This is a genomic window from Anabaena azotica SJ-1, from assembly GCF_047275885.1.
GTDB classification, from domain to species: domain Bacteria; phylum Cyanobacteriota; class Cyanobacteriia; order Cyanobacteriales; family Nostocaceae; genus Trichormus_B; species Trichormus_B azotica_A.
The window spans coordinates 2190346-2248016 of record NZ_CP178454.1 but is presented as its reverse complement, the minus strand read 5'-3'; the positions used below and the strand labels follow the sequence as shown (position 1 = coordinate 2248016).

Sequence of the window (57671 nt, the reverse complement as noted above, 5' to 3'; positions counted from 1 at the left end):
GTCGTGCAGGAGATTGTACAACGACAAGGTACAACCTTAATTGTAATGCCAGGAGACGACGCTCTTGATCCCGATTTAATTTCTCATTCCACTATTTCCGTAGAAATTGTTAATCAAGTGTGGCAATACTTTAAAGAAGGTGGTGTTGAAAACTTCCTCAATGCCCTCCAATTTATTGCTGATAAATGCCTTGATACTAAATTTAATCCTCCACTACCACAGACTGTTCCTCGTGTGGGCTTGTATGAGGGACAGGGGACTGAAGAAAATTTATCAACCTTTACTAATTACCCATTACCTAAAGTTGGTATTTTATTTTATCGCGCTCATTATTTAGCGGGGAATACCAAGGTAATTGATGCTTTATGTACTGCTTTGGTACAAAGAAACTTACAGCCTGTGCCAGTATTTGTTTCTTCCTTGCGTGAACCTGGTGTTTGTGAAGGATTATATGAGTTATTTCAACCTCAAGATTCTGAGTATATTGATTTGTTATTGAATACTACCAGTTTTTCTTTAGCGCGGTTAGAAACGGAAACACCAGAAATTGAACTTTGGCAAAAATTAGATGTCCCAGTTTTTCAGGTAATTCTGAGTGGTGGTTTTCGAGAACAATGGGATGAAGGATTACAAGGTTTGACTCCCCGTGATATGGCCATGAATGTGGCATTACCAGAAGTGGACGGGCGAATTATTACCCGTGCTGTTTCTTTTAAAACTTTACAAACTCGGAATCATGATTTAGAAACCGATGTGGTAGTGTATGAACCAGTGAGCGATCGCATCGAATTTGTCGCTCAACTAGCAGCTAACTGGGTAAAACTCCGTCAAAAACCACCCCACCAACGGCGTATAACCTTAATTTTAGCCAATTATCCCAATACCAATGGACGTTTAGCTAATGGTGTCGGTTTAGATACTCCCGCCAGTTGTCTGGAAATCCTTAAAGCTTTAAAATCAGCCGGGTATGAAGTAGATAATATCCCCGCAGACGGTGATGAATTAATTCAACGTTTAACATCTGGTGTGACAAATGATCCAGAAGGAAGAGACTGGAAACCAGTAAACCAAAGTCTTTCTGTAGAAGAATATCAAAAATATTTTTCTACCTTACCCGCAGCAGTCCAACAAGGAATTATTCAACGTTGGGGACTGGGGACTGGGGACTGGGGACTGGGAAATAGCCAATCATCAATTCCTATTTCCGGTATTCAACTTGGTAACATTTTCGTAGGTGTTCAGCCTTCACGGGGTTATGATATTGACCCTAGTTTGAATTATCATGCCCCAGATTTAGAACCAACCCATGATTATTTGGCTTTTTATTATTGGGTCAGAGAAAGTTTTGGTAGTGATGCCGTTATTCATGTTGGTAAACACGGAAATTTAGAATGGCTACCGGGTAAAAGTATTGCTTTATCAAATACCTGTTATCCCGAAGTAGCATTTGGGGCAATGCCTCATTTATATCCATTTATCGTCAATGACCCCGGAGAAGGTTCACAGGCTAAAAGACGCGCCCAAGCGGTAATCATTGACCATCTTACACCTCCCATGACCAGGGCTGAATTGTATGGGGCATTGCAACAAGTAGAAAATTTAATTGATGAATATTACGAAGCCGAAAGTTTAGACCCTAATAGAATGCCAGCAATTCGCGATCGCATTCAAGAACTAGTCATCAAAGAAAACCTTTACAAAGACTTAGGCATCACCGACGAAAAAGACATTATCAACTTTGAAACCTTAATCTTAAACTCCCTCGACGGTTATCTGTGTGAACTCAAAGAAGCCCAAATCCGCGACGGACTCCACATATTTGGACAAACCCCCCAAGGAACACAACTGCGAGATCTAATAGTAGCGATCGCTCGCATCCCCAACCGTCATTCTATCGGAATTACCCGTGCGATCGCTCAAGAATGGGGCTTAGATATTGACCCCCTCACAACAGACCTCAGCACCCCCTTCATTCCTTCTCAAACCCTCTCTGTACCTCTGCATCTCTCCATAAGATTAAAATCATGTCGTACACACGGCGACATCGTAGAACTTCTAGAAGCACAAGCCGCCGATTTAGTCGAACAAATCATCAATTCCCAGTCCCCAATCCCCAATCCCCAGTCCCCAGTTCTTAACTGGATCACCTTAAAACTCCTTCCCGCACTCCAACAAACCCACCAAGAAATCACCAATTTACTACGAGGACTAGACGGTAAATACATACCCAGTGCCGCATCCGGCGCACCCACACGCGGCCGTCCCGAAGTTCTCCCCACCGGCAAAAACTTTTATGCAGTAGATATTCGCGCCATACCCACAGAAACCGCTTGGGACATAGGTAGAAAAGCCGCAGAAACCTTAATTGAAACCTACACCCAAGAACATGGAGAATATCCCAAAACCCTTGGTTTATCTGTTTGGGGGACAGCTACCATGCGGACAGGGGGAGATGATATCGCCGAAGCCTTAGCTTTACTTGGTGTAAGACCTGTGTGGGATGGTGCAGCCAGGCGAGTAGTGGATTTTGAAATCTTACCCATATCAATTTTGGGTCGTCCCCGTGTGGATGTCACCTTAAGAATTTCCGGATTTTTCCGAGATGCTTTCCCCAACTTAATAGATTTATTTTCCGAAGCAGTTGCCGCCGTTGCTAACTTAGATGAACCAGCAGACGAAAACCCTCTAGCAGTTGCAGTACAAAAAGAAACCGAATTATGGAGTGATCAAGGTTTATCTTTAGAAACAGCAAAAGAGCGATCGCTATATCGCGTCTTTGGTTCTCAACCAGGCGCTTACGGTGCCGGACTCCAAGGTTTAATCGCCTCCCAAAACTGGCAAACAGACCAAGATTTAGCCCAAGCTTACATCAATTGGAGTAGTTACGCTTACGGGGGAGCAGGGGAGCAGGGGAGCAGGGGAGCAGAGGAGCAGGGGAGCAGGGGAGCAGGGGAGCAGGGGAGATGGGGAGCAGGGGAGAAAGATCAATTTCCCAGTCACCTGTCACCTGTCACCTCTCCCGAAGTTTTCCAGCAACGGTTGAAGGAAATGCAAATTGTCCTGCAAAATCAAGATAACCGTGAACATGACATTCTTGATTCTGACGACTATTATCAATTTCAGGGTGGTTTAACAGCAGCGGTGCGTTCTCTTCAAGGAAAAAATCCCGAAACCTATTTTGGCGATAACTCCAACACATCCCAGCCCAAAGTCCGCCAACTGAAAGAAGAAATTACCAGGGTCTACCGTTCTCGTGTAGTTAATCCCAAATGGATAGCGGGAGTGATGCGTCATGGTTACAAGGGTGCATTTGAAATGGCCGCAACAGTAGATTTTTTATTCGCCTACGATGCTACGACCCAATGTGTAGAAGACCATATCTATCAAGGTGTTGTCCAAGCTTATCTAGAAGATCCTGTTGTTTGCGAATTCATCCAAGCCAAAAACCCCTGGGCGCTACGTGATATAGCCGAAAGACTACTAGAAGCCCATCAAAGAGGATTATGGGAGGATGTCAATTCAAAAACACTGGACAATCTCCGCAACCTAGTCCATCAAGCAGAAGCAGCAATCGAAGAACAATAACTACAGCAGGAGTTCAGGAGTTCAGGAGTTCAGGAGTTAGGAGGCAGAAGGCAGGAGGCAGGAGGCAGGAGGCAGGAGGTTATTTATTCTCCCCTGCTCCCCTGCTCCCCCTCTCCCCCTCTCCCCTGCCCCTCTGCGCGAAACTTTAAAATCTCTGTCAGAAACAAATATGGAAAATCTTGCGTATTTGCACTTAGCCTATGCCCACGAAGATAGTCATATCAGTGAATTAATTTCCTGGAATTCTCTTTTTCATCAAGCACCACTACCAAACTGGAAACGTTTTTCCAGCAAAGCTTGGAAATATATGCTACCTCTAGCACTCACTTTATCTATTCTAAATACAGTGAGTAGCGTTTTAGCATTAGAAACAGGTAATCAACAAAGTTCTGATTTATCGGTGAATAATGTCATTGAAGTGAGCATTCCAGAACAGTTAGAACAAAAAATAGAACCTTGGCAAAAAATTCCTGGAAGTAATTCAAATATCGCTACAACCACAACCACGCCCAAAATCACCACTTTTAACCCAGTCACCACAAAACGCAAAAATCCTAACTTCCTGGTTAAAGGTGATGAAGGTGAAGATGTCAGCATTTTACAAGCACGATTACGAATCGCTGGCTTTTATTATGGGAATCCTACTGGCATATTTGGGCCAATTACCGAAGAAGCTGTCAAGCGATTCCAACAGGCTTATAAATTGAATGTTGATGGTGTTGTCGGTTCAGCCACACTCGCCAAATTACCACCCCTTGATCCAGATGGGGAACAAACTTCCAAAAAAGGAATTAATCCAGATCAATTGAGTTTAGGTGATCGCGGTGAAGCTGTGAGAATTTTGCAAGAACATTTAATTAAAGCCGGATATTTAGACAAACAACCTAATGGTTACTATGGTTCTCAGACAGCCGATGCTGTTAGTCGCTTTCAAAAAAATCACCGGCTAGAAGCTAACAGCATTGCTGGACCAACTACCAGAGCTAAGTTACATAACTTAGTCAAAACTTCAACCAAAAGTGATTTTAGCGTTCTAGAAATTCAAAGACGATTGCAAGAAAAGGGTTTTTATAAAGGTCAAATCAACGGACTAATGGCAGCAGATACCAAAAAAGCCATCCAGCGAGCGCAAGAATTTTATGGTATCAGCCTTACTGATATCAAAAACGGTAATTTTTAGGGTCGCAGTTAGATTCCCCCACTTAAGTGTTAAAGCGGCATTAAAGCTCTTTGACACTTGGGACAAACAGCATGAATTGTCAACTGACAATCAAGCAGGTGAAAACCTTCTTTTTGGGCTGTTTTTGCCCCAATTTTCAAAATAGATTCGTTTTTAAATTCAATGGTTGTGTTACATCTAACACAAATCAGGTGATGGTGATGATGGGGATAGGGTTGGTTAATTTCATAATGTTTATGTCCTTCACCTAACTCTAATTCCCTCAAAATGCCCATCCTCGCCATCAACTTCAAAGTCCTATAGATGGTGGATAGACTGATACCCTCACCGTCAGTTTCTAGCCGTAGATAAAGATCCTCCGCACTTAAGTGTTCGCCCTGTGGAAGTTCTTGAAAAATGTGAAGAATTGTTTCGCGCTGGGGAGTTAAACGCCAGCCTCGATCGTTTAGTTCTGCCTTAAGTGAACCAGTTGTGTAGACAGTCATACTAAATTTTCTCAACAAAGCCTGTTAATTGAGAATATAGCAAATGTTTGACCTGATTTGCAACAATTGTTGCTTATTGAGAATAATTGGTAATTGGTAATTGGTAATTGGTAATTGGTAATTGGTAATATATCAGTCTCTTCACTGTCACCTGTCACCTGTCACCTGTCACCTGTCACCTGTCACCTGTCACCTCTTCTAACTCAAAGATTCCAAATAGTCCCGGATCAGGTTACGGCGCTTGGGTTGACGTAGCTTTTGCAAAGCTTTGGATTCAATTTGTCGTACCCGTTCCCGTGATAAATCGAGAGCGCGGCCAATTTCGGCTAAAGAGTAAGGATGACCATCAGATAAACCGAACCGCATCAGGATCACATCCCGTTCGCGACTGGTTAAATCTGCTAGTAAATTGTGTAAATCTTTTTGTAAAGATTCCCGCATCAACATTTCTTCTGGGGTAACGCTATCAGTCTCTAGCAATTCCCCTAATTCGGTATCTTTATCTTTTCCGACTTTGGTTTCTAAAGAAACAGAACGGGGTACTCTCAACAACACTTCCCGAACTTGGGTAGGTGTCATGTCTAATTCAATTGCTAAATCTTCTAAAGTGGGAGTACGACCTTTTTCTTGAGCAATTTTACGTTGCGCCTTTTTAATTTTGTTCAGTTTTTCGGTAATATGAACAGGGAGGCGAATTGTTCGACTAGAGGTAGCGATCGCTCTGGTAATTCCCTGACGAATCCACCAATAAGCATAGGTACTAAAGCGATAACCCTTCGTTGGGTCAAATTTCTCCACGGCTCGCTCTAAACCCAAAGTCCCTTCTTGGACTAAATCCAACAATTCCAAACCACGATTTTGATATTTCTTGGCCACAGAAACCACCAGACGAAGATTCGCCTTAATCATGTGTTCCTTGGCTTGGAGTCCTTGGGATTGAACATTTTCCAGTTCTTCTACTGTCAATTTGGCAATCTCTGCCCAACGACGTTTACCCTCTGACAAAGTTGGCTTCAAATCCGCTAAATCTATACCGGCAGTCTTAGCCCATCTTTCCAATGACGGACGATGTCCCAGTTCAGATGATAAACGCTCCTGAACTTCTATTAACCGCTGATAGGGTGCAATTACAGTGTCACCTTCCTTGGCAGCATTAGCAAGCACTATCCGCAACCGTAAATACCGCTGCACTTTTTGAGCTTCGGAAACTTCTTCATCCCGCCCCAACAAACGCACCCGACCAATTTCTTGCAGGTATAAACGCACTAAATCTGTACTGCGTCGGTTAGTGCTTGCAGCTAGATTATGAGGATCAACAGCAGCTGCTATATCCAAATCCTGTAGATCATCTAGGGATAAATCACCATCATCAACACCCAAATCAGGCTCTAATTTTGGGTTAGATTTTGGGGAATCGTAGGCTGCATCTGTATAAAAAGATGTTGCTGGCATAATGTCTTTATTGCTCCAGGTAACAATAGATTAAGGTCAGCTAAAATTACGGTCAGCTAATTAACTGTTGCTATTGTTCCCGTAATTCACGATGAAATATCATTATTGAGGTCTGCGGTACAATTCTTTGCAAAAGATTGTACAAGTTTTGCTTTCTCGGTTTGAAAAGTATGTAACGATTACAATTCGCTAGTACGCAAACAAAGTTAGCCTAAACGAACTCCCAAACATGAATGATTAGTATAAAATGAGACTTTTTGAACAACCTCTGAGTGATACATTTTTTCCGAATTTTATCGGTAAATGTAGTTTTTTGATGGAAATTATCACCTTTTCCAGCCACAATCTGACTGAAAATTAAGAAATTACCTAGCCCTAGTAGTCAGCAGTCAGCAGTCAATTTTTTCAAACTCTTGTCTGACAAAGATTCCAGAATTTAAGATTCTCCTCATTACTCTGGCGACGACTATACCATGGAATTTCTCAGGAATATTAACCATTATTTTTATAATGGCGTATAAACATATTCCTAGTAATTATGCTGTAGATAAACTACATAGTTATAATTACATGAGCAGGAAAGTAATTTCCTGACGATTTAATAACTTTTTTAGTAATTATTTGGTAAGAAGTCGATTTCAGTTACGGAATAATGCTGATAGCGTCTTGTGGTGCAAAGCATCACTCTATTGGTTGTATTCCGGCTTGATATCTCTTAACATTAATTCATCAAGGGCTTGTTGAGGTGTAACTTCACTCTCCAGTAACCGATAAACTTGTTCAGTGATGGGAATAGTAATATGTTGTTGCTGGGATATTTGCATCAAAACTCGGCAAGTGTTCACTCCTTCAGCAGTTCCTGGTAAAGTATTGAGTATTTCTGTCAACGTTTTCCCACTAGCCAGTTGATATCCAACTTGGTAGTTACGACTTAGAGGGCTATTGCAGGTTGCTAACAAATCCCCTAGACCGGATAAACCATAAAATGTTTCCGGTTTTGCACCCAAAATTTGACCGATCCGCACCATTTCCATCAAGCCGCGAGTTACTAAAGCTGCTTTGGCATTAGTTCCTAAATGCAGTCCATCACAAACACCCGCTGCGATCGCCATCACATTTTTCAGCGTTCCTCCCAATTCTACACCAATGGGATCAGGGTTAGTATAGACACGGAAACGACTGGAAGAAAACACCAGTTGCACCTGATGTGCAGCAACAAGATTTTTGCTGGCTACTACAGATGCAGCGGGTAATTCCTCTTCAATCTCTTGGGATAAATTTGGTCCAGATAGAACCACTACTGAGTGATGAGGAAATTCTGTTTGCCAAATTTGTGAAGGTGTACAAGTTGTTTGCGGATCTAAGCCTTTTGTCGCTGTGACAAAAATTATTTCAGGAGATAAGGGACAAGACTTAACTAAAGACGCTACATCCCTCACCCCTTTCATAGATATAGCAGATACAACTATATCAGCATCTTTTAATACTACTGCCATAGTTTCAAATCCCTGACGCGACCACAAACGCACCTCATGACCGTTTATTTGCGCCAACTTAGCCAGGGCTGCACCCCAAGCACCAGCACCCAGAATAACAACAGATTTTGGATTTTCTATTTTGGATTTGAGATTAGTCATCAGTCATTGGTCATTTGTCATTGGGCTATTATCTCCTCTGCTCCTCTGCTCCCTCGCTCCCCATCTTTCTATCTGGGGTAACGTTCCATTAATTCTCTAACTTGTTCTGCATGATATGAGCTTCTTGTCAATGGGGAAGAAACAATTTGTAAAAAACCTAATTCTTCTCCGAATACCTTCCAAGCAGCAAATTGTTCTGGAGAGATGAACTCAGCTACTTGCAAATGTTTTTGACTAGGTTGGAGATATTGTCCAATAGTTAAAATATCACAATCTACTGCCCGCAAATCCTGCATAACTTGACGAATTTCTGCATCAGTTTCACCTAAGCCCACCATAATACCGGATTTGGTGTATGTACTGGGAGAAATCTGGCGAGAGCGTTGTAATAATTCCATTGTTCGCTCATAATTACCTTGGGGACGTACTCGCCGATATAAGCGTGATATCGTTTCTGTATTGTGGTTGAGTACCTCTGGTGCAGCTTGGAGAATGATTTCCAGAGCATTCCAATTTCCGCACAAATCAGGAATTAGCACCTCAATTGTTGTGTGTGGTGAGACGCTGCGAACTGCATTAATACACTCTACAAACTGAGATGCACCACCATCTGATAAATCATCCCGATTCACAGAAGTAATGACGACGTGATTTAGCCGCATTCTGCGTACAGCTTCTGCTAATCGAGTCGGTTCGGTGGGATCTAATGCTTGGGGTTTTTTCTCAAAATCAATATCACAGTAAGGACAAGCCCTGGTACAAGCTGGCCCCATGATCAAAAACGTAGCCGTACCCGCATTGAAGCACTCACCAATATTGGGACAGGATGCTTCCTCACAAACCGTATTGAGGGCTAAATCCCGCAAAATTTCTTTAACGTTACCGACACGCTCCCACTGAGGTGCTTTTACCCTCAACCAGTCTGGTTTTACAGTCACAGTCTACTTTTACCATTTTTTAGTTATACAAATCTAATGGTAGCAAGCAAAGACCTTTGTGGAAGATGGAAGATTTGTGATTTTGTACCGATTGTGATATTATTTTTTTATATTGCCATCTTTATGGCGGGATGTGGCGCAGCTTGGTAGCGCACTTCGTTCGGGACGAAGGGGCCGCTGGTTCGAATCCAGTCATCCCGATTTTTTCTTGTACATTAACAATTTATTTGTCCGCGTTGGCAAACTACCTAGTCATCACGGTGTATTGGCTTTGAAAGCTATTACAATGATAGCTTTTATTTATTTTTATTGCTTCTGTCAGGGAAAATCCCGAACGAAGTGCGCCTTTCAACCCACCTAAAATTTTTTATATCCTTTCATGAAGTTCTTTCAACCTGTCCTACTCCGGGAGGAGTGTTGAATTTCACTCTGAATTTGCTCTCGCATATCTCCCAATTTCGGTAAAACAATACTTCCAGCTTTATATGTTTGTGCGATCGCTATAATTTCTTTTGCCAGTAATCTATCTATAGACTCCCCTAACTCTGAATCTCCAAACTTATTAATTGGAAAAATTCGTGTAGGGGCGTATTGCAATACGCCCCTACAAATATCAGAATAATGTATTAGAATATGTTTTACAAATGGAGATATTAGACAAGGGGTTAAAGATTCTCAATCTAGAAAATTATGACATACGATCCTCAAAAACATCATCGCCGTTCTATACGTCTGAAAGGATATGATTATTCCCAAGAAGGTGCATATTTTGTCACAATTTGTACTCACAATAGAGAACGTCTATTTGGTAATATCATTAATTCTCAAATGGAGTTAAATGAATATGGTCATGCAGTTGTTGAAGGATGGTTAAAAACTCCTGAATTGCGTCCAAATGTTGAATTGGATGAATTCATTGTTATGCCTAATCATTTACACGGAATTATTATTATCTGTAGGGGCGTATTGCAATACGCCCCTACAACAGAATCCATGCCCATATCAAATTCCCTATTGCGATCGCCTTCTCAAACAATAGGAGCAATTGTCCGAGGCTTTAAAGGTGCTGTAACTAAACAAATTAACCAAATGCGCGATTTACCAGAAACACCAATATGGCAGCGTAATTACTATGAATCTATTATTAGCACTGAAAATGATCTCCATCGCACTAGAGAATACATTATCAATAATCCGGCTCAATGGGATTTAGACGAAGAGAATCCTGCCAATAACAAATCCGTAGGGGCGTATTGCAATACGCCCCTACATAGAAATTGAATCTTATGTGTAATTTTCTTGGAGAAAAAATGCAAGGGCGATCGCTAGATCAACTTTTTGAGGATATGTTTTGCGATCGCACTCCTGTAGAATTAGCTGCAATTCTCGCCAAATACGCCACAGAAGGCAATGTCTTGGAAGCTCCAAAACTCATAGCAGCCAAAGCTGAGGATATGCTGCGCCATTATGTAGAAACAGTTCTATCCAATGGCTTTAAAGCCAATCTATATTTCCTATACTTTCACAAACTGAGGCGCTTCTATTTCCACATTTTTCCCCAAATGCTTATCTATAACTGCGGGAACTTGTCTAGGTTGGATGCGACTGTAGCGAGTTTTATCTGGCATAACTAAATTAGGTCCAGCTTTACAGTTTTTCATACAACCAGTACCTTTAATATTTACTTTATCTTCCAAACCGCGATCGCTCAACTCTTTCTCCAACATCTCACATACAGCTTTACCACCGCGTTTCATACAATCTGACTTTTGACAAAATAAAATAGTCTGCTTTTTCGCTGCTTCAGGTTTAGGTTTCATTCCCATATCAGCACTCGCAGCCATTACCCGTTCAGCTTTTAATGTCAGTTCATCTTTTTTAGGATCATACTTTTTCGTACCTACCACTTGTAACCAAGTACCACGCGGTAAACGCAAATCAAAAGCTACCTGTAAATGCTTGGCTAACTTTACATAGCATTGTCCCTCATTGGTGGCTAACAATAAACCCTTCAACTTATAACCATCTTTAATCACAAAATCCAAAAATCTGCCTTCTAAGCAAAATTCTGTCATTTCTATAGTAGAAGTAATTCTCATTTTTTTAACCTGTTTTTAATCAAAATAAACTGTCAGCTAATTAAAAATTGTGGTAACGCAAACACCAGCAGTGTTCCAAACTCCGAATCTTATCTTGACGAGAGGCGGTTATTTGCCGCATCACGCTCCAAAGTTGAAGTGCTGATATTGGAGTGGCTATTTCCACCCGTAAAGGTTGGTTAAGCTCACAACCACAGGGAATATCCAACTCCCGCAGACGTTGATACACCTGCCATTTATCTGCCCAATTTATATCTATAACCTTCTGTTCTTCCATCTTCAGAGTTCTAAGTACAGAACAAAGCAATCATTTAACCCTTATCTGTCTTCAGAATACATTATAGATGAAAAATATTGTCATTAATTTTGAAAAATAATCTCATTTCTGTATATTGTCCTGACTACGCATACTTAGGTCTGTAAGTCAATACTATTGTTGGTGATCAGAAATTACATAACAGATTTAGAGTTAAAACTGTGACTTGCAACTATTAAAAATCCAAATTTGACTCAGATTTGTTAGTATTGCGTTCTTTTTTTTCAATGTTAATATGTAAGAACTGAACAGTTAAAAATTCTAACTGTCATAAAAAGGGGAGAACCATGTCTGATACTCAAGCTGTTTTACACAATTTTGGTCAAGTTTACGACAATCCAGTATTACTAGATTCCAGTGTCACCGCTCCAGTAGTAGAAGGATTTAACGTTGTTTTAGCAAGTTTTCAAGCTCTCTATTTACAGTATCAAAAACATCATTTTGTGGTAGAAGGTGCAGAATTTTCTTCTTTGCATGACTTCTTCAATGATAGCTATCAAGAAGTTCAAGATCATATTCATGAAATTGGTGAACGCTTAAATGGTCTCGGTGGTGTACCCGCAGCAAGTTTTAGTAAATTAGCGGAATTATGCTGCTTTGAAACCGAAGCCGATGGTGTATATTCTTCTCGAAAGATGGTAGAAAATGACCTGGCAGCAGAACAAGCAATGATTGGTGTAATTCGCCGTCAAGCTAGTCAGGCTGAGAGTTTAGGAGATAGAGGTACACGCTATCTCTATGAAAAAATTCTGTTAAAAACTGAAGAGAGAGCTTATCATTTAGCACATTTCTTAGCTAAAGATAGTCTAACTCTAGGATTTGTGCAACCAGCACAGAACTAATCATTCAATAGTTAGGATTAGTTTAACGCTAGTTAAAGAATAGTTTAAAAGTCTGGATTTTCAGAAAAATAATTTTTGGCAGAGATAAATTTTTCATGTCTCTGCTTTTTTTATGGACATTGCCAAAATGATTATCGGTAAAATTTAAAAAATAGCAAATATATTAATTGAGATTAATTGTCATATTTATTTTGGGAGATTGATGGTTTTTGAATCAGCTTATTGTTGATGTTATGAGAATTATTTTTATAATTCTCAATTAAAAAATTCTCGGCAAATTCAAATATGTATCTTTGTTTGTATATTTGCATTTATTCTGTAGAGATGGGTTTATTAATACAGGAAATAAACAAGATATAGTAGATTTTATAGATTTATTAAATATATATATAAATGCAAATAATTGTAAATAAACACCAATATTATCTGTATAGGATAGATAATGAGCAGATTTTTAATTTCTGACGCACGCTACTGGCTGATACACGGAAAACTTAATAATAGATAAGATGATCAGGGGTAAAGACCCTTAAAATAGTCAAGATTTGTATTTTCTCGATCTAAAGTAAAAACTATGCCTCGTCGTCAAGATATCCGAAAAATATTGCTGTTAGGTTCTGGTCCGATTGTGATTGGCCAAGCTTGTGAATTTGACTATTCTGGTACTCAAGCTTGTAAAGCTTTGCGGGAAGAGGGTTATGAGGTGGTTTTGGTGAATTCCAACCCTGCTACCATTATGACTGATCCAGAAACCGCCGATCGCACTTATATTGAACCGCTAACACCGGAGTTGGTAGCAAAGGTCATTGAAAAAGAACGTCCAGATGCTTTGTTACCAACGATGGGAGGACAAACCGCCCTCAACTTGGCGGTGGCTTTGGCGAAAAATGGAGTGTTGGATAAGTATAATGTGGAGTTGATTGGGGCAAAATTGCCAGCAATTGAAAAAGCCGAAGATCGCAAATTGTTTAATGAAGCGATGGACAAGATTGGGGTCGCAGTCTGTCCCAGTGGTACAGCATCAACTTTAGACGAATCTAAGGCGATCGCTCAACGTATCGGTACTTATCCTCTCATTATTCGTCCCGCCTTTACAATGGGAGGAACTGGTGGCGGTATCGCCTATAATCAAGAAGAATTTGAAGTGATGGCACAGGTCGGTATTGATGCTAGTCCTGTTTCTCAGATTCTCATTGACCAATCTTTGCTAGGTTGGAAAGAATACGAATTAGAAGTAATGCGAGATTTAGCAGATAACGTGGTGATTATCTGTTCCATCGAAAATTTCGACCCGATGGGCATTCATACCGGCGATTCTATCACAGTTGCACCTGCTCAAACTCTCACAGATAAAGAATATCAACGTCTGCGAGATATGGCAATTAAGATTATCCGCGAAATCGGCGTAGAAACCGGTGGTTCTAATATTCAGTTTGCGGTCAATCCTGTGAACGGGGACGTGGTAGTTATTGAAATGAACCCCCGTGTATCTCGTAGTTCGGCTTTAGCTTCCAAAGCCACTGGTTTTCCTATCGCGAAAATGGCCGCGAAGTTAGCTGTCGGTTATACCTTGGATGAAATTAAAAATGACATCACCAAGCAAACCCCAGCATCCTTTGAACCTACTATAGATTATGTGGTGACAAAGATTCCCCGATTTGCCTTTGAAAAATTCCCCGGTTCTGACTCGGTTTTAACTACACAGATGAAGTCTGTTGGGGAAGCAATGGCTATCGGACGCACCTTTAATGAATCTTTCCAAAAAGCCCTGCGTTCCTTAGAAATCGGTCGTGCGGGTTGGGGTTGCGATAAATCAGAAAAATTACCTAGTGGGGAACAAATTCGCGCCCAATTACGCACACCAAACCCAGAACGGGTGTTTGCGTTGCGTCATGCGATGCAGTTGGGAATAACCAATGAAGAGATTTATGAACTAACGGCAATTGATCCTTGGTTTTTGGATAAATTACAACAAATCTTGGAAATTGAGAAGTTCCTCAAACGCACACCTTTACAGCAGCTGACGAAAGAGAAAATGTATGAGGTGAAGCGGAATGGATTTAGCGATCGCCAAATTGCTTACGCGACCAAAACCAAGGAAGATGAAGTGAGAGCATATCGGCAACAATTAGGTATTAATCCAGTTTACAAAACTGTCGATACCTGCGCGGCTGAATTTGAAGCTTTCACACCTTATTACTATTCTACCTACGAAGAAGAAACGGAAGTATTACCCACCGACAAACCCAAGGTAATGATTTTGGGAGGTGGTCCAAACCGGATCGGACAAGGAATAGAATTTGATTACTGTTGCTGTCACGCGGCTTATTCTCTCAAAACAGCGGGTTATGAAACCATCATGGTCAACTCTAACCCAGAAACAGTTTCTACAGATTACGATACCAGCGATCGCTTGTATTTTGAACCTTTAACCAAAGAAGACGTTCTCAACATCATTGAAGCCGAAAACCCTGTCGGTATCATCGTTCAATTCGGTGGACAAACACCATTAAAATTAGCAGTTCCTTTACAACAGTACCTACAGCAATTATCCCAGTCCCCAGTACCCAGTCCCCAGTCCCCAACCCAAATATGGGGTACATCTCCCGATTCTATCGACATGGCAGAAAATCGGGAACGGTTTGAAAAGATTCTGCAAGAGTTAAATATTGCCCAACCGCCTAATGGTATCGCTAGAACTTATGAAGATGCATTAATAGTTGCTAAACGAATTGGTTATCCTGTCGTAGTGCGTCCTAGTTATGTGTTAGGAGGAAGGGCGATGGAAATCGTCTATTCTGACACAGAATTAGAAAGATACATGACTTTTGCAGTACAGGTAGAACCAGAACACCCGATTTTAATTGATAAGTTCTTAGAAAACGCCATTGAAGTCGATGTAGATGCGATCGCCGATCATACAGGTAAAGTCGTCATCGGTGGCATAATGGAACACATCGAACAAGCCGGAATTCACTCAGGAGACTCCGCTTGTTCTCTCCCCTCAATTTCCCTATCTCCAGCCGTATTAAGCCAAATTCGCACCTGGACAGTGCAACTAGCACAAGCCTTATCAGTGGTTGGTTTAATGAACATTCAATTTGCAGTCGTTGGTGCAAACGGTTACTCTCCCCAAGTTTACATCTTAGAAGCCAACCCCAGAGCATCCCGCACCGTACCCTTCGTTTCCAAAGCCACAGGTGTACCCTTAGCAAAACTAGCATCCTTAATCATGTCGGGTAAAACTTTAGAAGAATTGAACTTTACCCAAGAAGTCATTCCTTCTCATATAGCCGTCAAAGAAGCCGTATTACCCTTTAATAAATTCCCCGGTACAGATACTCTCCTGGGTCCAGAAATGCGTTCTACAGGAGAAGTCATGGGTATTGACGCTGACTTTGGCCGCGCCTTTGCTAAAGCAGAATTAGGTGCAGGAGAAAAACTTCCACTCAAAGGAACTGTATTTGTGTCCATGAGTGACAGAGATAAAGGTGCAGCTATTGAGGTAGTGAAAGAATTTATCAACTTAGGCTTTACTATCATCGCTACCCAAGGGACACGCCAAGTTCTACAAGAAAACGGGGTCAAAGTAGAATTAATCTTGAAACTACACGAAGGCCGTCCCCACGTCCTCGATGCGATCAAAAATGAGAAAATCCAACTAATTATTAACACGCCATCAGGAGAAGAAGCACAAACCGATGCGCGGTTAATTCGACGTACTGGACTAGCCTACAAAATTCCTATCATTACTACCATAGCCGGAGCAAGAGCAACAGTAGCCGCTATCCGTTCTTTGCAAACTACAACTTTGGATGTGAAGGTGATTCAAGAATATTGTCCAATGGGTTAAGAGGAGTCAGGAGTCAGGAGTCAGGAGGCAGAAGGCAGGAGTCAGGAGTCAGGAGTCAGGAGGCAGGAGGCAGGAGTCAGGAGTCAGGAGTCAGGAGAAAGAAGAAATTTCTCCCCTGCTCCCCTGCTCCCCTGCTTTCTTCACTGTCACCTGTCACCTGTCACCTGTTGCCCGAAATATTAAGCAATCATTATAAGAGAATCATTATAGTTATCATTGAGATATTTTAACAAATATGAGGAAGTTATTTCCTCTCCCCAGAACCATTTCAGTGGCTTCAGATATATGATCTGATAGCATCAGCCAATGTAACCAAGACAAGCGAAAACTCTCAACTCCTCATTATACAAGGGTTATCAAAATTGGACTGCTTATTGCTGAGTCCAAATTGCTACCAGTAAAATTACGAAATTCAGTAGCCGGAAATTACCAAGAAGTTTCGGGTTTCTCGGTAGTCAAAATATTCTCATAAATGTTACAATTATTAATATTCAAATAAAACAAAAAATGTTTAACTTGCTACCTTATATCTAACTGTAGATACTTGTAATCACTAGGAAGTGACTGTAACTTCTAGCAGTTAAGGAGCCAAAACTGAACAAATAAATACGAGCAGCCAATATAAGCAGCCAAGCTTATCGGGCGTTTAATTTGCAAACCTTAGTATGGTTTCCCAGGTCATCTGGGTAGCACCCTCCCAAGGCATTTATCAGCTAATGACACTACCAGCAAACCCATCATCACCAAAAAGTAGCGCCATGAAGACCGCTCAGACAGCCACCGACCTTGTGCGGACTTACCTGCGTGAGATTGGCCGTGTTCCACTTCTCACCCACGAAGAAGAGATTCATTATGGTAAACAGGTACAAAGATGTACCGCCTTGTATGAAGTGAGGGAAAATCTTGCTACCCAGTTAGGTTATCAGCCAACTTTAGAAGAGTGGGCAGCATCAGCACAACTAGACCCAGTAGAATTAAATACAGCGATCGCAGAAGGTGAAATTGCTAAACGGAGAATGGTAGAAGCTAATTTGCGTCTAGTCGTTTCCGTTGCTAAAAAGTACATTAAGCGTAATGTCGATTTACTCGACTTAATCCAAGAAGGTAGTATTGGGATGCAACGGGGAGTAGAAAAATTTGACCCCACCAAGGGTTATAGATTTTCTACCTATGCCTACTGGTGGATACGTCAAGCCATCACTCGTGCGATCGCCGAAAAAGCCCGCACCATCAGGCTACCTATTCATATTACAGAAAAACTCAATAAAATTAAAAAAGCCCAACGTCAACTATCTCAAAAATTAGGACGTGCGCCCACAGCTATAGAACTAGCTGACGAATTAGAACTAACACCCAGACAAGTGCGGGAGTGTCTAGAAAAAGCCCGACTGCCTTTATCCCTAGATTTAAGATTAGGAGACAATTACGACACAGAACTGGGCGAAATGCTGGAAGATACAGGTGCAACCCCAGAAGACTTTGTCATCCAATCTTCTTTATCTTCCGACATAGAACGTCTGATGACAGAACTCACTCCTCAACAAAAGGAAGTTATTAAACTGCGCTTCGGCTTAATAGATGGACAAGCCTTAACACTCTCCAAAATCGGAGAAATCCTCAATATCAGCCGCGAAAGAGTCCGACAAATTGAGCGCGAAGCCTTAACAAAACTTCGCAAATCTAAAGCCAACATTAACGAATATCTTGCTAGTTAGGTAACGGGTAACGGGTAATTGGTGATTGGAAAAAGACAGGAGAAAATAATTTAGTTTTTGTCCTGTCCCCTACACCCCACACCCTCTTGCTGTCACCTATTCGTAAAAATACTCCGCTTTTGGTACGGTTTAACCGACTCCCACGACTGAAATAACCTGTTACATTGATGGACATGAACACACAATTTTCATCTAAATTCAATACAAAATAGGTTATTAATTATTTCAGTCCCGAACACCGCAATTAACAGTGTTAGTAAAGGAGATCAAAAGTGAGTAACCAACCCAATCGAGTCTCTGAATTTTTTGATAGCGAATCTGAAACTAGCCACTTATGGCATTACGTTAAATCCTTAAGTCCAGAAACAGTTACCCAGCTATCCAAACCCACCTCTCCCGAAGTCTTTCAGGTGATGGAACGCAACATCACAGGACTGTTAGGAAACTTACCTTCTGAACACTTTGGTGTGACTATCACCACCAATAGGGAAAATTTGGGACGGTTACTGGCATCTGCTATGATTAGTGGTTATTTTTTGCGTAATGCTGAACAGCGCATGAGCTTTGACATGGCCTTACAAGGAACAGAAGCAAATAGCATTGATATTGCTGAATAGAAAAACGGATTAACGCCAGTTAAACAAATTCTCTGCGAAATATCAACTTCACAAGAGAACTTTAATAATTGGTGTTTTTTATTGAATAAATGTTAATATTCTATATTGCAAATTTGGTATAACTACAAACTCGACAGTAAAAAAATTAATCTGTCGAGTTTTTTATTGACAATTGGGTATAATTCTATGAATGAAATATCTACTGTTCCTCATAAAATCATTGGTGTTGCTGTAATTTGGAACAACCAAAAACAAATTTTAATTGACCGTCGTCTTCCCAAAGGCACAATGGCTGGTTTATGGGAGTTTCCTGGTGGTAAAATTGAATCAGGAGAAACCATAGAAGAGTGTATAGAAAGGGAAATTTTAGAAGAGTTAGGAATTAAAATTGAAGTTGGCAAACATCTGATTACTATTGATCATACTTATACCCATTTACGAGTAACTTTGACTGTACATCATTGTCGTCATTTAGAAGGTATTCCTCAAGCTATAGAATGTGCAGAAATTCGTTGGGTCAGTGTTGATGAGTTAGATGATTTTACTTTTCCAGAAGCGAATGTAGAAATTATTGCAGCTTTGAGGAAAAATCAAAATAATAACTAAGGATTGAATGCGATATTATGAGCAATCAATTATATGAGCAAGATTTTAACTTGTGGCGAGAAAAAATTATTGAACAAATTAAGGAACATCAGTTTCATGAAATAGATTGGGAGCATTTACTGTTGGAATTAGAGGATATGGGAAAATCAGAAAAACGTTCATTTCTTAGTAATTTAACGATACTGATTGCCCATTTGCTCAAGCTGACAGTTCAATTTGATGCACCTGAAATGATGAAAGGAAGCTGGTATAGTTCTGTAACCGAACACCGATTTAGAGTGAAAAAAGATTTAGAAGAAAATCCTTCGTTTAAAAATTATTTGCATGAAGTTATTGCCAAAGCTTATATTGATGCACGGAAACTGGTAATTAAAGAAAGTAACAATGCTAAATTAGGAGTGAGAAAACCAAATGAAACAGAATATCCTCTTGATTGCGTTTTTAGTGTAGAACAATTATTAGATGAAGATTTTTATGGCATGAATGACTAATTTTAATAATTTACAGACAGCTAAGAATAAAAAATAACTTTCCCCGGAGTGCGATCGCATCATTCATTATGATTGCATTCTAAAATTAAACTTGAATATTTAAAAATTTCCTTATTTTATGGTATAAGTTCGTTATTTAAAGTTTATTTTCAGCACAAGCAAGCGTTTGTGTTTAATATAAAAAGTAACAATCTATTAACAGTATTTATTTGTTACCGATAATTTTCTACAATAATTAATAAAGACTTTTATAAAAGGTGTAAGTAAAAAAAATGCCTAAAACCGTTGCAGACGTGATGAGTCGAGATCCTATTCTCGTCCGTCCTCAAACTCCCTTAAAAGAAGCTATCCAAATTTTGGCAGAAAAGCGAATTAGTGGTTTACCTGTAATTGATGATGCGGGTAAAGTGGTGGGGATTATATCAGAAACTGACTTGATGTGGCAAGAAACTGGTGTAACTCCTCCAGCTTACATTATGTTTTTGGATAGTGTGATTTATTTACAAAATCCTGGCGCTTATGAACGGGATTTACACAAGGCTTTAGGACAAACTGTGGGGGAAGTGATGAGTAAAAACCCCATTACTATTACTCCTGATAAACCTCTGAAAGAAGCTGCAAAAATCATCCAAGAACATAAGGTTCACCGTCTTCCAGTGTTAGATGGTACAGGTAAAGTAATTGGGATTCTGACTCGTGGTGATATTATCCGCGCTATGGCCGCAGAATAGAAAATTAGGTGACAGGTGACAGAAAAGCAAGGAGAGATGGGGAGAAAAATCACCTATTACCTCTTTAACCTCGTTCCTGGTCTCCGACTGGGAAGGCAATTTCAGAGGTTCTACCTCTGATTTAATAGAAGTCATAGCCTTCTAAAATTCATTCCCATACAGACCCATACAGAGTATGGGAACGAGAAAACTAGATAATAACTGTAGGGTTTTAGCACCGCTAAACCCTTACTAACAACTGATAATAAAATAGGATAATTAAATGAGTGTATCTGCTGAATCTGTGAGAGAATTACTGAGTTCGGAAAATTTGGGCGATCGCCTACGTGCAGTCAATCAAATTCGCGAACTAGAACCAAACACCGCATTTGAATTAGTACAAATCGCTATTGGTGATAAAAATTCCCGTGTGCGTTATTCTGCGGTAAGTCAACTCGATACCCTGGGAGAACAGGATTTAGATTTATCCTTGCAGATATTACGCGAACTACTCAATGATCCTGAAGCTGATGTGCAAGCAGCAGCAGCAGATTGTTTAGGTGCGTTGAAATTACACGCAGCTTTTGAAGATTTAGAGCAACTTTACCATACAACCCCGGAATGGTTAGTGCAATTCAGTATTATTGCTACACTGGGAGCATTAGGAGATCCACGAGGGTTGGATTTACTTAAACAAGCACTTAACTCAGACAATGGTTTAATCCAAACTGCTGCTATCAGTTCTCTTGGTGAGTTGGGAGATGTCCAAGCAGTTCCTCTGTTAGTTCCATACAGCACTAACCCAGATTGGCAAGTGCGTTATAGAGTGGTACAAGCTTTGGGTAATTTAGGTGGTACGGAAGCTAAATCTATTCTGGAAACTCTGGTTAATGATGAAGTTGAAGTTATTAGTAAAGAAGCAAAACAAGCTTTAAAATAAAATGCTTATATCCCCAGATTTTTCAGAGAAGTCGGGGATGCAAAAAAAATTGACCTGGTTGCTAAAGTTGCATTCCCACCAGGTCGATAACTAAGATTTTACTGTTAAAAGCGATCGTTCAAATTAAGCTGTTACAGCTTTGCGACGACGAGCTACGGTCATACCAGCAGCAACTAAACCTAAACCTAACATTGTGGTGGGTTCGGGAACTTTAGCAGTGAAAGCAGCACCAGAGAAGGTCAAACCACCACCTGACTCACTAGTTAATATTCCACCACCGTTAAGAAGATTAGTTACACTGGTAACCGTCGTATCATTTTTTTGGAAAGTTATGTTTCCTGCTCCCTTAGATATCTCCCCAGTAGCACTAGTAAAGAAACCCCACAGTTCAACGTCTATACTAACGTTAGCACCGCTTTGTGATATCTTATAATCAGAAGATTGCAGAGTAAAGGTATTCAGGTTATCTGTTAAAGAAGCAGTGTTAGCACCAGGGAATATCTGACCAGGTGTGGGGAAACCAAAAAATTCAAGGTTACCGAGGTCTAAAAATGGATTATCAGCAGTATTTCCACTGAAGGAGATGATATTACCTATGTTAGCTGAATTAAAACCCGAAAAGTTGCCGCTCTGAGAGGAAATGCCAATTGGGGTAATTGGCTGAGGAGTAAAGGTGAGAGCATCTTTTGTCAACTTGACTGTACTGCTCGCAAATGGATTATATGTTGTACCACCGACGAAACTAAAATCACCTGTCAGCGCAGCAGCTTGAGCAGAACCAGCAGAAGTCATCAAACCGGCAGCAACAACGGGTAATACAGCAGCAATACCTAATAGTTGAGATTTGAAATTAAACATTGTATTCCTTAGCTCCTATCAAAAAAAATGGCAAAAAATAATTACGTGATTTTCCCAGCAACAATACTGTAAGTTGCGTAGCAGTTCGTGAAATATGTGATATCACCCTGTATGAAGTCTTTTGTGTTTTTGTTTAAATACTGAACTCGGATTACTGTGTGAACACGGTTAGGATACTGTAGCTGTTTGCTTTAGTTCCCTGTGTCTCTCCTATATTAGAATAATTACATAGTCGGTAAGTGCTTGGCAATATGTACCTAAGCATCTTGATTTAATCTTCATCAAGCATTTAGTTCTTTTTCTTGCATCCGTAAATCTGACAAAGCCTAGTTTTACGACAATATCCTGAAATGAAGCTAGTTGAATTAACTACAGTCCAATATCCCTACCGTGGCTCAAAAATCAACAAAAATCCTATATTTTCAGCTTTTCATCGACTGAGGTTATTAATTTATCCACACCGTAAAAGAATTCCTGGTTATATGAATTTATGATGAAGAGATTGCTGTTGTATAGCAAACTTAACAGCACAAATTCTACCCACCATAGACTTGAGGCCACGTTGTCCATATAAAAATTATGACCGCACTCACAGCGAGAATACCCTGAAGTAAGTTCCCTACGACTGTACCAACTGTAATTCCTATCCCAGCTTTGACCGCTTTACCTAAGTCACGTCGGTAAATATACTCACCTATAATTGCCCCTAAAAGTGGACCCAGTAACATTCCTAATAGTGGTCCTCCGAAGGGTAATGTTGGCAATAATCCGAAAAATCCCAGAAATAAACCGACAAATGCGCCAATTTGTCCCCATTTACTCGCACCAGCTTGTTTTGCACCTAAGTAACCAGCTAGGAAATCTACTCCCATACTTAAGAGTAGAACAATAATGGTGACTATCAAGGGAATTTTAATGGCTGCAAAGGAACTACTGACGATTCCCCAGAGAATAATAGCTACTAATATCAAGCTACTACCAGGAATAGCTGGAACTACTGCACCAATTACACCCACGAGCATTACAGCTATTAACAACCAGTAAATTATTTGCATAACTATTGTCTGAATCAGGATGTCCAGGATTAAAGGATGAACAGGATGAAAACAGGGATTTTATCACCAATTACCAATTCAATACTGTTCGGTTAAGGATTTTCGTAGGTTGGGTTGAACATAGTGAAACCCAACAAACCCTTGTAAATGTTGGATTTTGTTCCATTGCTTCGCAACGCTGACGCAAACAAACCAAGCTACATAATTTCATTGTTTAGCTTAACCAACAAGTATTGATTACCAATTACCCATGACCAATCACCAGTTGCCAGAATGTTTATAATATTTTTATCTTCAGCAATGCTCAATAGCCATGATCCAAACCTTATCCAAAGTTATTACCTTCGAGGAATTTGTCGCTTGGCTACCTGAAAATTCCGGGGTGCGTTATGAATTACATAATGGAAATATTATTGAAATGGCACAACCCACAGGAGATCACGAAGAAGTTAAAGGGTTTTTAACAGTAGAAGTTTCCTTTGAAATTAAACGATTGGGATTACCATACAGTATTCCTAATCAAGCGATAGTCAGACCTGAAAGTAAAGATTCTGGTTATTTCCCAGATTTGTTAGTGTTAAACCGTGCAAATTTGGCTAACGAAAAATTATGGAAAAAAGAATCTATTCTCAGTCATAGTGCATCTATACCTTTGGTTATTGAAATTGTATCAACTAACTGGCGTGATGATTACCATCTAAAATATGCTGATTATGAGGAAATGGGAATTCCTGAATATTGGATTGTAGACTATGCAGCTTTGGGTGGACGTAATTTTATTGGTAATCCCAAACAACCGACAATCTCTGTTTGTAACTTGGTTGATGGAGAATATCAAATCAGCAAGTTTCGAGATGGCGATCGCATTATTTCTCAAACTTTTCCTGAACTTAACCTTACTACAAATCAGATTTTTCAAGCTGGTGTAGTCTAGTTTTCAACTCCAGCATCATCACCAATTATCCATTACCAAGCGTTACAGCCAATTTATCAGCAATTCCCGCAATCCAGTTTTCGTCTTGTTGGGTGTAACTACGGGGAGCATTTGCACCTAAAATTAAAACACCTTCTTTACCAATGGGTTGACAAATTACCCCTTGTGTGTTTTCTGGTAAATAATCAAATTCGATTCTGCCGGGATACACATACAAAGCTACTAAATAAACTGGTTTTTGTGTTTCCAGGACTCTTTTTAATATTGTTCCTGGTATGACTTCAGATTTAGTTGCCAGAATACCGCGACGTAACAGAACTTTCCCTTGGTAGTAAACTATGAGCGATCGCGTGACTGTATTAGTCAATAATAAATGCGATGCCCAAGCTAATTCTGTTTTCACGGCTTCTGGTAAATCTGGAGCCAGAATAAATCCCTCTTCCCCAATTAGTTGTACAGTATCGGGTGTTTTTGGTTGTACCTGCTGCCAAATTAAACCAGTTAAAATTAACACCGCACTCAAAATCACTCCCAACACATCCCCCCGTGCTTGGGAATTGGTCAGTTCCGGTGTCAACAAGCGATTAACCAGCAAAAGCAAAGCACCCAAACCCCCGACTACCAAGGGCAAACGCCGTAAAACTCGATTAGGATCAGATTTAGTCATTGGTAATTGGTGATTGGTAATGGGTGATTGGTAATTGGTAATTGGTTATTTATCCCCCATCTCCCCTGCTCCCTATCTCCCCTGCTCCCCTCCTTCACTCCTCTCCCGATTCCAGAATCCTTTGGAAAAGATAACCGGTACCTCTAGCAGTGAGTATCAATTCTGGGTTACTAGGATCATCTTCTAATTTTGCCCTTAACCGCGAGATATGCACATCTACCACGCGAGTATCCACATGGCGTTCTGGTGTGTATCCCCAAACTTCTTGTAAAATTTCTGACCGAGAAAAAGCTTCTCCAGAACGGCTCACTAATAATTCTAGTAAGCTAAACTCCATCCCGGTTAAGCGGATACGTTCATCACCTTTGTAAACTTGGCGCTTATTTGTATCAATTCTGATATTCCCGACGTGAATTACTCCAGAACTAGGAATACCAGTCGCACCAGTCTTATCTACTCGTCGTAAAACTGAGCGAATCCGCGCTTCTAATTCTTTAGGAGAGAATGGTTTAACCACATAGTCATCAGCGCCCAATTCCAAGCCGGTAATGCGATCGGCTACATCCCCCAAAGCTGTTAGCATGATAATGGGAACATCAGATTCCTTACGTAGTTCCTGACAGACACCATAACCATCTAGCTTGGGCATCATCACATCCAAAACTACCAGATCTGGTTCAGCTTTACGAAAAGTTTCTAAAGCTTCTTCTCCGTCACCAGCAGTTACCACATCGTAGCCAATCATGGAAAGGCGCGTTTCCAAAATCCGGCGAATGCTGGCTTCGTCGTCTACTACCAGGATTTTTTCTTTATGATTTTCCAAGTTTCCCTAAGCTCCCTAACTAAAATTTTACTTTATGAATTTTAATACCATAATATTAAGATATCATTCCATAAGTGAATTGGAAAAAAGCTGTAAATACTACTCTTATTCGACTTTTGTTTTTCCTAAAACTTAAGGAAGAATTAAGATTTTTAAATAAAAATTAAGCATGGCAAAGCCAAAAACCATTTTTATTTGTAGCAAATGTGGTGCTGAATTCTCCCAATGGTTTGGAAAGTGTTCAAACTGCGACACTTACGACTCTTTAGTAGAACAGAATGCCACACCTTTTGGAGTAGATATACCTAGTCGAGGGGGAGTAGGTAACTGGCACGCTGCTCAAACAGGTGGTAAGTCTACTGCTAAACCAGCTAAACCTAGAGCTTCCCTAACTTTCGATCAAATTAGCGATCGCCAAATTGCTCGTTGGGAATCTGGTTATGGAGAATTAGATCGGGTACTCGGTGGGGGAGTTGTCCCCGGTTCAATGGTGCTAATCGGTGGTGATCCAGGTATAGGAAAATCTACTTTATTATTACAAGTATCTAACCAATTAGCGCAAAAATACCGTATTCTTTACGTCACCGGTGAAGAATCAGGACAACAGGTAAAATTACGTGCATCTCGTTTGGGAATGTCCAAACCGATAAATATAGTTACAGAGGAAACTGAAAGTAAAGAAACCGATACAGCAGAAACTGCTGATGTACACAATACAACGGCAGAACCTGTAGATCCTCTCAGTATTGGTGCAGACCTGTATGTTTTACCAGAAACGGATTTAGAAGAAATTCTTCGGGAAATAGACTCGCTCAAACCAAATTTGGCAGTAATTGATAGTATCCAAACAGTATTCTTCCCCGCATTGACTTCTGCACCTGGTTCAGTAGCACAAGTCCGGGAATGTACCGCAGCGTTGATGAAAGTGGCTAAACATGAAGACATTACCATGTTAATTGTCGGTCACGTTACCAAAGAAGGGACGATCGCAGGGCCGAGGGTATTAGAACATTTAGTAGATACAGTTTTGTATTTTGAAGGCGATCGCTTTGCATCCCATAGACTATTAAGAACTGTAAAAAACCGTTTCGGAGCTACCCATGAAATTGGTATCTTTGAAATGGTATCCCAAGGATTACGGGAAGTAGACAACCCTTCGGAATTGTTTCTAGGAAACCGTGACGACCCCGCACCAGGAACAGCCATTGTTGTAGCTTGTGAAGGAACAAGACCAATAGTTGTAGAATTGCAAGCTTTAGTTAGTCCCACTAGTTATCCTTCACCTCGTCGGGCGGGAACAGGTATAGATTATAACCGCTTAGTGCAAATACTCGCCGTATTAGAAAAGCGAGTGGGGATACCCATGTCCAAATTAGATTCCTACGTTGCATCTGCTGGGGGTTTGAACGTAGAAGAACCAGCAGTAGATTTAGGAATAGCGATCGCCATCGTTGCTAGTTTTCGTGACAGAATAGTTGATCCTGGCACAGTATTAATTGGGGAAGTCGGGTTAGGGGGACAAGTGCGATCAGTATCCCAAATGGAACTACGGTTAAAAGAAGCAGCAAAACTGGGATTTAAACGTGCGATCGTTCCCAAAGGACAAAAATTCCCTGATCTTAATATTGAGATTGTGCAAGTTTCCAAAGTCATAGATGCCATTATTGCCGCCATTCCCCATCAAGAACTGACAGCAGAAGATTTAGAACCGGATGAGGAAGAAGAAGAAAACTAAGCAAGCACCAACTCTAAAATCCTTTCCCAATTTGGCATCACCAATTTAAAATTATGAGCTAATTTTTGATGATCTAAAAGAGAATATGCTGGTCTGCTTGCGGCTGTAGGATACTCCTGGGAAGTAATAGCAATTAACCTTTGTAGCTTGCGTTGACTCTGTTGAAAATCAGGCTCAAAAATGTCTTTGGCAAAAATTGCCTTAGCAAAACCATACCAGCTAGTTTTTCCACTTGCTGATAAGTGATATAATCCACCTTGATGAGCAAAAAAATCAGATGGATTTGGCAGAGCTTGAGAAATAATTTGGGACGTAGTTTCTGCAATCATCCGACTCCAAGTCGGTGCGCCAATTTGATCATCAACTACCCTGATTTCTTCCCGTTCCTTCGCCAGTCGTTGCATTGTCAGTAAAAAGTTTTTCCCATACAAACCATAAACCCAACTAGTGCGAAAAATTAAATGATCCACACCTACAGATGCGATCGCCTCCTCACCAGCTAACTTTGTTTTTCCATAGACATTTTGGGGATTTGGTTGATCATTTTCTGTATAGGGAGTATTTTTAGTCCCATCAAAAACATAATCTGTAGAATAGTGAATCATAGCTGCACCCAGACGCTTTGCTTCCTCAGCCATCACACCAGGTGCAACACCATTAATAGCGATCGCTAAATCCGGTTGTGACTCTGCCTGATCTACCGCTGTATAAGCAGCAGGATTGACAATCAAATCGGGTTTTATTTCTCTAATTGTTTGACAAATCGTATCTGGCTGTGCTAAATCCATTTGGTTGCGCCCTACAGCAATCACCTCACCCACAGTCATCAAAGTGCGTTGCAGTTCCCAACCGACTTGTCCAGTTGTACCTGTTAAGAGGATTTTCATTGATAAACCTCAGCTTCTGAAAACAACTTACCAACCTTATCCTTAGCAGAGACAATAGGTTCATCTTGAACAGGCCAAGAAATAGCTAGATCAGGATCATTCCATAAAATAGTGCGATCGTGCTGAGGAGCATAATATTCAGTAGTTTTATACAAAAACTCAGCATATTCAGACAACACCAAAAAACCGTGAGCAAAACCCGGTGGTATCCACAATTGATGTTTATTTTCAGCCGACAAACACACACCAACCCATTGACCAAAAGTTGTAGAACTTTTTCGCAAATCAACAGCCACATCAAATACCGAACCCACCACAACTCTCACCAATTTTCCTTGCGGCTGCTCAATTTGGTAATGTAAACCACGCAAAACATTTTTAATAGAACGGGAGTGATTATCTTGGGCAAAATGAAACGATCTTCCTACCTTTTCTAAAAAAACTCTTTCGTTATAACTTTCATAAAAAAAGCCACGTTCATCTCCATAAATTTGCGGCTCAATTAGCAGCACATCAGGTATTTCTGTAAATACGACCTTCATAACTTTATCCTTGTTAAATCAAAAATTTATTGTATTAATTTCCCTGCTTTAAACTGCTGTTTTTTCTAGAGTAGCAATCAGATCATCTTCTAGAACTCGTCGCAAATAAAGTCCATAACTGCTTTTTCCCATAGATTCAGCCAAACAAGACAACTGACTAGAATCAATATATCCTTGAAGATATGCAATTTCTTCAATACAAGCTATTTTCAGTCCCTGTCTTTGTTCCAAAGTTTGGATAAAGTTTGCAGCTTGATGCAAAGATTCATGTGTACCAGTATCTAACCAAGCATATCCCCGTCCTAAAATTTCTACTTGTAATTGACCTTGAGCTAAATAAGCTAAATTAACATCAGTAATTTCCAACTCGTTACGCGCAGAAGGCTTCAAACTAGCAGCAATTTCCGTCACTTGCTCATCATAAAAATAGATACCAGGAACAGCGTATTTTGATTTAGGAATTTTAGGTTTTTCCTCGATACTGATAGCTTTTCCATCAGCATTAAATTCAATCACACCATATTGTTGCGGTTCTGTCACCTTATAACCAAAAACTAATCCTCCATGCTGAAGTTGAGAAGCACGAGTCAGAACTTCAGTTAAACCATGTCCATAAAATATGTTGTCTCCCAAAATTAAGCATACTGGTTCATTTTTAATAAAATCTTTTCCCAATATAAAAGCTTGCGCTAAACCTTCAGGCTTAGGCTGTTCAACATAACTAAACTTAAGACCCCATTGGCTACCATCCTTAAGAAGTCGCTGAAAAAGAGGTAGATCAGTGGGAGTAGAAATAATCAGAATTTCCCTAATTCCAGTCAACATTAAGACCGATAAAGGATAGTAAATCATGGGTTTATCATAAACAGACATTAACTGTTTACTGACAACTTGAGTTAAGGGATAAAGTCTTGTACCAGAACCACCAGCTAGAATAATACCCTTCATTTCACTATCCTTATATAGCAGAATAAATTAGCCATAAATAATTCAAGAGTTTCCCGAATAAATTGACATTTTTCTCAACGGGTTTCATAATTTTGTTTAATCCAATTTTGGTATGTACCTGTGCATACAGAGTCTATCCAAGCCGAATTATTCATATACCACTGCACAGTCTTTAAAATACCACTATCAAAATTTTCTTTTGGTTTCCAGCCTAAATTTTTGCTAATTTTACTACAATCAATTGCATAACGGCGGTCATGTCCAGGACGGTCTTTAATAAAAGTAATTAAAGAAGAATATTGAAAATCATTTCTAGGTGCTAATTCATCAAGAATCGCACAAATTTTTTCCACAACTACCAAATTTGTTTGTTCATTTATGCCACCAATATTGTAAGTTTCACCAATACAACCTTCTCTCAGAACCAGATAAATAGCATCACAGTGATCTCTCACATAAAGCCAGTCTCGGATATTTTGACCATCACCATAGATAGGTAGAGGTTTACCATTCAAAGCATTGAGAATAGTTAAAGGAATCAGTTTTTCAGGAAATTGTAGAGGACCATAATTATTCGAGCAATTGGTTGTTAAAGTAGGTAAATTGTATGTGTGATAGTAGGAGCGCACGAGATGGTCAGCAGCCGCCTTAGAAGCAGAGTATGGGCTATTTGGTGCATAGGGTGTATCTTCTCGAAATGCTGAATCTGCTGAACTTAAAGAACCATATACTTCATCAGTAGATATGTGCAGAAAGCGAAACCTTTCTTTTTTTGGTGCTGTGAGTTTTTGCCAATAAGCCTTACTTGCTTCTAATAATTCAAACGTTCCTACTACATTAGTCTGGATAAAATTATGAGGGCTAAGAATTGAACGATCAACATGAGTTTCAGCAGCAAAATTTATAATAGCATCTGGCTGATATTTCTCTAGTAAATAACTTACCAACTCAGAATTATTAATATCTCCTCGAATAAAATAATAGTTGCTGTCATCTTGCAGTTCTGCTAAATTTTGCAGGTTACTAGCGTAAGTCAATTTATCTAAATTAACAATGTTAGCCCATTTAGCTTTTCTAGCTTGGAGAACAAAATTAGCCCCAATAAATCCCGCACCACCTGTTACTAATAAAGTTGGCAGATCATTTTTTTGCAAATTTGACATATAAGCTGATTATTACTAGTTTGTTTTGTTTTTAAGTAGAGTTATGATAATTATGAAAATTTTAATTTCACAGATTATCTAGACTCTAATCATAAATATTAGGCTTTTTCAAACCTAATTTTTCAGCGATTTTTCTCAGAGTATATCTGGGATACCAAACCATCAAAAATCCCCCCTTATCAAATACTGCCAAGTTCCAAATATAGCCAAAACCAGGAAACTGTCTTAATAATGGGAAATCAGCTAACTCATAACGTCGATCTTTTTCCCGTTGGTGAGGAGGATTGTCCTCGGTACGAAGTTGCTCCGGTAAAGGTAGCCAATGACCTACTATTTTTTCAGGCTCAAAAAATCTTGCCTGTACAGATAATCCCATCAATCGGTCAGATACCCAAAAAGGAATATATTTAATTGGACCAAATAGAGTAAGTTTCGTTATAACTCCCTTAAGTGCTTCCTGAACAAGCTCATTTTTCCAAACTTTCTTGTCAAAGTTTTCTTGATGAGGTCCTTTTTGATCTTTACGTCCCCTAAAAAGTGCTAAAAAATCCAATTTGTTATTTAAAGGTGCAATGGGAATCTCTCGCATCGTATATTCTATTTCTTCGGGAGAGTAATTTTTTGAATCTTTATGCTTTCTAACTGCGATGTTTTGAATATTAGGTAGGGAGTCCCAAGGTTTATCAATGGGTGCTTTGTTAAAAGGAAATTGAACTTGATTTAATCTGAAGAAATAGCTATCAGGAAAGTTTGTAAAATAATCTTCTGCAATTTCCAGAATATTTGTATGCAGATATTCATCACAATTAATAGAGAGAACGTATTTTCCTGATGCATTAAGTAAAGCAGTCACTCTTTGAATGAGTTCTCCTCGTAGGGAACTTGTGATTTGACGTAAACGAGGATCACTAATAGCGATAAAAGGGACATGAGGTGGATAAACCAAAATAAACTCTGTGCTACCTTGAACTTTTAAGAGTTCTTGTAGCCATGAATCTTGAACACCTTCCCTCATGGGAATAATAATAGAAAGCTGAGGATTTGTCATATAGTGGCAATGGTCATGTTAAAATTAAATTACAAAATTTAGCAAAGCCGTTAGGGACTTGCATCCTAGAAAATCAAGAAAGACTATTCACTGTTTCTTGTGTAGGTTTTATATAGAGTTTTATTATTAATAATTGCCCGTATCTTGAATACAGAGTGGTAGACCAACCTGGATTGTCACTAATCCAACTATAATCCTACACTGTATTGCTTGCAATCAGTGTAGGAAATATACTCAGCAATAAATTATGACTCTAGGGTGTAGCTGTTGGTGAAGGTGTGGTCGTTGGTTCTGCTGACGGTGTAGTTAAAGGTGTAGCTGTTGGTGTAGCTGTTGGCTTGACGGTTGGTTTAGCTTTGGGTTTATTTGTCGGTGTAGCTGTTGGCTTGACGGTTGGTTTAGCTTTGGGTTTATTTGTTGGTGTAGCTGTCGGTGTAGCTGTTGGCTTGACGGTTGGTTTAGCTTTGGGTTTATTTGTCGGTGTAGCTGTCGGTGTAGCTGTCGGTGTAGCTGTCGGCTTGATGGTTGGTTTAGTTGCCGGTGTCGCTGTTGGCTTGATTGTTTGTCCGATAGCTTTTTTGGCCTCTTGATCCAACTTTTGACGAAGTGCCAAATCAGCAATACCAGTTTCCGTTAATTGATTTTTTTTCTGATACTCTTTTACCAATTCTGCCATCCCAGGGCTATAGAATTGATCACGGGGTAGGGGAGGATTAGGTTTCAGTACAGCATTTAAATTCCCTTGGAGAATTTGTACTATGTTCGCGGCAAAAGCCTGAGTTTTTTGACCTGCTTTACCATCAACAGTCAGCTTATAACCTTTTTGAAATTCACTGATTGCTTTTTTAGTTTCCTCATCTGTTAGTGCATCATTTGTTACTTTCACGTTATATCCTAACCCATGCAATACAGCCCGAAATTCTTGGGGCTTATAATTACGCTGACGGACTGCAAAAGCTATGTCTGAAATTCCTGCACTAGCTGTGACTAGACAGACTAAAGCAACTGTTGTTCTGGATTTTCCTAAATCACACCACATTGTTACAACTCCTTTACATGAAATCCACAAAAGATAAATGCTAACAAATGTATCTTAAATTTCTTTAAGCTGTCATTTTGTTATCATTCATGAATTTTGATTAATTTCAATTTAATTGATTATTAACTGATATGGATATTTTGTTTTTTGCACCTATCCTTAGTCTGATTTTTTATTACCAGGAGTGATTATCTACTGATGTTTGGTATTAGAGACAGAAAATATCGTGTTTTTATATACTTCGTAAATGATAATGAGTAGCATCAAATCCCGTAAGCACCACAACCTATGGTTTGAAAAGTTAATGGCTATTACTGCCACTGTTAACTTAGGTTTAGTTTTGTTTGATTTAAGTTACTTGCCGTGGCGGGATTTCTACTTCCGAAAAGTTCCCCAAATTACTCAGATTTATGATCCGATTAAAGGTATTGAACCCCATCGAGACACGAAGAGTTATCTACAAACAGTAGCTGCATTAGAAGAATTGGTCAGTCAAGCGGGGTTAAAGTCTCCTCAAGTAAAAATTAAGTTGGAAGAAATCGGTCGTCTCAGCACTGAAATGATTGAAACTAACCCTTTTGCTGGTGTGGGCAAGAGTGGGTCTCTGGAAAAGATCAAAAATCGGATGCGGGAACACACTGGGCAAAAATCTGCAAAAAATGCTTTTGTTACTTTTTGGAGTCAGGAATATTTATCTAAACGTGGCTGGATTCAAGAAATTAATTTTTTCAATCAGAAAATTCGTCCGGCGATCGCAACGAACTATTATCGCAAAGTAGGGGAAAATGGGGAATTATTGGATAATTTCTGGCTAATTGATTTACCATTTGTGGTTATCTTTGGCTTGGAATTACTGGGACGCACTTTCTATATAAAACGGCAAAATCGCCATTTAAGCTGGCTAGAAGCAATTTTATGGCGTTGGTATGACCTATTTTTGCTAATTCCTGTTTGGCGTTGGCTCAGAATTTTACCCGTGATGGTGCGATTAGATCAAGCACAGTTGATTAGTTTACATTTAATCAGAAAGCAAATGCATCAAGGGATAGTCGCCAATTTTGCCGAAGAAATCACAGAAATTGTGGTGGTGCGGGTAATTAACCAGATGCAAGGTTCAATCCAGCGAGGTGATATAACGCGGTGGCTATTGCAACCAGAAAAAGAGCGTAATTACATAGATATTAATAATATAAATGAAGTGGAAGCGATCGCCGGACTATTGGTAAAAACCATTGTTAATCAAGTCCTACCCAAAATCCAGCCAGAAATCAACGCCATTTTACGCCACAATATTGACACCGCTGTTGAGCAAATTCCTGTTTATCGTAACCTGCTCATGTTGCCAGGAGTAGGACAAGCACAGACCCAACTCAGTGATCAACTATCAAACCAAATTACCACTAATCTATATGCTGCATTGGTTAGTGCCATTCAAGATCCCGTCGCCGCCAAACTTACCAATCAGCTAATTGACAAATTTACTACTGTTTTAGGTTCAGAAATTCAAGAAAAACACGTAATTACAGAAATTCAAACATTACTCAACGACTTTTTAGAAGAAGTCAAAATTAACTACGTTCAACGTCTATCGCAAGAGGACATTGAGCAAATTATTGAACAAACCAGACAAATGCGATCGCAAGCATCTGTTCCAACAATAGTCAATAGAAGCACTTTCCCCAAAATCCAAGATAGAAGGTGATGAGGAAGATAGGGAAGATGGGGAGAAAATTCTTTACCTGTTCCCAATTCCCTAACTAATGACTAACCAAAAAAATACGCTACACTCATGTTAGGGGCGAACCAACGACGGTTCGTCACAAGACTTCTTGGAAGATATCCCTATCGCAGGAAGTGGGTAGATACCCACTTTTTTTATTGAATTCTCGCATGACTCATCCTTTAGTTCCACAAATTATTGACCTAGCGACACCAGTGGCAGAAGAACTGGGCTTAGAAGTTGTTGGTATAGTTCTGCACACCAACCAACGTCCGCCAGTTTTACGGGTAGACATCCGTAATACCCAACAGGATACAAGTCTGGATGATTGCGAACGGATGAGCCGTGCATTAGAAGCCTCCTTAGATGCGGCAGAGATGATTCCAGATGCTTATGTATTGGAAGTATCCAGTCCTGGGATTTCGCGACAACTGATAACAGACAGGGAGTTTATTTCCTTTAAAGGATTTCCTGTAGTTATTTCCACTTCTGAACCCTACGACGGACAACAAGAGTGGACAGGTCAGTTGATTCGTCGGGATGAAATAACAATTTACTTAAACCAAAAAGGTCGTGTAGTTGAAATTCCTCGATCCCTAGTTACCAGGGTGCAGCTGGATGAGCGCCGCTAACTGATTTTAGACCAGAGATTTTAGATTTTAGATGAGGGGTTTTAGATAAAAATCTAAAATTCTCAATTTAAAATCTAAAATTGTAGCGGTCGCTGACATAAAAGTTAAGGAGAATATGCTTATGTCAATGGTTACTTTACCTGGATTAAAAGAATTAATTGAAAGTATTAGCCGCGAGCGAAATTTACCTCGTTTGGCAGTGCAATCATCTATTAGAGAAGCATTACTTAAAGGTTATGAACGTTATCGCCGCGCCCAAAATTTAGAACGCAAACAATTTGATGAAGATTACTTTGATAACTTTGAAGTAGAACTGGATATTGAAGGAGAAGGCTTTCGAGTTCTTTCTACCAAAACAATTGTCGAACAAGTCAATAACTCCGACCATCAAATTTCTCTAGAGGAAGTGCAACAAGTAGCACCAGAAGCCCAATCAGGCGATTCAGTGGTACTAGATGTCACCCCAGATCAAGGTGAATTTGGGCGCATGGCAGCAATGCAAACTAAACAAGTATTAGCGCAAAAATTGCGGGATCAACAGCGCCAAATGGTGCAGGAAGAATTCCAAGATTTAGAAAGCACCGTATTACAAGCCAGAGTTTTACGATTTGAAAGACAGTCTGTAATATTGGCAGTCAGCAGTGGTTTTGGTCAACCAGAAGTAGAAGCTGAATTACCCAAACGAGAACAATTACCTAACGATAATTATCGAGCCAACGCCACCTTTAAGGTATACCTAAAAAAAGTATCCCAAGGTCAACAGCGTGGACCCCAATTACTAGTATCTCGTGCTGATGCTGGATTGGTAGTTTATTTATTCGCCAACGAAGTTCCAGAAATAGAAGATGAAGTCGTGCGAATAGTCGCAGTAGCACGAGAAGCTAATCCACCTTCCCGTTACGTAGGCCCAAGGACTAAAATAGCAGTAGATACCCTCGATCGCGATGTAGACCCAGTTGGGGCTTGTATTGGCGCTAGAGGATCTCGAATTCAAGTAGTAGTGAATGAATTACGGGGTGAAAAAATAGATGTAATTCGCTGGTCGCCAGATCCAGCAACTTATATTGCTAATGCTCTCAGTCCAGCACGAGTAGATGAAGTGCGGCTGATGGACCCAGAAAGTCGGCAAACCCATGTACTAGTAGCTGAAGATCAACTCAGTTTAGCTATTGGGAAAGAAGGGCAGAATGTTCGATTAGCAGCTAGATTGACCGGTTGGAAAATAGACATTAAAGATAAAGCTAAATATGACCATGCCGCAGAAGATACAAAATTTGTGGCAGTCAGGGCAAAATATCAACCGGAAGATGACGAAAATGAGATGGAGGAACTAGAGTATGAAAATCAAGAAGAATTAGAATTAGAGCATGATAGATTTGGCACTGGGGACGAAGATTAATCCTAAACAGCTTTTGCCAGGCATTATCTGTTCACTTTCCAGCCTTAAATGTAAATTAAAAAACATTTAGCAGGTGTCAAAATAAAGAAAAACTAACAAAAACTAAATTTTTAGTAGACTACGAATTGCTGACCTGACTGAGTAAAAACCCGATGAAACCGAATTATCGGCGTTGCATTAGTTGTCGCCGAGTAGAACTAAAAGAAGAGTTTTGGCGGATAGTCCGCGTCTTTCCATCAGGAAAGGTACAATTAGATGAGGGCATGGGGCGTTCAGCCTATATTTGTCCACAAACTAGCTGCCTACAAGCAGCGCAGAAAAAAAATAGATTAGGGCGATCGCTACATGGATCAGTGCCTGAAACAGTGTATCAAACATTGTGGCAGCGCCTAGCCGTAAGCAATACCCAAAAAAATCAAGTTTAATTGGAAAAACTCCAAGACGGTAATTTCTAAAAGAATTGTGATGAAAGCCTCATAAGTGGCGCTCTCATCACAACCTCTGGTATCGTTGGGGTTAGTGCCAAAATAGTAAATGGGTGTAGAAGTAAAGCGACTCTCCAAAATAGAGAGGGACTCTAAAGCAATACTCCCAACAAGTTTTACTCGATTGTGTTGTGGAAGACTCAGAATCAGCAAAACAAAAAACTCAAGCATGGCAACCTGGTAGCGCTCAAGCGCAGTTCGGCGTCAAGGCTAACCACAAAAATTTTTTAAATCAAAAATTTTTCTGGCAGCCTATAAACCATCATTGCCGATGGAGATGCCAGCATTAAACCGAAACATCTCTCTTTCCTAATTGGAGGCACCGGCAACATCACCAAGGGCAACCTAAAAAACAGTGATCAAAGGATGGAGATGTCGCAAACCAGGCAACCATCCGCTAAAACTGTAAATTTAAGGGGAAAGAGTGGATGAACAACGGAAAAGTTAGAATCTACGAATTATCAAAGGAATTGAATTTGGATAACAAAGAGCTACTAGCAATTTGCGACCAGCTCAACATCGCGGTCAAAAGCCATAGCAGCACGATATCAGAATCTGATGCTGAACAAATTCGTACAGCTGCGGAAAAACTCGCAGCTACGAGTGTCACGCCCAAAAAGGAATTAGGTATAAATAACCATAAACCAAATTCACTTCAAACTGGCGGACGTAACCGACCTGCTGCAACCCATAAACAACAAATTTTGGAAATTCGCAAACCCAAAATATTGAGAAACACTACCTCACGCCCTGATAGCGATTCAATTGCTACCAATAACCAAGTAGCTTCGTCCGATAGCTTAGATGACGAAGCCTTAGTTAATTCTCCCTCTCCTCCACGGCCTTTCGCTACACCAGTCTCACCCATGAAGCCGACGGCACCAACTCGACCTGTACCCCGGAATCAATCGGAGACCCCGCAGAAACCTAAGATTGCGGAAACGGATAAGACCACAAATCCAAATCCTCCAGCATCTGAAAAAATAGCAGCGGAAAAACCAGAAAAAACAGTTTCTCCCAGGCCAAAAGCGGAAAAAACTCCAAAACCACAACTGGTAGGTCCACCCTCAAGACCAGCAGAGGAAACAGAGCCTGTAAGTGAACAGCTATCTCAGGCAGTAAAACCCATCCTCAAACGTGAGCGTGTAAAGCGTGGAGATGAAGAACGTGAACAAGGTAAGCCAAAAGTAGGCAAACCAAGCACAGAGCAAAGAGCGCGTTCAACGCCATCATCACCCGCCAGACCAGAACCAAGAGGAAACAGACCATCTGGGCCAGGAACATCTGTAGATGTACAACGCCCCAGACCATCTCGCCATAGTGAACCTCCGGCTGCTCCAGTTGCTACCCCACCAAGACAGATGGCAGGAGTAGGGGCAAAAAAAGAGGGATTAGATGATACACCAATCACACCTGATCTCCTTGATTTAAAACGCCCATTGCCACCTCGAATAGCCAAAGGTGGGAAAAAATGGCAAGAAGAGGAAATAATTGACGAGATTAAAGAAAAAGCCAAGGTTGGACCAAAAGGCAAACGAGCCAAACCCATCCTAGATGATGATTTTGAAGAAGACGACTTGCTGGATGAAGATGGATTGGAAATTCCAGCCACCGTCCAAGTAAGCCTTTCCATTGCACGTCCTCCTAAACCCAAGGCGACTAGACCTCCACAGCAACCAACCCTAGCGGCATCCGCACCAACTACTAAAAATAAAAAATCCGGTTCATACCGTGACCAAAACCGTCGTCAACAAGAAGTAGAAGTCAAACGTGATCGGCCAGAAAAACTGATCGTCACAGGACCATTGACAGTACAGGAGTTGGCGGAAGGCTTAGTCATGGCCGATACAGAGATTGTCAAAATCCTGTTTATGAAAGGCATGGCGGTAAGTATTACCCAAAACTTGGATATTCCCACCATTACCTTAGTAGCTAAAGAATTAGAAGTAGAAGTAGAAACGGCAGAACCAGAAGCAGAAGCCCGCAAAGTCACAGAAATGATTGACATCGCGGATCTCGAACACCTGATTCGTCGTCCACCAGTCGTGACAATTATGGGTCACGTAGACCACGGTAAAACCACTCTGCTCGACTCAATTCGCAAAACTAAAGTAGCTGCTGGTGAAGCTGGCGGTATTACCCAACACATTGGTGCATACCATGTGGATCTGGAACATGAGGGTAAACAACAACAGATAGTCTTCCTAGATACCCCTGGTCACGAAGCCTTCACAGCAATGCGAGCTAGAGGCGCAAGGGTAACAGACATTGCTATCTTGGTAGTTGCCGCAGATGACGGAGTACGTCCGCAAACAGTGGAAGCTATCAGCCATGCTCAAGCCGCAGGTGTGCCAATTGTTGTCGCTATTAACAAAATTGACAAAGAAGGCGCACAACCAGAGCGCGTTAAACAAGAACTGACCAATTATGGTTTAACCGCAGAAGATTGGGGTGGTGAAACCATCATGGTTCCTGTGAGTGCCATCAAGGGCGAAAACCTAGATACACTCCTAGAAATGGTTCTTCTGGTAGCAGAAGTAGGAGAACTATCCGCCAATCCAAATCGCGTCGCCAAGGGAACAGTTATTGAAGCCCATTTGGATAAAGCTAAGGGTGCAGTTGCTACCCTGCTGATTCAAAATGGTACTCTCCATGTTGGAGATATGTTAGTAGCTGGCTCGGCATTTGGTAAAGTTCGGGCAATGGTAGATGATAGAGGCAAGCGTGTAGAAGCGGCAAGTCCGTCCTTTGCTGTTGAGGTATTGGGTTTAAGTGACGTACCCGCAGCAGGTGATGATTTCGAGGTATTCGCGAACGAAAAAGAAGCTCGCTCCCTCGCAAGCGATCGCGCCGACAAGCAACGCCAATCCCGCTTGTTACAAGGAAGAGTCACACTCACAACCCTATCGGCTCAAGCACAAGAAGGCGAGCTGAAAGAACTCAACTTGATCTTGAAAGGAGATGTCCAAGGTTCTGTAGAAGCCATTATCGGCTCTCTCAAGCAAATCCCTCAAAACGAAGTACAAATTCGGATGTTATTGGCTACTGCTGGAGAAATCACAGAAACAGATATCGACTTAGCTGCCGCTAGTAACGCCGTCATTATTGGCTTCAACACCACTTATGCCAGTGGCGCTAGACAAGCTGCCGACGAAGCAGGTGTAGACGTAAGGGAATACAACATCATCTACAAACTTCTAGAAGATATCCAAGGTGCCTTGGAAGGTCTACTCGAACCAGAGTTGGTGGAAGAATCCTTGGGACAAGCAGAAGTACGTGCCGTCATCCTCATCGGTCGTGGTGCGGTTGCAGGTTGCTACGTTCAATCTGGTAAGGTGGCTCGGAACTGCAAAGTACGCGTGCGTCGCGGCAATAAAGTGGTCTACGAAGGCGTTCTTGACTCCCTCAAACGGATTAAAGAAGATGCTCGTGAGGTCAATGCTGGTTATGAATGCGGTATCAACATTGATAAATTCCATGATTGGGCTGAAGGTGACATTATCGAAGCCTATCAAATGGTAACTAAACGCCGTACTCTTACCTTGACTAAGTAGTCTTGAGTACCAACAGTTGAGTGCTGAGTAAATTTATGAGTGTTGAATTGACATAATATTTAGTTCATTCAACATTCAAAGAAAGAAATCTCAGCACTCATAACTCTCCAGAAACATATCAGCTAAAGTGGCACCTAATAGGTAACAATCTACTTCTTAAACATAAAACCGCATTAAATCAGTAGTTAGAAAATTTCTGTGTAATTAAGAAAATAAGTTGTTTTGATAGATTACTTTGAGTATATTCCTGAGTTTAGTGATCAATAACACAGAATTTGCTCTTATATAAACGTTATCTTTAGAAAAGATTAACTAAGATTTCAGAAATTGAGAACTAAGGGTGGATTCCAACCTACCCCATTTGGAAGATGTTAGATTTAGCTTGTTTGGTTTATGTCTTATCTGTTGGGGATGAAACAAATCATCAATCCAAAATCTAAAATTGTTTGACCCTGGAAGTTAAAAATGAGGAATGAGGAACTATGGCTCAAATTTCAGCTTCTAGCCCAGGCCAACTTTCTCGTGATAATCGAATTTGGCAAAACCTTAAGTATGCCATTTCTGCTAGTTCCGGTTTTCAAAGCTGGCAACTAGAGTGTAATACACAGTTACAAGGGTTGCGCCTAGAACAGCAAGTACAACGATATTTACGAGAAACATTAGAAACCTTAGCTTATTAAGAACTCAGTAAATATTTGGAGCATTGTTAATTTGTAGACAATTGGCGGCAGGATGGATGGAAAATCATTTCTCAGACATCTACAGCCCAAATTTGTGAGCAAATATCACCATAACCATAAAATTAGCGTTTTTTTATCCAATACGGTTCAATTAACCCCCACAGGCTAAACATTGTGGCTGAAGTTAACTGAACCGTATTGTTTTTTTAATGAAAATTTTCGCTGAATAAGTGTTGATCATCGAGTATAGTTTTGCATAGATTTTCTGTAGATCAAAAAGTTCTTGGTGGACATGGGGAAAGGGGGAAAGGAAAGAAAAACCTTTGATCAATCCTTGTTTTTTACAATACATCACACCCCAGTACCAGCCTCAACAGATAACTTTTTGATCTGCTGATTTTACAATTAAACGCTGTCCTCTCAAAAGGTGTTGAGAGTAACGTCATCAAGTAAATTGCAAAAATAAAATGAAATATAGCGGTTTTCACATCTCTACTTTATCTTTAGGCGCTAGTCTAACCGCTTTGTTGGTGATTGCTGGTAGTTCCATGCTATTACCCCGTCAAGTAAATGCTGGTTCTCCTCCCACTGTAATTGCACAAATTCCAGCAAGTGCAACAGTGATTTATGTTAATCCTGTGATTGGTCAAGATCGTTCTAGTGCTGGTATTACCCCAGAAGCGCCCTATAAAACCATTACCTTTGCTCTTTCACAGGCCAGATCAAATACAGTAATTAGACTTGCTCCTGGTAGCTATACCAAAGACACTGGGGAAACTTTTCCCTTACTGCTTAAACCAGGAGTGATACTTCTCGGTAATGAATCTATCAAAGGTCAAGGAACAGTCATCATCGGTGGTGGTTATTACACCAGTCGTAACTTTGCTAGACAGGATATTACAATCCTAGCAGAGAACAATACAACTATTACTGGTATTACTGTTACCAATCCCAATCAACGGGGTACAGCTATTTGGGTAGAGTCAAGTAATCCGACTATCAAAAACAATACTTTTACTGACAGCGTCAGAGATGGTGTTTTCGTAACAGGTACAGGTAATCCCAAAATTGAAAACAACCTTTTTATCAAAAATCGGGGTAATGGGATTTCAATAACTAAATCTGCTCAAGGTGAGATTCGCAACAACTCATTTGAAGATACTGGTTTTGGTTTGGCTATTGGTGGTAGTTCGACACCCTTGGTAGAAGGAAACCAAATTCTTCAAAACCAAGACGGTTTATTTATCTCCGAATCTGCTAAACCTATTTTGCGTAAGAATGTCATTCAGAACAATAAGCGCGATGGTATTGTCGCAACTATTGACGCTCTACCCAATCTTGGTACTAATGACAATCCTGGTGGTAATCTCATCCGTAATAACACTCGTTATGATTTGAATAATTCTACCAAGGTTAACAGAATTGTTGCTATTGGCAACGATATTGATCAAAAGCGGATTTTTGGCGCTGTAGATTTTGTGGCTGCAACTGTTAACCCTCCTATAGGTGGTGGTGGTACTACAAGTTCTACCGCTTTTCAGGATGTACCAACAGGTTATTGGGCAAAAGCCTACATAGAAGCTTTGGCTTCCCAAAATATTATTGCGGGTTTTCCTGATGGTACTTTTAAACCTAATGATCCTGTAACTCGCGCTCAATTTGCTACCATTATTACCAAAGCTTTGACACCAGCATCTAAACGGACAGCAATTCAATTTAAGGATGTAAAGAGCAATTTTTGGGCTTATGGAGCAATTCAATCAGCTTACCAAAGTCAATTTGTGGCTGGGTATCCTGATGGTACTTTTAAACCTCAGCAACAAATTCCGAGAGTTCAGGCTTTAGTTGCTTTAGCTAATGGTTTAAACTTTACTGCCAACAATGATAGTGTTCTGAGTTTTTACACAGATGCTGCCCAGATTCCTAATTATGCAATGGGATCTGTTGCTGCTGCCACAGTCAGACAACTAGTGGTTAACTATCCCACTGTTAAATTACTTGATCCCAATCGTGAAGCTACTAGAGCAGAAATTGCCGCTTTTGTTTATCAAGCACTTGTCACCATTGGACGAGCGCAACCAATACCTTCTCCTTATGTGGTAACGGCTCAATAATCAGTAGTCAGCGGCCAGGAACAGAGGTTGTTGCGTGAGTTTTAGTCGGGTGGGTTACGCTGCGTTAACCCACCATAATTCTATAAGTTGGAATTTATCACCTTTAAGACCGTTTTTGACGCTTTTGTTCCCATCGGTAAAGAAATACCATTAGGGCAACTAATCCCGCTTGCAGGGCAAAGTTAGGTAAAGCACTGTCGATGTTCCTACCAGCAAGTATTTGAAAGAAAAATACAAATGCACCAATAAAACCAGAAGCACCTACACCAACATATATAAATTGCCGCAAACCACGATAGGGGGCTGTTATTTCAGCTTTCAGGTGAGCATACTGCTTGGCGTTGAGGCGATTTTTAGGATTTGATTCTACCATTTTTGTAAATATATGCTATACTTTTAAATCGTGTATGCCGATGTGGCTCAGTGGTAGAGCAGCTGATTCGTAATCAGCAGGCCGTGGGTTCAAATCCCATCATCGGCTTTAATTATTTGTGTTATCTAACAATACCAGTTAGGTGTCTATGTTGGTGATACTGTTGTCAGCACAGGATGATTTGTTTCCTTTGGTATAATTTGACAAGAAAAGAGCAATTTCTACGGAACTCTTTGCGATCGCTCTAAATAAAATTTTATGCAATATATTTCAATATTGTTGCAGCAGGGAATAATACTCCTGTACTCTTGAAGAAAATCAATCAATATCACGACAATGTGATGGTTGAAATGTGAAACTATACTTTAATGCAGCGTAAAAAACGGAATGTCACAGTCTGGACTACTTGAACTAGCACATCAAAAGCTTCACTGGCCGACTCCAAAAGAAATTTTGGAGCCTTCTGGTGCTGGTCCAAGTATTTATGCACAAATTGCTAAAGAAAAATTAGGTAGAACTATCAGCAAACTTCCAGATGGTCAAGGTGTGCAAATAGGAGTGCTGGCGGCAAATCCTCAAGGGGATTCAACAGAAACACCCATTGCTTTAGTGTGCGATTTTCCAGGAGAAGTATCAGAGGAAACATTAAAGAAAACTTATAGACTGGCTTGGAGTTTTTCTCGTACACCGTCACTCATTACAACAGAACCTCAAAGATTAAGAATTTGGACTTGCTACGAAGAACCTCCAAAAGAAGATGATGCTATCAAACCCGTAGTTAATGTTTCTAAACAGGAAATCGAGTCATTTCATCAGTTATCCCTTGCAGGTCAAACTGCTGAAACTTTGCGTTTACACTGGGCTGATCTAGTATCCGGTCAATTTTTCCAAGAACATAGTCAGCGATTTCAACGAAAAAAAGCTGCTGACCAGATGCTATTGAAAAATCTGAAAAGTGTTCGGAAAATACTTCAAAAAAAAGAACTTGATGATGACACGATTCATGATTTATTAGCAAGAATTATTTTTATTCAATTCCTTTTTGATCGCCAAGAATCTGAAGGTAATCCTGCTTTAAATACAAATTTACTAGATTATTTATATCGAATTGGGGAATTATCAGCTAGATACTCTCATTTAGCTGACATATTAAGAAATCATAGAGATACTTATCAATTTTTCCGTTGGCTCAACAGCAAGTTTAATGGTGATTTATTCCCAGGTAAAGGTGCTACGGAAGAAGAACGTGAAACTGAATGGCAAACAGAAGAACAAAAAGTTAAAGAACCTCACCTAGATATACTTGCTTATTTTGTTAGTGGTCATGTAGACATTGAAACTGGACAATTAAGTCTATGGCCATACTACCATTTTGACGTTATACCTTTAGAGTTTATTAGCAGTATATATGAGGAATTTGTTAGTAAAGAATCTGGCACAGGAGTTCATTACACACCAGAACATATAGTTGACTTTGTACTAGATGGTGTTTTACCTTGGGATAGTCAAGAATGGGATATCAAGATTCTTGATCCTGCTTGTGGTTCAGGAATTTTTCTTGTTAAAGCATTTCAGCGTTTAATTTATAGATGGGAAAAAGCTCATCCAAAAACTATTCAACCAAGTGATTTAAAATATTTACTAGAAAATAATTTATTTGGTGTTGATGTAGATGCTCAAGCAGTAAGAGTAGCATCTTTTAGTCTTTATTTAACCATGCTAGATAAAGTTGAACCTCAATATTATTGGGAGAATGAGTTTCGCTTTCCTAGATTACGTGAACGTCAATTAATTGCTGCTGATTTTTTTGAAGAAGATAAAGAAAGTTTTCGTTCTGTTCAGGATGCTGGTAAATATGATTTAGTCGTAGGTAATGCGCCTTGGGGTATAAATACTGTTACTCCGGCAGCACAATCTTGGGCTGGAGATGTTTGGACAATAACTTACGGTAATATTGGTCCGCTTTTTCTGCCAAAAGCTGCTACTTTAACTAAATCTGGTGGACAAGTAGCAATGATGCAACCTGCACTGGCTTTGATTTTTAATCAGGTTGGCACTGCTCAAGAATTTCGAGCTAGGCTTTTTTCAGAGTTCAAAATTGAAGAAATAGTTAATTTGTCTGCATTACGTTTTGGACTTTTTAAAGATGCTATTTCTCCAACTTGCATCATTACTATGTCAGCAATACCTCCTGATGGTGAGCCTTTGACATACATTTGTCCTAAGCCCGTTATGACAAATGAGGATGACTATCATATAGTAATTGAGCCAGACTATATTAATACAATTTACCCACAAGAGGCAATAACAGATCCATTAGTTTGGACAGCTTTAATGTGGGGAGGAAGACGTGATTTATCCTTGGTAAGAAGATTGAATCGAGAATTAAGTATTGAAAAACTTAAATCTAGTGATATTGCTCAAACACGTCAAGGAGTGGTAAGAGGTGATAAGAGAAAATTACAAAATTATATTATAAACAAGCGAATTCTAAAATCTTCTAAATTACTCAACAGAAGTTCTCTCTACCTAAAATCTACTGAACTTCCTATAAATGATGATGCACGCATACACTCTAAAGACTCAAGTAACTTTGCTGCATTTCAATTGCCACAAATGATTTTAAAGTTAAGTTGGCAGAAAAAGAGCGGCAGATTCCGTTCAGTAATAATTGAACCTGATAATATAAATCAAGGAATTATTTGCTCTGAGAGTTATGTCAGCATACATATTCCTGAAAGTCATATTTCACACTTGAATGCTGCTTGTCTAGCATACAATAGTAAGTTAGCTGTCTATTATCTACTACTTTCTAGTGGTCGTTTTGCCTCTTATATCCCAGAAGTTAATGTAGATGATTTACTGCGTGTCCCAATACCTGAATCATCGGTAGGAGATTTGCAGAATATAGAAACATTTGATGATATAGATAAGCGCATACGAGAAGCTTTTGAATTTAAAGATAGTGAATGGGTGCTAATTAATGATTTATTCAACTACACTCTACCAGATTTTAAAGGAGATGGTGCTTCTCCAGGACGCAAAAGAACTCACCGTGTAGATAATAGTCAATCTCAGAATAATACTGAACCTGAACTTACGGCATATTGTGAGTATTTCTTGCGAGTTCTTAAAGCAGGATTTGGACAAGATAAACAAGTTTGCGCCACCATATTTCAAGAACAAACTAACACTCTTCTTCCTATTCGCTTAGTAGCTATTCATCTTAATAAGCCTGATTCTGAAGGTGTTCATATTAAACCTATTGACTCCCCTGATTTAATGAAACGCTTGGAAAACTTAAATAAGTTGTATCTGGAAAGAGGAAGTATAGAAGATGGTGGCATCTTTTATCAGCGTGTTGCCAGGATTTATGATTCAGTACAATTGAATGGAGTAAAAATTCCTACTATCTATTTAATCAAACCTGACAAAATTCGTTATTGGACTCGCTCTATGGCTTTAAGAGATGCTGATGAAGTAGCCGCAGATATTATGACGAGGAGGACAACATTTGATAAAGAATCGCAGATTATAGAGGAGTCATATAGTGGTTAGAAGAAGAAATATTTTTCAAAAGAGGTATCCAATAACAGGTGACTTTGTAGAATTGACAAAAACATGGAATCCTGATGCTATATCAATCTTAGTAAAACTGGTTTGGGAAGGATATGATTTGCTGGTTTCTGAGTTTTTATCACAAATTAATTGTGATGGTACAGAGGAGTATTTAGAGATAAGTATTACTCAAGCTCTTGCGTTGAAGATAGATAGTAGTATGACTGGCTACGAACCTTTTGCAGTTAAACAAGAATGGTATGAATTTGAAACTAGCAAATCATCAAGAGGACAACCTCCACGGTATGACATTGCATTTATTCTCAGAGATAATGAAAGAATTATTTTGCCTTTAGAAGCTAAGATTTTAAAATCTGATGTAGATGTAACTGAATATGTAAAAGAGATAAACAACAATTTTATTACTTGTAGATATGCACCATTCTCTAGTCAAGGAGGAATGCTAGGTTATCTTTTTTCTGGTGATCCTAACAAAGCTTTTATCAATATTGAAACTAAAGTACCATGCACATTAAGTAATCATCCAGATTTTCCAACCCGTGATCACAAAACCTCGGATCACCAGCGAATAGTTCCTTCAGGAAAGTCATATCCTGTGAACTTTAGATGTCACCATTTACTATTTAAAATAATTGCTACGCCTACTAATAATATATCTTCGGTTGAATAAATTTAAAACCTAGTCAAACACCCTTCTGATGTTCTCCCATGTCCGCAAAAGGACTAAAACACCGATAGACGAAAACATATCTCTTGTAACTACAATAGCATTTGAAATTTCTTTACGGTATTTATACAATAAAGTGAGATTTGCATCTGTAGAAGCTGAATCAAAAAATAACCGTTAAAACTTCTAATATGATCATATTATATATAGGATATTATCTCTTGATAACAACAGATGAATCGCCGATTTAAAGCAGAACACTTATTACTAGGCATCCTGATTATTATCGCCTTAATACTGCGTTTGGGCATGGCTTTAAAATTCCCCAATATATTTTGGGCGGATGAAATTTTTCAATCCCTAGAACCTGCACATAGACTAGCTTTTGGTAATGGTATTGTCACTTGGGAATTTAGAGATGGTATTCGTTCTTGGGTCTTACCTGGAATTTTAGCGGGTGTTATGCGTCTTACAGCATGGATGGGAGAAGGTTCTACTGGATATTTAATCGGAGTTAATATCTTTTTGTCTCTACTTTCCCTGAGTAATATCTTAGTTGCTTATGTTTGGGGAAAAAAAATAGGAGGAACAACTACAGCTTTTATTTGTGCTTTTATTTGTACGATCTGGTTTGAGTTTATATATTTTTCACCCAAAGCTTTTACCGAAGTTGTAGCTACTCATTTTCTCTTGCCTGGAATTTACTTAGGAGTTCAAAAAGATTTATTTATTACTAGAAATCGTCTATTTTTATCAGGATGCTTTTTAGGAATATCTTTAGCATTAAGAATTCATTTTATAGCTGCTATAGCCTTTGCATTAGTTTATATATGTGGCAGAGATTGGTGTAATAAATGGCTGCCAATGATATTCGGTATTCTCGCGCCTATACTCATATTTGGAACTGTCGATGCTTTCACTTGGTCTTATCCTTTTCAATCTTTTTGGTTGAATATCTGGGTAAATCTTGTAGAAGGAAGAAGTAAACTATATGGTGTTTCTCCTTGGTATGAATATTTTATTTTCTTACTCAAAAGTTGGTCTTGGCTATCTCTACCTATTGTTATTCTTGCTGTTATAGGTTTTCGGCGTATTCCTATTTTGGGATGGTTAGCATTAATTATTATCTTGTCTCACAGTTTATTGGCTCATAAGGAATATCGTTTTATTTATCCAGCCTTACCAATGTTGTTGATATTGGCAGGAATAGGTACAGGTGAGTTAGTTTTAAAATTTTCTCGCAGATGGTCTTCACCTCAACCCAAAATAATAGCAATAGTTCTTTCTCTTTTACTCTGGACTTCTACTTCTGTAGCTCTACTCAGTAGATTTAATATTTATGCTCCTTTAAACTTTTCTACTTTTGGCACGAATTTGGAAATGACACACCTTTATGCTACCGCTAATCACCTCTTAGCTTTAAAAAGTTTAAGTACAGAAGAAAATGTATGCGGTCTTGGACTTTGGGATATTAATTGGGCTTTATCAGGAGGATATACTTATTTTCATCGCGATGTTCCTATATATCAAGTTGACAAAGAAACAGATTTTAAAGTTTTAAATTCTGGTTTTAATTATATCGTTGCTAATCTTCCTTTACCGTCTCAGTACCAAAACTATACTCTAGAGAAATGCTGGCAAAAAACTTGTATTTATAAACGTCCGGGTTCTTGTAAGGAAATTAAAGAACGTGAGATCAATTCTGTGCTTCAAATGTCAGGAAATTAGTTAGCATTCCAAATTTAAAATCTCTTCCCTCCTGTCACCTGTCACCTATTCTCTCTCACTTCATTAGCAACTGACGTTGAGAGTGAGTCCTCAACAATTTATAGTTAAGAGTAAGTGTAAATTGTTAAATCATTGTGAAAGCTATTACTCTTCTTGGTTCTACCGGCTCTATTGGTACTCAGACTTTAGACATCGTTTCTGAGCATCCAGATAAGTTTCGCATAGTTGGACTGGCTGCTGGGCGGAATGTGGAGTTGTTCGCGGCGCAAATTCGCCAGTTTCGTCCCCAAATAGCGGCTATTTCTGCTGCTGATAAGTTACCAGAACTTCAGGAGGCGATTAAAGACCTCAACCCCCAACCTATTTTACTGGCTGGGGAAGCGGGAGTAATAGAAGTTGCTCGTTATGGTGATGCTCAAACGGTTGTTACTGGTATCGTTGGTTGCGCGGGTTTACTTCCTACTATCGCTGCTATTGAAGCAGGTAAGGATATTGCTTTAGCAAACAAAGAAACTCTCATTGCTGGCGCTCCTGTGGTTTTACCTCTGGTGGAAAAACATGGTGTGAAACTATTACCAGCAGATTCTGAGCATTCGGCGATTTTTCAATGTCTCCAAGGTGTTCCTAAAGGTGGTTTAAGGAAGATATTACTGACTGCTTCTGGTGGTGCTTTCCGTGATTGGCCTGTGGAGAAGTTACCAGAGGTAAAAGTTGCTGATGCTCTGAAACATCCTAATTGGTCAATGGGTCGAAAAATCACTGTAGATTCAGCAACTTTGATGAATAAGGGTTTGGAAGTTATTGAGGCTCATTATTTGTTTGGGGTGGATTATGATGATATTGAAATTGTCATTCATCCTCAAAGTATTATTCATTCTTTGATTGAGTTACAAGATACTTCGGTTTTAGCTCAACTTGGTTGGCCTGATATGCGTTTACCTTTGCTTTATGCTTTATCTTGGCCGGAGAGAATTTACACTAGTTGGGAAAGATTGAATTTAGTAAAATCTGGGAATTTAACTTTCCGTGAACCGGATCATCAAAAATATCCTTGTATGCGCTTGGCTTATGCTGCGGGTAGAGCCGGCGGTTCTATGCCTGCGGTTTTAAATGCTGCGAATGAGCAAGCTGTGGCGCTATTTTTAGATGAGAAAATTAGCTATTTGGATATTGCTCGGTGTATTGAATGGGTGTGCGATCGCCATCAAAATGATAACAAACAAAATCCCTCTTTAGATGACATTTTAGCAGCAGATAAATGGGCTAGACAAGAGGTTTTTACTGCGACTGAAAAGTTAGCAATTCAACCTCAGATAGTTTCTGTGGGTTAAGTTCTAGATCCTCGACTTCTTAAAGTCGGGGATCTTATTTACCAATGATTTTATGATTTTTGAGGAATTAGTTTAATTAAACTTCTTAAAGTAGAATTAACGGCTTCTGAATTAGGAAAATATTGTTTAACATCAGGATCAAGAACAATTACATCATCTTGTTTAGGGAAATTCTCTACTGTTGTTGTACCATCTTCATGATGAATATTCACACTATATCCTGATTTATACCTTTGATGATATTTACCGCGCACAGGATTTTTCAGTTGACTTAAATCATATTCTTCTTTTAATTCTTCTTCTAATTCATTCTGTATTTTCTCGTTCATAATATCTCCTTTCTTTAGGTGTAACTAATCTTGCACTAATTAGACGAATTTTATCATCACGTTCTGCATAAGCAACAAAGAGATATCTTCCCTCATTTGATAATCCTATTATAATATAGCGATTTTCTCCTAGTGAATGTTCAGGATCGTCAAAGCTAATAGATAATGGGTCATTAAATATCGAGGACGCTTCCTCAAAAGAAACACTATATTTTTTTAAGTTTAGGTTCGCTTTATTCTCATCCCATTCAAATTTTAGTTCCAATTCATTTTCACTCCTGATGTTTAAATTTTTAACATGATAACATATTGGCTATTTATCCCATCATAAAATGGATAACATACAAGAATTTTATCTGATAAATTGCACCTTATACCCATCAGCAAATGTTGTTTTTACTTACTTTAACAAACATTTTCTCAATAGAGATCGCCATCAAAATGATAACAAACAAAATCCCTCTTTAGATGACATTTTAGCAGCAGATCAATGGGCTAGACAAGAAGTTGTTACTGCCACTGAAAAATTAGCAATTCAGCTACAGGTAATTTCTGTGGGGTAAACTTCACAATCATCCTACACTCATCATATTCGGTGGGATGTAGGATGATATTTTATTTATTTTCTTGGATATTGATTTTTGCACAAAACTCTATAAATTCTTGAAAACTCTGCAAGTGGTCTATATTTGCTTTAATTCTCGCTAATAATTGGTCAAGGTAAAATTTTTCTTGTACTTCCTTGGGTCTAGATTTACTATATGACAAATTACGTTCTTTAAAAATTTCTCTCAGATATCCTTCATGAAATAAAGCTTTGGTTTTATATCCAAATATTTCCTTGCTATTTTCTTTATCTTGTTCAAACTCACTAGCTAAATCTTCAGGATCACTTTGAGTAACATCAAAATACTTGATATATTCTTTGAGAATTTCATTATTTTGCGGATTTCTGACAAAAAAGTTTCTATTTCCTAAAAACCAAGTTTCAATACAAACTTTTTGAACAATAATTTCAAATTGACAATTTTTAGGTAGACTTTTAAAAGTTTTATTTTCTAAGTTCAACTTTATTTGTTGCAATGCTTCTGCTTTCTTTTCTACAACAGTCATCCTATCTGCGTCTGTGAATAATACCAAGTAATCATATTTTGGGACTTCGTTAATTTCTTGAATAGCATTAGCAGCAACTCTATAGCAATCAGGAACACCCATATCACTTTCGTAATAATAGTTATTCTGACTGACCGCATCAAAACTATCTACTTCGGTTAAATGTGGAAGTAGGAAAGATAACCACTTTTTATAAACAATCGCTTCTGTTTTCCCCTCAAATACAAAATAGAAATTCATATTACGATTGTCTTTCGAGAATTTTGGTTAATTGTATAAATGCTTCTTGTTTGGATTTACCCAAGTTATAATCTGACGCATTACGAATGCTAATGTGTCCACCTTTGCGAGTAACTATTTTCCAGTATTCATAGGGAATATTATTGATAATATAAGGATGATGACTGGTAGCAATAAATTGTAAATTCTTATTTTCATGAATCAAATCATCAGTTAATATATCAATACAATTTATTCCTAAACCATTCTCGAATTCATCAATTAATATTACAGTTCCTGGATTGGAAAGGTAAATTTCACTAAGATGAATAAGTGTCCTCAGCATACCTGAAGACATCCTATCTTCTCTAATCCATTTTGCTACATCTTTTTCTTTGATAAAAATGAAAGGAACACGAAATTGTGTTGGTAGGTTGTCTCTGTACAAAAATCTTGGTAAATCATTTATAAGAAGTTCTATTTTGATATTTTCTATTTGTTGAAAAATATCAGTGAAGCTTGATTTAATTTTTTCAAAAATATCTAATTTATTGGCATAAACTAAATGTAATTTAATATAAATACTTTCATCACTATTTACTATAGTATCTAATGTTTTATATTCTTCTTTAAGAAAGTCAAAAGGTTTATTTGGTAATTTATAGTATAGAGATTTTTTGGTTACATAGTCACTGTCTTGTATTTTATTGAGAGCATCATAAACTTCTTTTATTTTATTTTCTTCTTTTAAGATATAGATCATTGACTGATTTGAAGAAAGTTTGGGCATCTCTCGATTATTAAAAATTATTTTTTCTTGACTTCGTTCAATTAAAACAGCATTTTCTGAAGTCAATTTTTCATACAGTAATAACGATTTTTCTTTTTCTTCAAAAAATAGTTCATCTGTTTCAATAGTGTCAAAACGACCTTCCCAAACGAATTCATTACCATCTACACTAGAAAATCTTATTTTCCATTCAAAACCGTTTATTGCTTCTCCATTTGCAATGCGTTTTAAATCCAAAATTGCACGGAGGATTTGAGTTTTACCAGCACCAGAAACACCTACTAACAGAGTTAAATTTGACGAGAAATCAACTTCATCAAAATCCCAACCTAAAAAATGATTCTTGAGTCTGAGTGAAATAATTTTCATATTCTCATTAAAATTTTATTAACTATCCTAACTTTCTTGTGATTTTAAAATATAATGGTTAGCTTATTTAACAACAATGATTTTTAAGCTTCTGACATTATGATCATTACTTTAATAGTGGCTTGGATAATATTTGTTATACTTTGGAAACTAGTAAAAACCACTATCAAAACTGCTGTTACTTTTGCAGCGATAGTGGTTTTATTATACTTTGGTTTTGGGATTACACCTCAAGATGTTTTGCATAAAATTTCTGAGATTACTCAAAACTTTTCGCAAACACCTGTTCGTAATTAATCCTGCTTTAGGAAAATAAGTTTTTAATGATTAATTTTTAATTGATTACTTATGTGATGTGGAAATTCTAGCTAGTGCATCTTTAACCGCAGGAGGTAATTGACGCATAATTTTACCTCTTTCCCTGTCTAATGCTACTAGTGTTACCTGAGCAGTAATATATAATTCTTGTTCATCAGTGGAAACAATTTTATAATCCCAGTTAATACGGACACCAGTTACTTCCAGCATTCGGGTTTTGACCAGTGCTATCATTCCTAATTTAAGTGACCGATGATAACGTACTGATAATTCTACAACTGGTAAGTCACAACCTAAAGCTACTAAATCAGCAAATTCAATACCTATAGAGCGCAAACATTCTACCCGCGCTTCTTCCAACCAAGTTAAATAAGTACCATGCCAAGCAATTCCTGCATAATCTGTATGATGAGGCTGCACTCTGATAGGATATTCAAACCAGTTGTCAAATTCAGCCGTCGTCACTTTATCAATGGCGCTGGTTGGTGGTAGTTTTGGTTGGTTTAGTTTTGCTTGAGTCATATTATATCTTCTGAGTACAGGTGTTAATTCTTGCTCATCAGATTTTAACAGACGCTGAAAAAGACTTGAGAAAAGAGTATAAAGACGGTCTATTTCCGGTAATGGTGAATAGGTAATAGGTTTATTACCAATTACCAATTACCGATAAAGCCATATTTACCATCGCGCAACACAACACTTACACAAATCGCTCTTGGGCAATTTAACACTTTTTAATAAGGGTTTTATGACCTGTAGAACTTTGTATAGATTGCTTGACAAGATTAGCGAGTTCTTGTAGCTGGTGGATTGCTTCTGCACCTTCTAATTTCATTAATTCGCGGTCATCTCGCATTTCAGTCCAGGTAATTCCGTAATCTGATACCAAAAAACGAATTAGATGGTTGTCTCCTAAGCTGACCATAAATGAAGCACTATTCATTTGGTCACCACAGGTGTAGCAAGAAGCTGGATAGCCGTTGCGCTCTAATACTATTGCCAAGGCTTGTAGGTTCATTACCAAATCTTGGACAAATTGTCTATGTTGATGTGCCAGTCTCAAAAACACTTTTTTCCTCCAGACACCACAGTCATTTGAGTCTCTTTTATATTTTCTTTAGATTTTCCTATCCTTTGGTATTGTAAACTATTCATTACAATTTCCAGGGTAAGATTTAGTCTGTAATTGGCTACCTTGCTTAGGGTAGTGGATAACGATTGTATTTGTCGTATCAAACTATTCAATTTGCAAGATATAAATCTCAGATAAAACGACCAAAGTTAACATTGTCTTTAGATGTTTAGCTAGATTTGGGCTACTTGCTTAAAGCAGTCAGCTTTCAGCGTAACTTAAATCTGATGCTAGTCAACTAGGAAAATGTTCCATATTACACTTTTATGGGCAGTATTTAAGCCAATTTGCAGTATTTATTTACTCTAGCGTAACTTTTCTTCTTTTTCTTGCTAAATCTATTCTACTGAATTTATTCTTGATCGTAAAAGTAGACTGAAAGCAATAAAGGTATAATTTATTCTGTTCGTGTTTAAGTAAATTTTGAAATTGCCTTGTAAGCAGGCTGCTTAGAGCTTAATACTGAAAATCAAATTCAATATTTATGTATTGAAAAAGCTAGTTATACTGAAATTTAATTCCATAAAACCCCAAACCTACATACTTTATATTCAAGATATCTAAACAGAGGATAGCTTTGTAGCCATTTAGGCAATAGTTTCTTTTCTAGATATTCAATCATACAGGCTGGGAAGATAGGGAGATGGGGAGATGGGAAAAAATTATTACTTTTCCTGCACCCCATACCCTAGAACACCGATTTATTAATCGCAAGGGCGAAGCATTCGGACATAATATCAATGGTTTCAGCGATAGGTTATCACCCGAATGCTGATGCTTCCAGCACGCTACGCGAACGCCCCTACAGGGGAAAAACAGATTACCTAGCATTACTGAATCGACGTTCTAGACCTTTGTTCAATCAACCACTTGCCACCAACCAAAAGCTGGACCGATAAAACGAATTGTCACCCATGCGGCAACCATAAAGCCAATACCGAGCCAAGCTCCGCGAGTTGTTAAACTCACAAACAGTTCAGCTTGAGATTTTGTGATGGGAACCCAAGGTAAGATACGAGTGTCTTCACCGTATTGTTCTCCTAGTGTGCTTTTACGACGTTTTGCTTCACCCATAATCAGTAATTGAAATTTCGGTTTAGGTTCTTAAATATATGTTCGCAGGAATGACGGCTATTGTGGAGAGGATGAAGAAGGTAAGGGGGTAGGGGAGATGGGGTGCAGAGGAGCAGGGGAGATGGGGTGCAGGGGAGCAGGGGAGAATAAATAATCATTTCGTTTCTATTCCCTATTCCCTATTCCCTGTTTGAATTTTCCTCATTAGGTGGAGAAAACAAGCTGGGATCAAGATAGTTCAAGCGTGCTAGAGGGCTAAGGGCGGTGAGAATTTGAACGCCGTAGCTGCGATTGACGACGCGACTATCGAGTAAAGCCACGATACCTTGATGTTCGCGGACTGGTGCGATCGCTCTTTGCAATTCATTCAATGCTGTGGGTAATAGGTATAACCTGAACCAATCTTGGTGCGATCGCTTGTAATGAGCGACTCTACCAGCAACTAAAGGATTTTCTAAAGATGGTAAAGGTAAAGTAGCAATAATTAACAATCGGGGTGCGGGTAAAACAGCTTGATGCGATCGCCAATATTCCCAACCTGTCACCAAAATCCCATTTTCATCCAAACAAGTTTTTTCCACCTGCACCCGTGAACCAAACTCCGAAGCCAAAATTGTGGCCACTCTGGATTTGAGAGGTACATCTCCCACTAACACCACAGTCATTCCTGGCGCTGTCGCACTTAAACAAACCAAGGTGCGGACTTGGTGAATAAATGCTCCTTCAAATTCTGGTGTATTCGGTAGAGGTAACTTATAGGGTGCATAAAGTTGAATTGCTTCCCCTTGACTATCAGTAGAAAACTTTAAGCAAGTTACATCCTCAAACCCCAAACGTTGACGGAACAGAGGCGCTTCCGTTTCAGGTTCTAAGGCGCTGCCAATTAATACTACTGGTTGG

Annotated in this window: 52 protein-coding genes, 2 tRNA genes and 1 pseudogene (2 of these 55 only partly in view); 28 read left to right on the top strand and 27 right to left on the bottom strand. The window is 39.2% G+C overall.

Features of this window, described 5'->3' with window-relative positions:
• Both cobN and ACLLO5_RS09865 read left to right on the top strand, forming a co-directional pair.
• A protein-coding gene (cobN, locus tag ACLLO5_RS09870; protein WP_413175273.1) for a cobaltochelatase subunit CobN crosses the window boundary here: on the top strand, positions 1 to 3585 show its 3' portion. It extends 294 nt beyond the left edge of the window; the window shows 3585 of its 3879 coding nt (coding positions 295-3879); its start codon lies beyond the left edge, outside the window; its stop codon occupies positions 3583 to 3585.
• 169 nt (positions 3586 to 3754) lie between these two features.
• Entirely contained in the window at positions 3755 to 4765 is a 1011-nt protein-coding gene (locus ACLLO5_RS09865; protein WP_413175272.1) for a peptidoglycan-binding domain-containing protein, read from the top strand.
• Between the two features lie 29 nt (positions 4766 to 4794).
• Here the strand turns inward: ACLLO5_RS09865 and ACLLO5_RS09860 are convergent, their stop codons facing one another.
• From ACLLO5_RS09860 to lipA, 4 genes are all read right to left on the bottom strand, one after another.
• Positions 4795 to 5250: a Fur family transcriptional regulator gene (locus ACLLO5_RS09860; RefSeq protein ID WP_413175271.1), complete on the bottom strand. Its 456-nt coding sequence runs from the start codon at positions 5248 to 5250 to the stop codon at positions 4795 to 4797.
• Positions 5251 to 5448: 198 nt separating this feature from the next.
• Positions 5449 to 6702: an RNA polymerase sigma factor SigC gene (gene sigC / locus ACLLO5_RS09855; RefSeq protein WP_413175270.1), complete on the bottom strand. Its 1254-nt coding sequence runs from the start codon at positions 6700 to 6702 to the stop codon at positions 5449 to 5451.
• A gap of 686 nt (positions 6703 to 7388) precedes the next feature.
• A complete protein-coding gene (locus tag ACLLO5_RS09850; RefSeq protein WP_413175269.1) occupies positions 7389 to 8339 on the bottom strand; it encodes an NAD(P)H-dependent glycerol-3-phosphate dehydrogenase in 951 nt (316 codons plus the stop codon).
• Positions 8340 to 8407: 68 nt separating this feature from the next.
• Positions 8408 to 9277: a lipoyl synthase gene (gene lipA, locus ACLLO5_RS09845; protein WP_413175268.1), complete on the bottom strand. Its 870-nt coding sequence runs from the start codon at positions 9275 to 9277 to the stop codon at positions 8408 to 8410.
• 127 nt (positions 9278 to 9404) lie between these two features.
• On the opposite strand from lipA, the gene ACLLO5_RS09840 reads away from it, so the two are divergent.
• Positions 9405 to 9478 (top strand) — tRNA-Pro (locus tag ACLLO5_RS09840).
• Between the two features lie 189 nt (positions 9479 to 9667).
• Here ACLLO5_RS09840 and ACLLO5_RS09835 read toward each other — a convergent pair.
• A complete protein-coding gene (locus ACLLO5_RS09835) occupies positions 9668 to 9874 on the bottom strand; it encodes a hypothetical protein (protein ID WP_413176220.1) in 207 nt (68 codons plus the stop codon).
• A 93-nt stretch (positions 9875 to 9967) separates the two neighbouring features.
• On the opposite strand from ACLLO5_RS09835, the gene ACLLO5_RS09830 reads away from it, so the two are divergent.
• Positions 9968 to 10558, top strand: coding sequence for a transposase (locus ACLLO5_RS09830; protein ID WP_413175267.1), 591 nt, complete (start codon positions 9968 to 9970; stop codon positions 10556 to 10558).
• Positions 10559 to 10791: 233 nt separating this feature from the next.
• Here the strand turns inward: ACLLO5_RS09830 and ACLLO5_RS09825 are convergent, their stop codons facing one another.
• Positions 10792 to 11376 carry a (2Fe-2S) ferredoxin domain-containing protein gene (locus ACLLO5_RS09825; protein ID WP_413175266.1) on the bottom strand — a complete coding sequence of 195 codons (585 nt, stop codon included), beginning with the start codon at positions 11374 to 11376 and terminating at the stop codon, positions 10792 to 10794.
• A 40-nt stretch (positions 11377 to 11416) separates the two neighbouring features.
• A complete protein-coding gene (locus ACLLO5_RS09820; protein WP_413175265.1) occupies positions 11417 to 11653 on the bottom strand; it encodes an Asr1405/Asl0597 family protein in 237 nt (78 codons plus the stop codon).
• Between the two features lie 326 nt (positions 11654 to 11979).
• On the opposite strand from ACLLO5_RS09820, the gene ACLLO5_RS09815 reads away from it, so the two are divergent.
• The 8 genes from ACLLO5_RS09815 (at position 11980) to nblB (ending at position 21466) form a co-directional block, all read left to right on the top strand.
• Positions 11980 to 12534, top strand: a complete 555-nt coding sequence (locus tag ACLLO5_RS09815; RefSeq protein WP_413175264.1) for a Dps family protein — start codon at positions 11980 to 11982, stop codon at positions 12532 to 12534.
• Positions 12535 to 13108: 574 nt separating this feature from the next.
• The gene (gene carB, locus ACLLO5_RS09810) at positions 13109 to 16387 is read left to right on the top strand and encodes a carbamoyl-phosphate synthase large subunit (RefSeq protein WP_413175263.1); all 3279 of its coding nucleotides are present in this window, start codon (positions 13109 to 13111) and stop codon (positions 16385 to 16387) included.
• Positions 16388 to 17145: 758 nt separating this feature from the next.
• Positions 17146 to 18102: an RNA polymerase sigma factor, RpoD/SigA family gene (locus ACLLO5_RS09805; protein ID WP_413176051.1), complete on the top strand. Its 957-nt coding sequence runs from the start codon at positions 17146 to 17148 to the stop codon at positions 18100 to 18102.
• Positions 18103 to 18374: 272 nt separating this feature from the next.
• The gene (locus ACLLO5_RS09800; protein ID WP_413175262.1) at positions 18375 to 18719 is read left to right on the top strand and encodes a DUF760 domain-containing protein; all 345 of its coding nucleotides are present in this window, start codon (positions 18375 to 18377) and stop codon (positions 18717 to 18719) included.
• A gap of 186 nt (positions 18720 to 18905) precedes the next feature.
• Complete coding sequence (gene mutT, locus ACLLO5_RS09795) at positions 18906 to 19325, top strand: 8-oxo-dGTP diphosphatase MutT (RefSeq protein WP_413175261.1); 420 nt, start codon at positions 18906 to 18908, stop codon at positions 19323 to 19325.
• A gap of 17 nt (positions 19326 to 19342) precedes the next feature.
• Complete coding sequence (locus ACLLO5_RS09790; RefSeq protein ID WP_413175260.1) at positions 19343 to 19816, top strand: DUF29 domain-containing protein; 474 nt, start codon at positions 19343 to 19345, stop codon at positions 19814 to 19816.
• Positions 19817 to 20088: 272 nt separating this feature from the next.
• On the top strand, positions 20089 to 20547 hold the full coding sequence (locus ACLLO5_RS09785) for a CBS domain-containing protein (protein ID WP_413175259.1): 459 nt from the start codon (positions 20089 to 20091) through the stop codon (positions 20545 to 20547).
• Between the two features lie 262 nt (positions 20548 to 20809).
• Complete coding sequence (gene nblB, locus ACLLO5_RS09780; RefSeq protein ID WP_413175258.1) at positions 20810 to 21466, top strand: phycobilisome degradation protein NblB; 657 nt, start codon at positions 20810 to 20812, stop codon at positions 21464 to 21466.
• Positions 21467 to 21589: 123 nt separating this feature from the next.
• On the opposite strand, the gene ACLLO5_RS09775 is transcribed toward nblB, so the two are convergent.
• Positions 21590 to 22324: a PEP-CTERM sorting domain-containing protein gene (locus ACLLO5_RS09775; RefSeq protein WP_413175257.1), complete on the bottom strand. Its 735-nt coding sequence runs from the start codon at positions 22322 to 22324 to the stop codon at positions 21590 to 21592.
• 536 nt (positions 22325 to 22860) lie between these two features.
• Entirely contained in the window at positions 22861 to 23379 is a 519-nt protein-coding gene (locus ACLLO5_RS09770) for a DUF456 domain-containing protein (protein WP_413175256.1), read from the bottom strand.
• Between the two features lie 313 nt (positions 23380 to 23692).
• Between ACLLO5_RS09770 and ACLLO5_RS09765 the strand changes: the two genes are divergently transcribed.
• Positions 23693 to 24313 carry a Uma2 family endonuclease gene (locus ACLLO5_RS09765; protein ID WP_413175255.1) on the top strand — a complete coding sequence of 207 codons (621 nt, stop codon included), beginning with the start codon at positions 23693 to 23695 and terminating at the stop codon, positions 24311 to 24313.
• A gap of 25 nt (positions 24314 to 24338) precedes the next feature.
• On the opposite strand, the gene ACLLO5_RS09760 is transcribed toward ACLLO5_RS09765, so the two are convergent.
• Entirely contained in the window at positions 24339 to 24980 is a 642-nt protein-coding gene (locus tag ACLLO5_RS09760; protein ID WP_413175254.1) for a cofactor assembly of complex C subunit B, read from the bottom strand.
• A gap of 94 nt (positions 24981 to 25074) precedes the next feature.
• A complete protein-coding gene (gene rpaB, locus ACLLO5_RS09755) occupies positions 25075 to 25803 on the bottom strand; it encodes a response regulator transcription factor RpaB (RefSeq protein WP_413175253.1) in 729 nt (242 codons plus the stop codon).
• Between the two features lie 169 nt (positions 25804 to 25972).
• On the opposite strand from rpaB, the gene radA reads away from it, so the two are divergent.
• Positions 25973 to 27538, top strand: coding sequence for a DNA repair protein RadA (gene radA, locus ACLLO5_RS09750; RefSeq protein WP_413175252.1), 1566 nt, complete (start codon positions 25973 to 25975; stop codon positions 27536 to 27538).
• Here radA and rfbD read toward each other — a convergent pair.
• The 6 genes from rfbD to ACLLO5_RS09720 form a co-directional block, all read right to left on the bottom strand.
• Positions 27535 to 28425: a dTDP-4-dehydrorhamnose reductase gene (gene rfbD, locus ACLLO5_RS09745; protein ID WP_413175251.1), complete on the bottom strand. Its 891-nt coding sequence runs from the start codon at positions 28423 to 28425 to the stop codon at positions 27535 to 27537. The genes radA and rfbD overlap by 4 nt on opposite strands.
• Positions 28422 to 28967, bottom strand: coding sequence for a dTDP-4-dehydrorhamnose 3,5-epimerase (rfbC, locus tag ACLLO5_RS09740; protein ID WP_413175250.1), 546 nt, complete (start codon positions 28965 to 28967; stop codon positions 28422 to 28424). Before rfbC ends, rfbD begins: the two co-directional genes overlap by 4 nt.
• Positions 28968 to 29015: 48 nt before the next feature.
• Positions 29016 to 29915, bottom strand: coding sequence for a glucose-1-phosphate thymidylyltransferase RfbA (rfbA, locus tag ACLLO5_RS09735; RefSeq protein WP_413175249.1), 900 nt, complete (start codon positions 29913 to 29915; stop codon positions 29016 to 29018).
• A gap of 74 nt (positions 29916 to 29989) precedes the next feature.
• Positions 29990 to 31078, bottom strand: a complete 1089-nt coding sequence (gene rfbB / locus ACLLO5_RS09730; protein WP_413175248.1) for a dTDP-glucose 4,6-dehydratase — start codon at positions 31076 to 31078, stop codon at positions 29990 to 29992.
• Positions 31079 to 31163: 85 nt separating this feature from the next.
• Positions 31164 to 32126 carry a glycosyltransferase family 2 protein gene (locus ACLLO5_RS09725; RefSeq protein WP_413175247.1) on the bottom strand — a complete coding sequence of 321 codons (963 nt, stop codon included), beginning with the start codon at positions 32124 to 32126 and terminating at the stop codon, positions 31164 to 31166.
• A gap of 253 nt (positions 32127 to 32379) precedes the next feature.
• On the bottom strand, positions 32380 to 33165 hold the full coding sequence (locus ACLLO5_RS09720; RefSeq protein ID WP_413175246.1) for a peptidoglycan-binding protein: 786 nt from the start codon (positions 33163 to 33165) through the stop codon (positions 32380 to 32382).
• A 253-nt stretch (positions 33166 to 33418) separates the two neighbouring features.
• On the opposite strand from ACLLO5_RS09720, the gene ACLLO5_RS09715 reads away from it, so the two are divergent.
• The 4 genes from ACLLO5_RS09715 (at position 33419) to ACLLO5_RS09700 (ending at position 37341) form a co-directional block, all read left to right on the top strand.
• Positions 33419 to 34867, top strand: a complete 1449-nt coding sequence (locus ACLLO5_RS09715; RefSeq protein WP_413175245.1) for a hypothetical protein — start codon at positions 33419 to 33421, stop codon at positions 34865 to 34867.
• A gap of 188 nt (positions 34868 to 35055) precedes the next feature.
• Positions 35056 to 35517, top strand: coding sequence for a ribosome maturation factor RimP (gene rimP / locus ACLLO5_RS09710; RefSeq protein WP_413175244.1), 462 nt, complete (start codon positions 35056 to 35058; stop codon positions 35515 to 35517).
• Between the two features lie 121 nt (positions 35518 to 35638).
• The gene (nusA, locus tag ACLLO5_RS09705; protein WP_413175243.1) at positions 35639 to 36916 is read left to right on the top strand and encodes a transcription termination factor NusA; all 1278 of its coding nucleotides are present in this window, start codon (positions 35639 to 35641) and stop codon (positions 36914 to 36916) included.
• 152 nt (positions 36917 to 37068) lie between these two features.
• Complete coding sequence (locus tag ACLLO5_RS09700; RefSeq protein ID WP_413175242.1) at positions 37069 to 37341, top strand: YlxR family protein; 273 nt, start codon at positions 37069 to 37071, stop codon at positions 37339 to 37341.
• Here ACLLO5_RS09700 and ACLLO5_RS09695 read toward each other — a convergent pair.
• Complete coding sequence (locus tag ACLLO5_RS09695) at positions 37306 to 37572, bottom strand: hypothetical protein (RefSeq protein WP_413175241.1); 267 nt, start codon at positions 37570 to 37572, stop codon at positions 37306 to 37308. The two genes, ACLLO5_RS09700 and ACLLO5_RS09695, sit on opposite strands and share 36 nt — an antisense overlap.
• A 257-nt stretch (positions 37573 to 37829) precedes the next feature.
• Here ACLLO5_RS09695 and infB point away from each other — a divergent pair, with 257 nt between their 5' ends.
• The 3 genes from infB to ACLLO5_RS09680 all read left to right on the top strand — a co-directional run bounded on the left by infB (position 37830) and on the right by ACLLO5_RS09680 (position 43749).
• On the top strand, positions 37830 to 40955 hold the full coding sequence (gene infB / locus ACLLO5_RS09690) for a translation initiation factor IF-2 (protein ID WP_413175240.1): 3126 nt from the start codon (positions 37830 to 37832) through the stop codon (positions 40953 to 40955).
• A 482-nt stretch (positions 40956 to 41437) separates the two neighbouring features.
• Positions 41438 to 41635 carry a hypothetical protein gene (locus ACLLO5_RS09685; protein ID WP_413175239.1) on the top strand — a complete coding sequence of 66 codons (198 nt, stop codon included), beginning with the start codon at positions 41438 to 41440 and terminating at the stop codon, positions 41633 to 41635.
• A gap of 467 nt (positions 41636 to 42102) precedes the next feature.
• Positions 42103 to 43749 carry a DUF1565 domain-containing protein gene (locus ACLLO5_RS09680; RefSeq protein ID WP_413175238.1) on the top strand — a complete coding sequence of 549 codons (1647 nt, stop codon included), beginning with the start codon at positions 42103 to 42105 and terminating at the stop codon, positions 43747 to 43749.
• Positions 43750 to 43852: 103 nt separating this feature from the next.
• On the opposite strand, the gene ACLLO5_RS09675 is transcribed toward ACLLO5_RS09680, so the two are convergent.
• The gene (locus tag ACLLO5_RS09675; RefSeq protein ID WP_413175237.1) at positions 43853 to 44122 is read right to left on the bottom strand and encodes a DUF3493 domain-containing protein; all 270 of its coding nucleotides are present in this window, start codon (positions 44120 to 44122) and stop codon (positions 43853 to 43855) included.
• A 36-nt stretch (positions 44123 to 44158) separates the two neighbouring features.
• On the opposite strand from ACLLO5_RS09675, the gene ACLLO5_RS09670 reads away from it, so the two are divergent.
• The 5 genes from ACLLO5_RS09670 (at position 44159) to ACLLO5_RS09650 (ending at position 51427) form a co-directional block, all read left to right on the top strand.
• Positions 44159 to 44230, top strand: a tRNA-Thr gene (locus tag ACLLO5_RS09670).
• A gap of 279 nt (positions 44231 to 44509) precedes the next feature.
• Complete coding sequence (locus tag ACLLO5_RS09665; RefSeq protein ID WP_413175236.1) at positions 44510 to 47680, top strand: class I SAM-dependent DNA methyltransferase; 3171 nt, start codon at positions 44510 to 44512, stop codon at positions 47678 to 47680.
• The gene (locus ACLLO5_RS09660; protein WP_413175235.1) at positions 47673 to 48371 is read left to right on the top strand and encodes a hypothetical protein; all 699 of its coding nucleotides are present in this window, start codon (positions 47673 to 47675) and stop codon (positions 48369 to 48371) included. The genes ACLLO5_RS09665 and ACLLO5_RS09660 overlap by 8 nt, the downstream gene beginning before the upstream one ends.
• 231 nt (positions 48372 to 48602) lie before the next feature.
• Positions 48603 to 50096, top strand: coding sequence for a mannosyltransferase (locus ACLLO5_RS09655; RefSeq protein ID WP_413175234.1), 1494 nt, complete (start codon positions 48603 to 48605; stop codon positions 50094 to 50096).
• 134 nt (positions 50097 to 50230) lie between these two features.
• Positions 50231 to 51427: a 1-deoxy-D-xylulose-5-phosphate reductoisomerase gene (locus ACLLO5_RS09650; protein ID WP_413175233.1), complete on the top strand. Its 1197-nt coding sequence runs from the start codon at positions 50231 to 50233 to the stop codon at positions 51425 to 51427.
• Positions 51428 to 51477: 50 nt separating this feature from the next.
• On the opposite strand, the gene ACLLO5_RS09645 is transcribed toward ACLLO5_RS09650, so the two are convergent.
• Complete coding sequence (locus ACLLO5_RS09645) at positions 51478 to 51756, bottom strand: hypothetical protein (RefSeq protein ID WP_413175232.1); 279 nt, start codon at positions 51754 to 51756, stop codon at positions 51478 to 51480.
• On the bottom strand, positions 51734 to 52021 hold the full coding sequence (locus ACLLO5_RS09640; RefSeq protein WP_413175231.1) for a BrnT family toxin: 288 nt from the start codon (positions 52019 to 52021) through the stop codon (positions 51734 to 51736). Before ACLLO5_RS09640 ends, ACLLO5_RS09645 begins: the two co-directional genes overlap by 23 nt.
• Positions 52022 to 52184: 163 nt before the next feature.
• Between ACLLO5_RS09640 and ACLLO5_RS09635 the strand changes: the two are divergent.
• A pseudogene (locus ACLLO5_RS09635) lies at positions 52185 to 52319 on the top strand (1-deoxy-D-xylulose-5-phosphate reductoisomerase); the annotation flags it as partial.
• A gap of 52 nt (positions 52320 to 52371) precedes the next feature.
• Here ACLLO5_RS09635 and ACLLO5_RS09630 read toward each other — a convergent pair.
• Both ACLLO5_RS09630 and ACLLO5_RS09625 read right to left on the bottom strand, forming a co-directional pair.
• A complete protein-coding gene (locus tag ACLLO5_RS09630; protein WP_413175230.1) occupies positions 52372 to 53109 on the bottom strand; it encodes a hypothetical protein in 738 nt (245 codons plus the stop codon).
• 1 nt (position 53110) lies between these two features.
• A complete protein-coding gene (locus tag ACLLO5_RS09625) occupies positions 53111 to 54247 on the bottom strand; it encodes an AAA family ATPase (RefSeq protein ID WP_413175229.1) in 1137 nt (378 codons plus the stop codon).
• Positions 54248 to 54346: 99 nt separating this feature from the next.
• On the opposite strand from ACLLO5_RS09625, the gene ACLLO5_RS09620 reads away from it, so the two are divergent.
• Entirely contained in the window at positions 54347 to 54544 is a 198-nt protein-coding gene (locus ACLLO5_RS09620; RefSeq protein WP_413175228.1) for a hypothetical protein, read from the top strand.
• Positions 54545 to 54589: 45 nt separating this feature from the next.
• Here the strand turns inward: ACLLO5_RS09620 and ACLLO5_RS09615 are convergent, their stop codons facing one another.
• From ACLLO5_RS09615 to ACLLO5_RS09600, 4 genes are all read right to left on the bottom strand, one after another.
• Positions 54590 to 55087: an acyl-CoA thioesterase gene (locus ACLLO5_RS09615; RefSeq protein WP_413176050.1), complete on the bottom strand. Its 498-nt coding sequence runs from the start codon at positions 55085 to 55087 to the stop codon at positions 54590 to 54592.
• A 202-nt stretch (positions 55088 to 55289) separates the two neighbouring features.
• Complete coding sequence (locus tag ACLLO5_RS09610; RefSeq protein WP_413175227.1) at positions 55290 to 55634, bottom strand: DUF1815 family protein; 345 nt, start codon at positions 55632 to 55634, stop codon at positions 55290 to 55292.
• A gap of 921 nt (positions 55635 to 56555) precedes the next feature.
• Positions 56556 to 56771: a DUF2839 domain-containing protein gene (locus ACLLO5_RS09605; protein WP_413175226.1), complete on the bottom strand. Its 216-nt coding sequence runs from the start codon at positions 56769 to 56771 to the stop codon at positions 56556 to 56558.
• Positions 56772 to 56950: 179 nt separating this feature from the next.
• On the bottom strand, positions 56951 to 57671 hold the 3' end of the coding sequence (locus ACLLO5_RS09600) for a helicase C-terminal domain-containing protein (RefSeq protein ID WP_413176048.1). Its footprint extends 842 nt past the window's final position; the window shows 721 of its 1563 coding nt (coding positions 843-1563); its start codon lies off the right edge, out of view; the stop codon is at positions 56951 to 56953.

What these genes read in the sequence shown, in the direction of transcription:
- nusA (WP_413175243.1), top strand. Translation starts at nt 35,639, where the DNA reads ATGTCAATGGTTACTTTACCTGGATTAAAAGAATTAATTGAAAGTATT.
- ACLLO5_RS09790 (WP_413175260.1), top strand. Translation starts at nt 19,343, where the DNA reads ATGAGCAATCAATTATATGAGCAAGATTTTAACTTGTGGCGAGAAAAA.
- carB (WP_413175263.1), top strand. Translation starts at nt 13,109, where the DNA reads ATGCCTCGTCGTCAAGATATCCGAAAAATATTGCTGTTAGGTTCTGGT.
- infB (WP_413175240.1), top strand. Translation starts at nt 37,830, where the DNA reads ATGAACAACGGAAAAGTTAGAATCTACGAATTATCAAAGGAATTGAAT.
- ACLLO5_RS09865 (WP_413175272.1), top strand. Translation starts at nt 3,755, where the DNA reads ATGGAAAATCTTGCGTATTTGCACTTAGCCTATGCCCACGAAGATAGT.
- rfbA (WP_413175249.1), bottom strand. Translation starts at nt 29,915, where the DNA reads ATGAAGGGTATTATTCTAGCTGGTGGTTCTGGTACAAGACTTTATCCC.
- ACLLO5_RS09695 (WP_413175241.1), bottom strand. Translation starts at nt 37,572, where the DNA reads ATGCTTGAGTTTTTTGTTTTGCTGATTCTGAGTCTTCCACAACACAAT.
- ACLLO5_RS09765 (WP_413175255.1), top strand. Translation starts at nt 23,693, where the DNA reads ATGATCCAAACCTTATCCAAAGTTATTACCTTCGAGGAATTTGTCGCT.
- ACLLO5_RS09665 (WP_413175236.1), top strand. Translation starts at nt 44,510, where the DNA reads ATGTCACAGTCTGGACTACTTGAACTAGCACATCAAAAGCTTCACTGG.
- radA (WP_413175252.1), top strand. Translation starts at nt 25,973, where the DNA reads ATGGCAAAGCCAAAAACCATTTTTATTTGTAGCAAATGTGGTGCTGAA.
- ACLLO5_RS09720 (WP_413175246.1), bottom strand. Translation starts at nt 33,165, where the DNA reads ATGTGGTGTGATTTAGGAAAATCCAGAACAACAGTTGCTTTAGTCTGT.
- ACLLO5_RS09825 (WP_413175266.1), bottom strand. Translation starts at nt 11,376, where the DNA reads ATGAGAATTACTTCTACTATAGAAATGACAGAATTTTGCTTAGAAGGC.
- ACLLO5_RS09700 (WP_413175242.1), top strand. Translation starts at nt 37,069, where the DNA reads ATGAAACCGAATTATCGGCGTTGCATTAGTTGTCGCCGAGTAGAACTA.
- ACLLO5_RS09815 (WP_413175264.1), top strand. Translation starts at nt 11,980, where the DNA reads ATGTCTGATACTCAAGCTGTTTTACACAATTTTGGTCAAGTTTACGAC.
- nblB (WP_413175258.1), top strand. Translation starts at nt 20,810, where the DNA reads ATGAGTGTATCTGCTGAATCTGTGAGAGAATTACTGAGTTCGGAAAAT.
- ACLLO5_RS09760 (WP_413175254.1), bottom strand. Translation starts at nt 24,980, where the DNA reads ATGACTAAATCTGATCCTAATCGAGTTTTACGGCGTTTGCCCTTGGTA.
- ACLLO5_RS09685 (WP_413175239.1), top strand. Translation starts at nt 41,438, where the DNA reads ATGGCTCAAATTTCAGCTTCTAGCCCAGGCCAACTTTCTCGTGATAAT.
- ACLLO5_RS09620 (WP_413175228.1), top strand. Translation starts at nt 54,347, where the DNA reads ATGATCATTACTTTAATAGTGGCTTGGATAATATTTGTTATACTTTGG.
- ACLLO5_RS09605 (WP_413175226.1), bottom strand. Translation starts at nt 56,771, where the DNA reads ATGGGTGAAGCAAAACGTCGTAAAAGCACACTAGGAGAACAATACGGT.
- ACLLO5_RS09630 (WP_413175230.1), bottom strand. Translation starts at nt 53,109, where the DNA reads ATGAATTTCTATTTTGTATTTGAGGGGAAAACAGAAGCGATTGTTTAT.
- ACLLO5_RS09715 (WP_413175245.1), top strand. Translation starts at nt 33,419, where the DNA reads ATGAGTAGCATCAAATCCCGTAAGCACCACAACCTATGGTTTGAAAAG.
- ACLLO5_RS09675 (WP_413175237.1), bottom strand. Translation starts at nt 44,122, where the DNA reads ATGGTAGAATCAAATCCTAAAAATCGCCTCAACGCCAAGCAGTATGCT.
- ACLLO5_RS09625 (WP_413175229.1), bottom strand. Translation starts at nt 54,247, where the DNA reads ATGAAAATTATTTCACTCAGACTCAAGAATCATTTTTTAGGTTGGGAT.
- ACLLO5_RS09860 (WP_413175271.1), bottom strand. Translation starts at nt 5,250, where the DNA reads ATGACTGTCTACACAACTGGTTCACTTAAGGCAGAACTAAACGATCGA.
- rfbD (WP_413175251.1), bottom strand. Translation starts at nt 28,425, where the DNA reads ATGAAAATCCTCTTAACAGGTACAACTGGACAAGTCGGTTGGGAACTG.
- rfbB (WP_413175248.1), bottom strand. Translation starts at nt 31,078, where the DNA reads ATGTCAAATTTGCAAAAAAATGATCTGCCAACTTTATTAGTAACAGGT.
- ACLLO5_RS09725 (WP_413175247.1), bottom strand. Translation starts at nt 32,126, where the DNA reads ATGACAAATCCTCAGCTTTCTATTATTATTCCCATGAGGGAAGGTGTT.
- mutT (WP_413175261.1), top strand. Translation starts at nt 18,906, where the DNA reads ATGAATGAAATATCTACTGTTCCTCATAAAATCATTGGTGTTGCTGTA.
- ACLLO5_RS09805 (WP_413176051.1), top strand. Translation starts at nt 17,146, where the DNA reads ATGAAGACCGCTCAGACAGCCACCGACCTTGTGCGGACTTACCTGCGT.
- ACLLO5_RS09680 (WP_413175238.1), top strand. Translation starts at nt 42,103, where the DNA reads ATGAAATATAGCGGTTTTCACATCTCTACTTTATCTTTAGGCGCTAGT.
- ACLLO5_RS09655 (WP_413175234.1), top strand. Translation starts at nt 48,603, where the DNA reads ATGAATCGCCGATTTAAAGCAGAACACTTATTACTAGGCATCCTGATT.
- ACLLO5_RS09615 (WP_413176050.1), bottom strand. Translation starts at nt 55,087, where the DNA reads ATGACTCAAGCAAAACTAAACCAACCAAAACTACCACCAACCAGCGCC.
- ACLLO5_RS09775 (WP_413175257.1), bottom strand. Translation starts at nt 22,324, where the DNA reads ATGTTTAATTTCAAATCTCAACTATTAGGTATTGCTGCTGTATTACCC.
- rimP (WP_413175244.1), top strand. Translation starts at nt 35,056, where the DNA reads ATGACTCATCCTTTAGTTCCACAAATTATTGACCTAGCGACACCAGTG.
- rfbC (WP_413175250.1), bottom strand. Translation starts at nt 28,967, where the DNA reads ATGAAGGTCGTATTTACAGAAATACCTGATGTGCTGCTAATTGAGCCG.
- ACLLO5_RS09850 (WP_413175269.1), bottom strand. Translation starts at nt 8,339, where the DNA reads ATGACTAATCTCAAATCCAAAATAGAAAATCCAAAATCTGTTGTTATT.
- ACLLO5_RS09645 (WP_413175232.1), bottom strand. Translation starts at nt 51,756, where the DNA reads ATGAACGAGAAAATACAGAATGAATTAGAAGAAGAATTAAAAGAAGAA.
- ACLLO5_RS09770 (WP_413175256.1), bottom strand. Translation starts at nt 23,379, where the DNA reads ATGCAAATAATTTACTGGTTGTTAATAGCTGTAATGCTCGTGGGTGTA.
- ACLLO5_RS09830 (WP_413175267.1), top strand. Translation starts at nt 9,968, where the DNA reads ATGACATACGATCCTCAAAAACATCATCGCCGTTCTATACGTCTGAAA.
- ACLLO5_RS09820 (WP_413175265.1), bottom strand. Translation starts at nt 11,653, where the DNA reads ATGGAAGAACAGAAGGTTATAGATATAAATTGGGCAGATAAATGGCAG.
- sigC (WP_413175270.1), bottom strand. Translation starts at nt 6,702, where the DNA reads ATGCCAGCAACATCTTTTTATACAGATGCAGCCTACGATTCCCCAAAA.
- ACLLO5_RS09785 (WP_413175259.1), top strand. Translation starts at nt 20,089, where the DNA reads ATGCCTAAAACCGTTGCAGACGTGATGAGTCGAGATCCTATTCTCGTC.